The sequence below is a fragment of the Paenibacillus sp. Y280 genome (assembly GCF_056786335.1).
Genome location: NZ_JBXCIW010000011.1, coordinates 1 through 57,671, shown reverse-complemented (window position 1 = coordinate 57,671; position 57,671 = coordinate 1). Strand labels below are relative to the sequence as shown.

Sequence of the window (57,671 nt, the reverse complement as noted above, 5' to 3'; positions counted from 1 at the left end):
CGCAGTCCCCCGTGACAACCGCGAACCACTGACGCTGAGCAGCGTACTGGAGACGCCCTAACGTCTCATCCAGAATGACCGACTCGTACAGTTCGCTCGTCGGCACGTCTCGTGAGAATGGCGAGCGGGCTAGACCGTAAAAGGACTCAAACATGATTATCCTCCTTGCTGACGCGGCGGTAAGCCACGGCCGGCGCCTGCTGTACCCTGCGATCTCGGTTTTGTTCTTCTGCCGCTGCTAAGAGCCTTGATGCACCGGCCGGCAATGGACCTAGATGCTCGGGCAGTGGCGGCCGCTTACCGGCGCGTTCGCCGATGACGAGTTCTCGCACTCGCCACGGTACATGGCCCTCGTACTCGATGGACAATTCTGAGATGTCCGCCGGGTCAAACACCACATCGACCGTACAGCCAATGAACGGCAGCCCGACCTCATACTTGCGATCCATGAAGCTGATGCAACCGGATTTATCCACTTTACGCGTTTCGCAGTGCAGAAAGGCATTCGCAAGCTCGTCCGGGTCTACGAACCGCAGGGCCTTCTTGTCGCTGCGGTAGACCGTTTCCGGACTGCGCTTATTCTCGAGCGCAGAATGCGGCTTGTTCTGATAGCACTCCGACAGCCACACCCCAAACAGCTCATTGAGCCGCTCGAGCGTCTTGGGCTTCTCCAGCGCTGCCTCGCTCAGGAACGCGTCAACCACCCGGTTGAACCGTTCGACCTAGCCTCTGGCGAGTAAGGCTTCGCAAACAGCAGTCGAATACCTAGTTTCGAGCAAGCACGCGTCATCCATTTGGTTCGGTATTGCTTGCCATTGTCGAAGTAGACCGATTCGGGCACGCCGAACTTCTGAATGGCATGGCGGAAACAGTCCTCGACGATGGTCTTATCCATGACCGGATAGAATGCGCCGTGCAGCACAAACCGCGTCGCGTCGTCGATGAACGTCACCAGGAACACTTGCTTCATGGTGCCGCTCGGACCGAGGGGTAAGTAGGGACCGTACTTGAGATCTGAATGCCACAGACGATTACGATGTCGTTGCTGGAAGCGTCTTGCGGCAACACCCGATTCAGCGTACATGCGCATATGGCGCGTGCTGTAACCTCGCTGAGCCAGCCTCTCTTGCAGGGTGCTGCGCTTGATTTCTCCAGGCGGTATGCGACCTTCCCACTCGAGAATCTGAATGAGCTGCGCAACGCTCCGGCTAGGGACTTCGCGACGGAGCAAAATGGCCTGCTCCAGCACCTCCTGCGGAATGGTCGCCTCGGAAGGCTGGCGCCCTTTGCCTTTAGGCTTTAATCCGCCGAATCCCTCCTCGTGGTACTTCGCCAGATACCGACGCAGCGTTCGCTCGGATAGTCCGGTCTGCTCACAAATCCGCCGCTTGATCTCTCGGGCTTTGGCCGGGTCGAGCCCTTCTGCGAAGAGCGGCGACAACAGCTGCACACGCTCGGAGGCGATGGACTCGGCTTTCTTTTGATCTTTCATTTATTCTGCACCTCGCTTGGTAGACTTCGAGATGAGTCTACCGCAGCACCTAGCCGGACAAGAATGCAGAACGGGTATGTACCCACAAATTTGTGTTAACGACCGGACGGACAATTCGCGCCAGCCAGCCGGAAGCGTCCCCGACATAGTGTCCGAAATCTGGATGTGCAGACTGCGAAGGAACGGACGACTTCTCCACAGGGTCCTGATGAAAGCGAATGGCGATAGATCTTAAAGCGCCAAGCAAGTACGTGGACTGTTCTTGAAACCAATCCTTCCAACGACGCAGGGTCGCGTCGTCCGCAGCTACAGTGGATGCCGCCTCCGATTGAGAAACGACATGCTCTAGGCATTCTGACTCGTACCGCTTGAAGGGTACCACGCAATCTGGAAGCTCATGATGGATCTTGCGACACTTGCAGCAACGCATTCGGCGGATGACGAGCACGCGGGGGTCTCCGCCCCCGCTCACGATCTTCCGCTTACGGCTGCCGATGACATGAAGCTTTTCTCCACAGCAGGGAGAGGGAACCATTTCTGCACATCTAACTGAAAACACCGGGTGACTTCTCAACCAGCTCATATTTTGATACAATGATCATGTTGGTTTTTTGAGGGGTGCATCCCGTGAGCCTGTTCCAGCAGGCCCACACACATGGGAGGCATCCTTTTCCTTTTCTATGATATGGTCATTATATTCAGCAACTCCCGGACAGGCAATCCCGTCAGCTATTGGACGTTAACTTCTAGCGGCAACAGTATTACGTTGTCTTTCACCTTAGACAATGAAATTCGAACTCCATAATGTCAATATGCTTACAAGAAAGCACTCTCGGTTCAACTTCTCCTGGAAATGGATTCATAAAACGATAGTTGACTCCCTGTTGACTTCGACGCCCTTGAGCACAACGCAAACAAGTACATCGCCATATGAGCGATGTACTTCGAGTCACACACTGCTATGCCAATTACGCCTTCTCCTCTTCCCACGTAGCCACAGGATTCCCACTATCAGAACTCCAATCACTCCAGCTGTCATCTGTCATATGAAAATGGTTTCAAGCAAGTCACATTGAGTCGTGTACAGACACATGATCGAGAGTAAGGAGCTTGCTTTCAACATGTTTATTCATTATGCCGGCGCAGCTGAGAGTGAAACACCCCGGTTCAAGGTCGCCGTCGCCAAACCCAGGTTACCTTGCACTCTGGCGCCATTGGTTCAGAGAGCGAGAGATGTAGGCGGCGCAGGGAGTATAGCCCCAAGGTGAGCGAGTTGCGCGGAGCGCCGGAGTTGCTGACCTGCCAGAGACAGAGCCGACAAGCAAAGCCCGACCACAAACTGCATAAAAACAATAGAAAATACAGCCCCCAACCCAGCAAATCTACCGACAGCTAACGTAAGAAAAGCCTGACCTAAATCAAGCAGCCAACCACAATGACTTTAAATACAGCGCCCCAATATCATGTAGCCAAACGAACAACATGCAAGCTTGAAACTTGCAATACAACAGCATGTCCAAGATGTCCAAGTGTGTCCAACAAGTTTGGACACGCCTCACTCTCTCGCCGACGAGAAGCTAAATACATAATTGTCCAAATGTCCAAAAAAAATAATACTTTTAAAAGTAAAAGGTTCTCTCCTTCGTTTGTGCTCTCATTCTTACATGTTTTTAGATATCCCTTGTTTCCGAACACATGGACTGAGATGCCTTAACTCACTCGTGGGCAAAGATTTCGAGCATGTCCAAAACTCTTGGACACTTTGGACATAATATTTGCGAACCCATTTGCTGACAAACTGCCCTCGCAATAATGTATACTGGATAATTGTGACCAAGAACTGGACACAAATTATGAATCTGTAGAGTCTCACTTTTTATGAAGGACTAACCCACTCCATGTATCTCAAAGCCCTTCTTCTATCTCGAAACAGCTGACCCTGAAGGCATTAAATCAATGATTCTGCTTCTAGGGAGCAAAACTATAGTACATCCCTCTCACGTAACTCCGACGACCCACCACCAGCGGGTCCAAGCCAACAGAACTCAAGAACGCTTGCCAACAAGGCGGTTTAACGTCGTTTAACTGAGTTAAAATGGGTTTAACTCCTTTTTTGTGAAATTGTTTTCAGCACGCTACAGCTTCAAGAATGTACAGCTTTTGGTTCCACGGGGGTATTGACCTTGCCTTGAAATAGTAGACAGCAAGAATCCCTCAGTTACAACTGTTTGTCTAAACATCTATACCACCTTAGATTGCATGAATGGCGGGATATAACCGTTAGAGGAATGTGTCCTCCGACGGTTGTAGAAGAGCTCGATATACTCAAAAACGGCTTTCTTAGCCTCAGCTCTAGTCTTAAAATGACGTTCATTGAGCCATTCCATCTTGAGTTTACCCCAAAAGGATTCCATGGGCGCATTGTCATAACAATTACCCTTGCGACTCATACTGCAAATGAATCCATTCCTTTTCAAAAGTCGTTGGTATTTCTTGCTGGCGTATTGAACGCCACGATCTGAATGAACGATCAATCCTTTTGTGGCTCCTGTACGGCCAACAGCCTGTTTTAGAGCGGCTGATACGAGTTCCGTCTTCATACGACTGTCCATGGCCCATCCAACAAGGGCTCGGCCATGCAGTTCCAGCACACCTGCTAGATACAGCCAGCCTTCATCGGTAGGAATGTAGGTAATGTCTGAAAGCCACTTCTCGCAAGGTTTGCTGGTTTTGAAATTTTGATCCAACAAGTTATCTGCCACTGGCAGATTATGTTTGGAATTCGTTGTTGCTTTGTACTTCTTTACCACTTTAGAACGGATCCCGTTTGCTTGCATAAGTCGGGCTACACGACCTCGACTTGCTTTCTGGTCAGCCGGCAGATTCTTAGTGATTTGCAATGAGCCATATATCCTGTGGCTTTTTATGTGAATGTCTCGTATGGTATCGAGCAGCTTTCGGTTTTCGACACTTCGATTGCTCTCTGGACGTTTGATGTATGCATAGTAGCCGCTTCTAGAGACGTTGAGGGCCTGGCACATTTTTGCAATCCGAAATTCGAAGCGGTGTTCATAAATAAACTTGAACGTGTTTATTTCAGATTTTTCGCAAAGTAGGCTGCCGCCTTTTTTAGGATTTCATTTTCTTCCTTTAGATCAGCGAGTTGCTTGCGCAACTTACGCATTTCCTCATCCTCGGCTTTTAGATTGCCGCTGCCAGGAAATGAATGTTCACCGTCTTGTTTATAGACCTTAACCCAGTCTCTAACCGTTGTATAATGTACACCCAGATCCTTTGCAGCTTCTGAAACCGTTGATTCTTCAGCCAAAATACGCAGGACGACCTGCTCCTTAAATGCTTTGTCGTATTTTTTCCCTTGTCCCATTTGAACCCCTCCATGTTTTATTATAGAGGTTTTCTTCGTGTCCATCTATTCGGGGCAAGGTCAAGAGCGAGCTACCCTAAAAACTATACAAATGCCACTTCCAAATATAAAAATAAAACCAACAAAAACAACGAAGAGGCTGTCCCTTAGTCTCGAGGACTTACTGGACAACCCCTTAAATTTTCAACTACCTTTCCCTAGGCTCGACCATTTAACGCGAATATCTTCATAATTCGACTGCTTTCCAATGGTTCCAAGTGTGCTAGATCATTCCTGGCGTCATATACGAGACGGAATGTGCTCTCATCCCCTTCATGGCGGAACCCGCTCGATTTGAAATAGTAGTACCACATATGTCTAAACTCCATGTCGTACGGCGATTGCAACACCTTATCGAAATCATCTATTACGGGAAACATATCCTCTAAAGCAGTTCCATACCGCTCAATGAAGTCTCGACGTACCCTCTCAATGATCGGGAAGATCGTTTGGATCTGCGCTTCCCATACGATCTGTTCCAGAATCCCTCTCTCGCTCACTAGCCTTGCCGCCTCTTCATGGGCGGGCACCAGTCTCAATAATAATCCTCGCAAATCAAGCGCGGCTTCTTCTGTAGCCAGTGCACTGCATAGATCAGGATTAGTGCCCGCAATTCGGGAAGCGAGCAATGCAATATATTCTCGTACCACCGACGACAGATGCTGGCGCTGCGCTATGCAATACGATGCGAACAATTGCATATCATAGCTCGTGAAGTACTCCCCCCATCTTAGCATCGTTACACCTTTGCGCGATTGGGCAAGTGGAGCAACGCCACTGTACGTAAGGATAAACAAACCTTTGTGCATAGTACTAAATTTCGCGTATTCTATGGCGGTATCGATCCATTCCCTCCGCAGATTGGCATTCCTTACAATGAACGCGCGATCAGCGAGCAAGTGATGCTTCGCTATGTATTCGATACGACTGCCGTCCATCGGATGATAATCGCTCCGGGGAGCGTATCTGTTCATCAGCGTTTCGCCAATCGCAACATTATCGCCCCAATTCTTGGCATGGAGGTTCTCAATCTGAAGACTGCTATCCCACTGCCGTATTCTATCCTGCAATAGAAGGAAGAAGTGATCCATGTAGGGGGCTTCTTCGATTAGAAGGACCTTTCCGCTTTCTGCCGCCGCTACTGTATCATGAAAATAGCGAGTGGCGCCTGAGATGAAGTTCCACCAAATCAGCTGTTGATCCATCTGATTACTTTACCCCCAGCTCGTATAGTTGCTCGAAGAGTTCGAACTCACTGCTGCCCAGCATCTGAAGAAAGCTATGACGATTGAATACGTACTTGTCAGAGCCGCGTGTCTCCCGGCGGATAATATTTAGCTCATCCATCTCTTCGAGCAACGCTGCCACACTGCTTTTCTTCAAGTTTGTAATCTGGTCAATCCCAAACTCGTTGCAGATTAGGAGAATATCCTCAACCGAAGTGCCCGGACTGGTGTTTGAAGAGTAATAGCGATAAGCGGTCACTTTCGCCAACGTTTCGTACAGGTTATCAGAACCTAGCTTTAGCGTAATCCGGAATTTGTTCTCGATCTCGATTAGGAATTCCTTCTGACCAAGCAGTGTCTTGATATACTTCTCGTCAAGCAAATACGGAGGGTTCATGTTCTCGTTGTAATTGCCGTTTCGGTAGCTGTCGCTGATTGCCTCGATAAGCTTCTCGCAATAAAAGTGAATGAGCCCCGGATAATAGTTCGTCTTCGCCAGTATTAGATTGATGATGTCTTCGCCATTCTCCTCGATCCGAAAACCCAAGTAATGCAACGGCCGCAACAGCAGGTCGCGAGCATCCAAGTACTTAAGCGGCCGAATCGTAATATGTCCGAAATGAGCTAATACGCTGTTACCGCCCAGCCTTTGCTTGTCGAACCGGATGACGTCTCGAAGACCGGCCAGTACGAACTTAAACTGTCCATTGAAAGTATTCTTCAGCTCCCGCAAAATTTCCAACGGCACGTTGCCGCCTTCTTCGCAACTGGACAAAAAGGCATCTGCTTCGTCAAGCAACAGCATGAACTTATAGATGGGCGTGTCTGTCGAAGTAAGTCGTTTGCGCAGCGCCATCCGTAACTGTTCCCATGTGCCACAAGGCTCCGTCAAGACTTTTTCGTAAACCAACGCTTCGCTAATGCTCCTTAGCGAAGCGTTAGCATCCTTTTCCCTCAAGTCTACAAAGACCGCATAACGGCCTTTGTCCGGGTTGTGCTCTCGGTTTTTGGACTCTTGAAGCAATGCCGTCTTGCCAAGTTGTCGACCTCCGTAAACAAATATCGGCCCGTTTAAATCCCTGATCTTGTCCAACTCATCGGTTCTTCCAATGAACATCTCAGGAGAGATTCTGCCTACCGGTATATATGGCTGAATCTTACTCGATGGAAGGGTAACCATTAGAAACGCATTTCCCCGTTCGATCTGGCTGTATCCGGCAAGGAACAACGCCATAACCCGGTCGATGACGACGACAATTCCCGGGAATGACTTCAGCTTGATAGACTTGGCCAACAGCTTGCGATCGGCCAGCGACAGTGCATAATCCAGAATGACGATCGTCGCCGATCCGTTGCCTGCATCATGTCGCGCGACTTCGTCCAGTAAATTATCGGCAGTACGAACACCCGCCATCGTTAGGATCCGCAAGCCTTTTTGCACGGCGTCCGTCCCGAATTCCTTGAACGGGTGCGGATAATGGCTAAGCAACGCATCCTGCGCGGCCGGATACACCATGAATTCATTGTCGTCCAGCCGATCGACGTGCCTGATGCGATGGAACAGCAACTGCTCCATAAATTCTTTGATATGGTCTGGATGAAGCTTATACCACTGTCGAATGAATCGGTCCGCGCTGGCCACATTACGGTTATTCTGATTCGAGAACAGCATTTTTCGAACCGATTGGTCGTATGTCCGGTACAGATCCACATTTTTATGTGCGTTGCAGCTATTAAAGAGTGCTTGATAATTGTTGTGGAACTGTATAAGCAGATCGCTGTCGAACATCTGGATAGACGAAGTGTCCTTGTAACCGGACGCTGCAAGTTGAATATAGTCTTCGGCCACCGTCATGTTACGCTTTTCGAGAGCCATCTCGATCTTCTTAAGGATCGGCCACTGCCGCAACACCTCTTCGTCGCCGATCTGCTCTTCGCGCTCCTCTTCGCGAAGTATGTCGCTCTTCAGAGCGTTCAACCGGCTACGCATCGCTTCCACCCTGATATCCGCACGTTGGACTATGCTCATTCTGCATGTATCCAACAGCCTCTTAAAGAATCCTGCGTTATGCGTCTGCTCCGCGTGCTTCTTGGCAGCTTCTGCCAGTCGAATATACCCGTACATCTCGTCGTTGCTGGACATCTGTCCATAGTTTTGTGCGAGTTCTACTTCAGTTCTAAACTCTTCGTTATATCTGTCCAGTTGTTGCATGGCGCGTCGGCGGGTATCCTTCACCGTCGCCTCGTTCGCCCACTCTCCGGGCCTACGGGTAATGAGATCATAGGCCCCCATGTTGTATTCACGCAAAGCCTGGCTGGCTGTATCCTCCCAAGTTCGCTGCCCGGCATTAGAATGTTCCAGTAACCTCTCCCATAACCGGTATCCGGGAATCGGTCGCAAGTCCTGTAGCCATTCCCCATCTCTGAATGGCTTATAGTCTTCGCTAAGCTCTACGCTGACGGACAATAACAAAGGTTCATAGAACCGTCGATTCGTCTCACCCAAAGCGCCGTCCAGTACTTGCTGGAAATGCTCAATCGTTGAACGGAGCAAGGTATGTCCCGCTTCATGCCAATTATCGGTCGTGTCCTCAAGCTGAAGCAAAGCTTCTTGCATCAGCTTCTTGGAGCGATTGCGGGTCTTGCTCGCCAGCTCTGGGGAAATATCCGTAGTCCCTCTCTTTGCATTTAGCGCATTGCGACAAGCGTAGCAGCGCAAGAGCAGTTCCGTTGCATCACGAAGCCAGCTCCGCATCCGGCTGCGATATGCACCCTTCAACATGTCGCTCTTATCGTTTGACGCCTTCATGTTCATCCCTGCCCAATAACGATCGATATATTGCTCTAGCTTGGCCTCATTCGGGTTAAGCTCTAAGCCAATCCATTCTCCACTCAGCGAAATATCCGTGAACTGCTGGCATATGTCACGTAATTGTGATAGTGGAGTATTATGCGCTTGCTGGAGATAACTGGTCATAACCCCGCTGTTGCCGTAGAGATCAACCGCCATCTGTTTTACCTTACGATGGTTAATCTCCGTCGAGACATTGCGTGGGAACACGGTTTTCAACATTTCGCCGATCTGGTGACGGTTCTGATCTAGCGTATTGTTGATGCCGAGTTGGTTGCGCACGTCAGAAGAGGTACAATATTTGATTCCAATATTATAACGTTCGATGAATGCCCAGAAATAACTGATGAGTTGCTTGATACCCGAATAGCTTTCCATAACCTGGCTTGACAAATCGCTATTAATCTGCCGCCAGCGATTGTTCAATCGATAATCGTTTGGAGCGTCAGGATCGAAGAATAGTCTAAGCCACATTGCGGCCTGCAGGTAATCGTCCAACTGCTCATAGGATCCGAATGGCAGTTCGACGGGCAAATCGGCGAGCAGATGAACGTCCGTCTCACTCCACAATGGATCTCTCACAATATATGAGATTTTATTCCTTAGAACTGCGACTGTATCCGAATGCTCTGCCGCTTCGTGAAGCAGCAACATGCCTTCTGCACGGCGGCCAGAAATGAACATTCGCATGGCCGTGTCGACAATGAGTTGCAGTTCGTCCGTTCGAATTGCAGCAGATTGCTCGACAACTCCTTCTCCTTGTTCTTCTAACGGATGAGAATTGTCGCCCGCCAATATTGACTCCGAATTGAATTGCTCCTGCTGAGTGACAGCGGATATTTGCAACGTTTCTTCTCCTTTATTCTCTGACTCGAGATCCTGCAGCCCGAACAACGTGGCAAACTGATCTTCTCCCCGTCCATCTCCAATGAATAACTTATCGTTTTCGATAAGAAGGAAATACACCGACCGATCCGTGCGAGACAGAAGTTGAGCCCATAGTCCCCCTTCCTCTCGGGTTGAGACGATCATCATTGGACTGATTCCAGTGTGTTGCTTCAGTATCTCGATAACCTTATCGCAATCGCCCCTCATGTCAACTGCGTTCAATAAGCCGGGAATTAGCAAGAACCGTTTATCAGTCTGCTTATCAAAAAGCTCTCGGTGCGGAAACGGCATGATTCTTGGAGGATTGACGAATATCCGTTTCGGAAGACATGCAAAGAAGAGCTCCTGTACGCGATTGAACAGACGAAGCCTGAATGCAATCTCTTTTCTCTGATCCGCATATAATACTCTTGGCTCATCCTCCGGGCGGAAGTAAAGCTTGGTACCTACCCGCGTCTGTATGAATTTACGACTTGAATCCTTACGGAACGCTGCTGCTCCATAGGCGCTAAGCGTATAAAAGATATCGGAGTCGGAGCGAAGGGTAATCGTATGTATTGACACGTAACCCTTCTGATAGAGTTTATTCAAGTTATCTTTAACAGATTCAAGTATGTTTGGCTCGGAGTTGTCTCCGCGCAGTTGTCCTGCAAATATATCTAACTGACTTTGCGCCACGGCTCCATTATTATAAAGATAACTTAACAGGATTAATGCTAACCGCGGACGAACCGAGATTTGCTTCAAATCCCCTTCAAACCGATTCGCCGAGAAGTTGTCTGCCAGTTTCCTCTTTTCCATAATATCGTATTGGAGCACGGTGAAATCGATTGCCCCACCTGTATGACGCAAGCCCTCCAGGAAATCATTGGAATATTTCACGAGCGGTTCAGCTTTCATCCCGTCCATTATGGCTTCGTATGCAGCTGCACCTTCCGCTCCTGCGTCTGCTTCGATGGTCAAGATAGAATCATCGATTTCCGACAGGCCTTCAGTCAGCTTTGCGAAAGTACTATCCTCAGGCACAGCAAGCTCGACCACGGCAATTGAGGGCTCATCCAGCCGTAATGATAGCCAACCCTGCTCAAGCGCATATCGAGTTGCAAATCCAATGGATTTCGTAATCTGCTTGAATGTGTCTAAGTGAACAGTCTCTGCATCGGGATACTCAATGATTTGAATTACTGCTTGGTATACTTCCCACACTTCCAATAGCTGATCTTCGCTATCCGAGTCTAGCAACTTACTCGCGGTCGCTTGTTGGAGTGAGAATTCATCGAGTACCTCTTCATTAGAGCAATGCAAGCGAGTGAACAATCGAACTACACCCTTCGCTTGCTCGAGCTTTGACGACTGGTCTATATCCTGGATAAACCAATTCAACTCTGTCATGGTAGAAGGTTTCTGATTGGAAATTGGAAGTTTGCTCAAAAGTTCGTCTTGAATTCGAAATACTGTCGATAAGATCAATAATAGATCGTCCAGAGCATCTACGGGCCACAAATCATCTGAATCCGCGATTATTGAAAGCCTTCTCACATGTTCAATCACTTTTTGACGAGCCTGCTCCAATAGTTGCATTTCTTGACTTAAACTATTTGTCTGTGCGATATGATTCTGAATTCCCATCACCCCTCCACAATGTATAGTTCTATTATACTATACACCATATTCTTCCTCTAGCAGAAATTAGGATATGAAACAGAATACCTATAAATAAAGATTGGATTTCACCCGTCAAGATAAATATGTAAGAAGCTGACGACTGTCGCTTATATAGAGCTATTCCTTCACGCTTAACTTCAGGGCAGAGAAGACTTCGAAATATTGCTGACGATGTGCTCAGTCGGCATTTAAAAACGAACTAGAGCTCACATCGATTTCGGCAGTTGAGCTCAGTCGTAAGCACAACCAGGTAAATCTAGAACTCCTGATACGGGCTTTAAGAATATAGATGCAGCTTTTCTTTTTCGAGGATCATTGCGTTGACTCCCGAGCACCGAAGCCATAGCTTTGGCAGCCTTTTTGATTTCATTTTTTAGAAAAGCCATTCGTATGCGAACGGCAGCAGCAACACGCGAACGATTGACTTCTGTTGTGATTACCTTAAATAACCATTTTGTTGACTCCTTGTTGAATAAACACTTTTGATTTTCGAGTCGTTGACTTGGCTTTATCAATTCCATGTAGTAATCCGGCCCTCATTGTGTATATGGTGGGGAGCAGTGACATGTGAGGGTCTGTACAGCGCATTGGTAAACATACAAATAAGTACTTAGTACGAAATTTAATAAGAGTATTTTCACAAATCAAGCGTTGACTCCGTGTTGACTTCGAACATAAAAAATACATCGCCCAAGGCGCTTGGCCCACATGGCGATGTATTCGAGATTCGCATACTACTATGCGTCGTTTGGTTTTTCTTCGTCTCCAACAGCGATGGGATTGTCAGCCCAGCTAATCCAATCACTCCAACTCCCCGCATAAAGCTTCACATTGCGGAAGCCCGCTTCTTGCAAAGCAAAAACATTCGGCGTAGCCGTCACGCCAGAGCCGCAGTAGACGATGATTTCGTCGTCCTTGGACAATCCTGCGAAGCGCTCGGCTTGCTCCTTAGGCGACTTCCACGTGCCGTCGGCGCGTTTGCCTTCGTTCCAGAAGCGGTTGATCGCGCCTGGAATATGTCCCGCCGCCGGATCGAGCGGCTCCACCTCGCCACGATAGCGAGGCGCTTCCCTTGAATCGATCAGCACCGTGCCGGCTTTGCCGATTCGCGCCTTCACATCTTCCTGACTCACCAATAGCTCGTCCCGTACATCAGGCGTAAATGTCACTCCCGCAACTAACTCAGGAACTTCCGTGCTAACCGAATGACCTGCCGCTTGCCAGCCTGCGAATCCGCCCTCAAGCAGATAAACTTGCCCATCATGCCCTAGCCATTGCAGCAGCCAGCGCAGGCGTGAAGCCATCGCACCGCCTTGATCATCATAGGCGATTACCGTTGTATCATTGCCGATCCCAATCCGTCCAAGTACAGCAGCTAGCGCTTGCGGCTCCGGCAGCGGATGGCGGCCGCCCTCTCCATTCGGACGCTTCGGTCCGGATAGGTCATGACTTAAACTTACATAATAAGCACCTGGAATATGCGCCTCCGCATACGCCCTCGCACCCGCTTCTGTATCGTTTAACGCATACCTCGCATCCACGATAACCGTACCTTCCACGCCCAACTGTTCAAGCACCCAATCCGCTTTTTTGAAAAAAGTCACTCCGACCAGCTCCTCTACCCTTTATTTATCATCATTCATTTATCATCATTCATTTACCCGCATTTCATTATCACTCACTTATCTGCATTTCATTTCACATTCTCAATCACTTATCTGCTTTTCTTTTCACATTATCATCACTTACCAGCGCTTCATTCCCTACTATCTACCACTTACATGCATTTCCTATCCTTCACTTACCGCTCCCCGCTTCAACAACGGAGCAAAAAAAGCACCCGTCAGCGCTATCGCCCGCTCCAAATCATCGGTTGTCCCAGCAAAAGGATGCACCGCTCCGAATGTATGATTAGCATCCTCTAGCGCCGCGAAGCGATGGTGGGGAGCCGCATTTTGCAGCTTGCGATAACCCTCAAGAAGCCGCTCTGAATCCTGCTTGCCTTGAATGAATAGCACTGGCGTGCGAAGCGCTGCCGCTTTGGCCGTAATATCGAGCCGCTCCTTGTTGCGGTCTAGATCCTCAAAGAAAGCAGCGCCAATCGGCATCTGCTGCTTTGTTCTCGCATTTTCCACATAACCCACACCGTCCTGCAGCACCTGCTCGCGGAACGCGGCTCCGAACAGGTTGACATCAGCGATCCCGTTCCAGGTCACGACGCCGCGTATTTCGGGATGCTCTGCCGCGAACAGCACGCTGTTCCCGCCGCCTCGGCTATGGCCAACGACAAAAATCTGCTCGTTGTCCAGCCGCTCCGCCAGCGGAAGCCCGCCTTCCAGCACAGCCGACAGTACGGCTGACAGATCCTCTTGCTCCTGTGAGTAGGTGTTCTGCCCGAACTTATCCAGCTCGTCAAAATCATGCTCATTCACGCCGTTATGCGAGAAATTAAACGTAACGACCGCAAAATCCTGCCTCGCGAAGCGCTCGGAAGCATACGGGAAGAATGCCCAATCCTTGAAGCCCTTAAAACCGTGCGCAAATAGGAGGACAGGCCTCTGCCCTCCCTCCTCTTTCACTCTTATATCGCCTCGAACATACACGCCCGGGTTCAGCTCCAACGTAAACGTCTGATGCAAAATGCTCGCCTTGCTCATTAGCAGCACCTTCCCCATCACTATTTTTTGATAAAATGGCCATCTGGCTCTGACTGTATCGTTGCTGCAATCATCATATCATTAAAGCATAGTGTGGAGGTAGGATTAACATTCGACTTTCACAAGACTCGGCGAGTTCGAGCGCATCAGCGGCCACAAAATGTCCGACGATCGCATCGTTCTAGAATAACGTTTAGCGGACATAAAATAAAAACCGTCAAAGGGCAATGAACCCCTTGACGGCTTCTTCTTGTTATTCTGTAATTTGAAAGTCTGCAAACTGGATTTTTGCTTCCTGAATGCCGGTAAACAATTTGCGGTAAATGCCCCATTTAGGACGATTAATAGTGGCCCCGGATCTCCAGTTGTCCTTCGTTCCGCTGTATGACATCAAGGTCGTTCCGTCCAGCTTTTTGAGTGTCATATTGATCGAGCCGCTTTCGCTATGCTTCAAGGTAACTGTGGCTTCAACCCATTGACCGTCGATATTGGAGAACGCTGTTTGCGCCAACGTTTGTACCTGAGAAGCATCGGATCCGATCGGGCTATGCTTGAATTTCAAGTTGCCGCCATCGACCGAGAACGTCAGAATCGGATAACCATCGTCCCCATCTACCGCCTTTACTTGGAAAATATGATGGAAGTTTCCTGAAGGAGATTGCGGATAAGGGCTCATCGGACGGAACTTCCACTTATACGTAGTCGTTTGGTCCTTTGAAGCCGTTGCATTGCTAGGCGACCCTTTGTACGCTTTAACCTCGACACGCTGTCTGTCCGTATTCGATCCGTCGAGGGCAGCCGTGTCCGAAGCGTCTCCCACCCTGAATTGAAATACATTGTTACCCGCGATGTACGATGAGGTCGTTTCGCTGATATGGTAGGAATCCGTCGGACCGTCAACGGGATCGCTGCCCAAATATTGCTGAAAGATTTGCAGCGGCGTCAAGCCGGTGTTAGCGCCATCGGAATTGATGGTAACTGTCGCTGCGTACGCGGTGGTTGCTACTGCGACGATAGATGCGATTGTAATTCCTGCGATGAATGATTTCATCTTCCTGTTCATAAATATAACCTCCAATGTTTTAGTGTTCTTGATCATGCATGCTTAATGCTTTTACAAGATATGAAATTTAAAATTAAAGCGCTTTCACCTCCTTGTGCCTATCATATTGGAAAATAAATCTAGTTTGGATGTGATATTTTACGAATAACCTGTATTTTTTTAGCATTAGTAACGACCGCAAAATACTGCCTCGCGAATCGCTCGGAAGCATACGGGAAGAATGCCCAATCCATGAAGCCCTAAAAACCATGCACAAAAAGGAGGACAGGCCTCTGCCCTCCCTCCTCCTTCACTCTTATATCGACTTTCACAAGAAATCTACACCCAAGCGTCATTCGCGTAACCGCGAGCCTCCCAATACCCGACATGCTCGCCTTCTATCAATTCGATGCGATTTAGCCATTTCACCGATTTGTACGCGTACATTTTCGGAACGATAAGACGGACAGGTCCGCCCAGATCGCTCGGGATCGGCTTGCCGTCATGCATAACCGCAACCATCACATCATCCATGTCGGCTTGCTCGAGCGTTAAAGTATCGGTATACACGCCATCGCCTGAATACAGCTTTACCGTTTGCACGCTGGACTTCACACCCGCCATCTTCAGCAGCTCCTTGAGCGGAATGCCCTCCCACGTATTTTTGTACACGGACCAGCCGGTCACGCAGTGAAAATCGCTAACCTGTACCGTTCGCTTCAGCGCCACAAACTGATTCCAATCCCATTTGAACGATTTTTCGACCAGACCATCTATCGTGAACGACCAATCCGCATTCGTAAAAGAAGGGATCGGCGTCACCGTGTAAACGCGGAATTGTCCAATGGCTCCTCCGCCAAGCGGCGGCGCGGATGCTGGCAGCGGCTCTGGTGCCGGAAGCAGCATATTGGCATCCTTTTCGATCAGATTTTCGATCGTCTGGCTCCCGCGAATATCTAATAGCGAGGTACCCAGCCATTTTAGAAAAGAAGGTCCAACCGTAACAGCAAGGCCAACGCCAATGGCTCCGCGAATAAACGCCTTGCGCGTATAAACAGGCTGAGGCGAGCCGGCAGGTTGAATCCTATCCGCTTCCCGCTCATCTTTGATGGTGCGGCGATTCGGTTCCTTCAACCACTTAACCCGGGTGATGGAGTGATAAATGATATACGGAAGGCCGATCCATGTCAGCAAATCATGCACGACTAGCGCAACGTTTGATACACTCGGACCCACCGCTTTGAACTGCCATAACAGAACGCCAGACCCGAACCAGCCGAGCAATAAACCAAGCACCACAAGCACATTATATCGCTGCCACGGCTTTTGCTTTAGCTGCTTCCAATGCTTGCCCGCAAGCAGCAGGTAATAGATAACCGGCATAATCGATGCAATCCCGACGACAATATGCGCCCACTTGATCCATACCCGGACCTCTCCGAGAATGCCCCGCCAGAAGCCGCCTATCAATATAAGTCCGGTCAACGCTAAAATAACGACAATCCAGCCGTTCCAAGCATGAAGCGAAACGAGTTTTTTTCCATAGCCCTTGCGAAGCCGATCCAATTGTCCGCTCATTGCTATGCCTTCCCCCTCATCGGAAACAGTGAAGCTCCGCCATATATTTTCTTCCTCCATTATAACGCCGTTAGGACGCAGATACGACGCCATGAAAGCTTTCTATTTGTAAAAAAGTACAATAGCTTCATTCTTTCATCCACTATTATCACATCTACAACACTCTAGTAGGCTGAAAAGATCAAGAATAGACGTTTTCACCAAGACAAACATCGTGCCGTGACACACCTCCATCTACATACTATGTGGTTATTGTTATGCCAATATCATCATTGGAGAGGACGATTGCATTGCCCAGACGGACGCTAGCTAGTGTTGCGAATGATCTCCAAACCTTAAAGAATCAAATCAGAAGGCTTGAGCAGCCTATAAGATCCAGCAGGTTAGCAAGAAGCGCTGTTACAAGCAGCAAAATTGCTCCTCAAGCGGTAACTAGCTCCAGATTAGCAAGGCAATCGATAACATTAGATAAAATCGCGCCCACCGTCGTAAGAACGCTTACTTCAAGCGTTACGGAAGCCGTTAGCGAGGCTGCAACAGCAGTTGCAACAGCGGCCGCAACCGCCGCGATCACAAATCAAGCCGTTCGCAGTATAGACCTCCAAGGCGCAACAGGAAATCAAGGATCAACAGGATCACAAGGGCCAGCGGGACCACAAGGTTCGGCCAGACTGCAAGGCCCCCAAGGACTTCAAGGTCCGACAGGGCTCCAGGGACCTTCAGGAATAATCGATGTTAGATTTGCGGGGAGCAATGAATCAATTCCATTTTCAATTAATCAAGATACAACAGGATCTGTATTGATCGAGTTAACACTGCCTCCAATTACCATTGCGCCTAATCAGTCGGTAAAATTAGATGCCTTCGCCAATGTTAATTTTGCTAATGTTCAAAGCTATTCCGTTAATAGTTTTATTTCCAGAAATCCGAATGACATTATTGCCGTCAATAATGCCGCTATCTTTCAAAATCCGAATCAACCGGGTTTTGATCAAGCAACGGTAACCACTCCCCTAAACTGGGTAGATCATCCTGCACCAGGAACCTATAATTATTCGTTTACCATTGTCGGGTTCGCTTCTGCCGGATTTATAGAAGCTTCAGTAGATAGTCGAGGATTTACAGCAATGATCATTTCATTAAATGGGTAACAAAAAAAGCTAAAAAACCGCCGCTGAGCGGTTTTTTTAGCTTTTTTCCATCCTATATGGCAACGCTTATTTATGTGTACAAGTCCATTCTATATAGCCAGCCAGCAGTGAACGGCAATGTTCTGCATGTCTACAAATCAACCATTATAACTATCGGTGGGGTAATCGGACTGAAGCATGAGCTGATGGAAATGGTCGATACAGATGCTGCTGTGTTATTATGCTTCTTAGTCATCAGAATGATACCAATGAGCTGGAAGGATTCCATGCACAGCCCCTTTCCAACTACTATAAGCTGGTGAAGGATCCGTCACTACACCGTTAGGGGAATGGCTGCTTAATTGACGCTTCGCATAGTATGCGCTTAATATCAAAGGAATATTTAATACCAATAGAAAGGAGTAGATATTTTGAACAGAAAGCAAGTTTTTACAGGCTCGCCTTGGGAGCCTCTCGTTGGCTATTGCCGTGCCATCCGCATTGGCAATCGAATTGAAGTGGCAGGAACTACTGCTATGAAGGATGGTGAGGTTGTCGGGATCGGGAATCCCTACGAGCAGACGAAATACATTTTGCAAACGATTGAGAAAGCGCTGAATGAGCTGGAGGCTGAGATGTCCCATGTCGTACGGACAAGAATGTTCGTGACTGACATCTCCCAGTGGGAAGAAATCGGCAAGGCTCATGGTGAGTTTTTCAAACATATTCAGCCTGTTGCGACGATGGTGGAGGTAAAAGCGCTAATAGACCCTCTCATGCTTGTTGAAATAGAAGTTGAAGCCATCATTGATTAATAACGTTTGCCTCATTCATTAAAAAGGCCGTGCAGGTGCAGGCTCGATACCCTGCGCTCGCTCGGCTTTTTGAGCTTGCATCGCAAATTAACTTCTCCTCATCAATCCCAGCGGGTCAATACAATCGGGCCTTCCTTTGTAATCGCTACCGTATGTTCAAATTGTGCCGCCCACGCCCCGTCCCTCGTCCGGGCCGTCCAGCCGTCCTGCGTAATGTATACGTCCGCCCTGCCTGCAGTAACGATCGGCTCTATCGTAATAACCATGCCTTCCTCTAGCTCAATTCCTTGACCAGGTATGCCTTGATGCATGACCTCAGGATATTCATGCATGCTTCTGCCGATGCCATGGCCGACGAACGATGTGACGACCTCAAAGCCAGCCCTCTCCGCTCTTGTCTGCACCGCATAGCCTATATCGCCTAGCCGATTACCGAGCTTAGCCTGCTTAATGCCGTCAAGCAGCGCTTGCTCAGCTGCAAGAAGCAGCTTTTCAGTAGCTGTATTCGTCTTGCCTATCGCGTAAGTCCATGCGGAATCCGCTTTCCAGCCATTCAAGTCAGCCACCATATCAATGGTGACGATATCGCCTGTCTCAAGCGGCTCCGAATCGGGAAAGCCATGGCAGACAACCTCATTAACGGAAGCACACGTGGCAAACGGGTATCCCTTGTAGCCCTTCTGAGCTGGCGTTGCTCCGCGATCAAGCATGAACCGTTCAACAAAGCGATCAATTTCCTGCGTCGTGACTCCCGGCGCTATCCTCTTCGAGAGTGCCTTGTGACAGGCAGCAACAATACGCCCAGCCTTGCGAATGCCTCGAATATGTTCCTTCGTTTTCAAATCCACTGCCATGTGTGTACTAACCTCCTTAAGTTTTTGCGAAGCAAAAACACTTCGTAAGCATAGACCCGGTTTTACGAAGCAAAATCCACTTCGTTAGCGTATACCAAGGTTTTGCCGAGCAAAATCCACTTCACAGGTGCAACAGCAGTACGATATCAAGTAGATTTGTCTATGTATAACTTATTCGAGAAAAAGGATACACATGCCGATCATATGTGGCGAAATTATGTTTGAGGAGGTAGAAAGCGAATAAAAAGGAGGTAGCTGCACCGATAATTCCTAAAGTATGGTTTTTTGTAAAACGTTTACATATGTCAAATGACCAGCTATACCGCAACATTACATGATTTAACAACGTAAATGATGGTGATTAACATTTCCAAGCAGATCCGATTGATCGGATAATGAAGGGAGGAACGATAATGAAACGAAGGTTTGCTCTTGTGTTTTTACTAATTTCTTTAATAGCAGTAATCATCGCTTATAGCACAAAATCGGAAATGGGAGATTTTATCATTGAAAAAGGAATCAACGGCAATAACATTGCTACCGTAACGGTCGTCCATCACCTTTCTGAAGAAGAAGCTAAAACAAAATCCCTCTCCTATTTTCTGAATAATGAAGATAAAGATGACGTAATGGTTTATCACGTTAACGATATCAATCTGTATAATGACTTGAATGTCGGCGAAAGGGTAACGGTCACGACAATGGGATATATCATGCGATCCTATCCGCCGCAAGCTGTAGCCGATGAAATCATTAGACATGACCAAGAAGGTAACCAATAGCACTGCCGTAAGCAGCCCTGATAAACAAAAAAGGCTTTGCATGCTGCTGGAAGGCAGCTTACAAAGCCGTATTTTACATGATGAGTTAGCTGACCGAGGAGTTCATTCTGCCTAATTCATTTTCCACCAATGTCGTTAATTCATCCTCGTAGCCACCGGTAATCCGGTACTTGCGAATGTACTCCTTAACAAATTTACGCGGGTCCTTGGGTTGAAAAATTCTCGTGAGTTCCTTCAGGCTTTCCTTGACTTCATTCTGGCTATGCTTCGCCATGAAATCTCCTCCCCTTTACGTTGGATGGTCGTCCTAAACAGCATTATACGAGACCGCATGCGGTAAATACACCGCAAGAACCCCCCATTCGGTGCAGGTAACTCCATGGCCAATGAGTCACAATGTTCGCATTTTTCTTACTATTATAACATTTTGATTTCGAATATGAAAGTTAACAATTATTAATCTGGTCGCGAGGCATGTTCAGTTTTGGTATCCTTATTATTCCCGCTATCCATTAGTTTTACTGGATTGTTGCTGTTGGGAGGCGAGATATCGACGGACTCCTGGGACGTTGAAGAGAGCCTGTCTTTACGAAACATTCTTAAATATGCGATGACGCCAATAATGGCAACAATAATTCCGAAGGCAAGCACCAATGTTGTAACCCAGCCCTGTACCATATCCTCGCCTCCCTTCTAATTCCTTTATCGGTAAGAAAACGGTCAACTATTAATCATTTTTAAAGCCTTAATACTTTCCATATATTTGGTATTATAGCGAATCGGAAGCGGGCAAGCAAATTGCCCGCTTCCGCCACCTTAAATAATTCGATATGTTCCCATTCCAAGGCCAAGCAGCTTGCCTCCGTCGTCTTTAACCTGCGCTTGCAGCGTCAGCGTTCGTTTGGTACGATGCACCATCTCTGCCTCGCACACAACTACGCCGCCTTTGCTGCTTGCAAGAAACTGTGTGTTTAAATTCGCTGTAACCGTTCGCTCTTCCGGCACAGCCAGCATAACCACGAGCCCCATTGCATTATCCAGCAGCGACATTAGTACGCCGCCGTGAACGATGCCAAGCAAATTCAAATGCCGCTCCGAAGCATCCAAGCAGATGGTTGCCTTATTGCCATTTGCCTGCACAACCTCGCACCCGAGCACTCCCCAGAACGTCGCTTGCGCGCGCTCCGCAAGCCTTGTCAGGTGACCTGCTTGATCCGCTTGCTGAATAAACCAATCCTCATCCATGCCATTCACTCTCCCTTGTCCTCGGCAGACTGCTTCTCCGCTTCCTCCTCCTGCAGCTTCCGGCGAAGCACCTTTCCGATCATCGTTTTTGGAAGCGTTTCCCGAAAGGAATAGTGATGCGGCACTTTGTAAGACGCCAACCGCTCTCTGCACCAGCGATCCAGCTGATAGCTCGAAACCTGCCAGCCTTCCTTAAACACAATAAATGCTTTCACCGTCTCGCCCCGGTATTTATCCTTCACGCCGATAACCGCTGCTTCACGAACAGCCGGATGCTCGAACAGCACCTCCTCTACCTCGCGCGGATAAATGTTGAACCCGCCTGCAATGATCACATCCTTAATCCGATCCATTACGGTAAAGAAACCATCTTCATCCATCGTTCCGAGATCGCCTGTATGCAGCCAGCCATCCCGCAGCACCTGATCGGTTTCCACAGGTTTTCTCCAGTAGCCCTGCATAACCTGCGGGCCGCGTACAACAAGCTCGCCAAGCTCGCCTATCCCTAGTCTTTCACCGGTTTCCGGGTCGATAACTGCTGCATCGGTATCGGGGAGAGGTATGCCAATCGTGCCGATTTTGCGATGCCCCCATATCGGATTGGCATGCGTTACCGGAGAGGCCTCCGAGAGGCCGTAGCCTTCAATAAGCCTGCCGCCGGTCATCGCCTCGAACTGCTCCTGCACCTCAAGCGGCAAAGCCGCCGATCCGCTTATACATACATTAATAGAGGAAAGATCCGTTTTTGCAGCTGCCTTATGATTGATAAGCGCAACATACATAGTAGGCGCCCCCGGAAAAATCGTCGGCTTCTGCTGATTGATCGTTTGCAGCACCGTCTCTACTTCAAAACGAGGAAGCAGAATAAGCGTGCCTGCGCGCAGCACCGACATATTCATTAATACGGTTAATCCAAATACGTGAAACAAAGGCAGCGCCGCAAGAAAACGTTCCTTCCCATCCACCGCCTTATAGCACCAAGCCGAGATTTGCATCGTATTGGCAATGAGGTTGCCATGCGACAGCATCACGCCCTTTGGCGTGCCTGTTGTGCCGCCCGTATATTGCAGCACAGCTAGCTCGGCGCTCTTGGCAGGCGCTGGCAGCAGCGAAGACGGCTGCTTTGCGGACAGCAGCTTCTTATACGCGACTACGCCATAGCTGCCATATGGAATGTCCGCACGAAAGCCCTCTTTGCGCTGCTTCAGGGGATAGAGCAGATTTTTCGGAAACGGAAGTCCATCCTTGATTGACGTAATGATGGCATGCCTAAGCTTAGGCAGCGGACCCTCCTCAGGAAGCTTGCCGCGTACCCGCGACAAGCGTTGATAGAGCAGATCAACCGTAATGATGGCGACGGCTCCGCTATCAGCCAGCTGATGCTCCAGCTCGCGCTCAACGTAGAGCGGATTCGTCTGTACGACGATGCCGCCTGCGAGAAGCACGCCATAATAGGCTATAACGGCCTGCGGACAATTCGGAAGCATAATCGCAACGCGGTCTCCTTTGGCTATGCCAAACGAAAGGAGACCGTAGGCCAGGCTGACAGCATCATCATGCAGCTGCTTGTAGGTCACGGCTTTGCCGAGGAAATAAACCGCCGTATGGTTCGGATGGCTTTTGACCGCATTCAATAAAAATTGGACGATGCTCTGATCGGGATAGCTCTGCGAAGGAGAAACCTCCTTCGGGTAATGGTGCAGCCATGGACGCGCGTGCTTTTCAACTTCGGCAGGCGGTTGTTCGGGCAAAGACGGGTCTTCCGGTCTGAGCGAATCCATTCATGCTCTCCCCCTTCACACGACATAATGCTCACTGCGAATGACGCGAGCGGCAATCGATCGCTTCAAAGCTACCGTATCCGATAGCGGCGCGCGCATAAGCTTCTTCAGAATCGAAAGCTGCATTTGCAGCCCGTCTCCCTGCTCCAGAGCGGCAAGCGCAAGCTTCGCCAGCGACTCCACCTTCTCCATGGACTCCTGTACGAAGACTGTCGTCATCGCAATAACATTTTCCGTTTTCTCAGAAACGACGCCCCCGCTTTGCTTCCAAATCTTTTGGGAACGCAGCAGAGCGCTTTCCATAGCAAATATGTTGATCATTAAATCGGCAAGCGAGCAAAGCACCTCCTGCTCCTGCTCAAGCCGCAGGCCCAGCTTCTGAACAGCAAGCCCACCTATGGCGAGAAACGTCTTTTTCGCCTGCGCGACGCGGTACGCTTCCTTGCTAAGCGGCTTCTCAAACGACGGAAGCGGCATCGGCTGCACCAGCTCGGCTTGCTGTGCACGCGCCTTGCGCAGCAGCGGCAGCTCGCCCTTCAAAGCCTTCTTCATCAGCGTGCCGGGAATGAGCATCCGGTTAATTTCGTTCGTCCCTTCAAAAATCCGGTTGATCCGCGAATCCCGATAAATCCGCTCTACCTTATACTCGCGAATGTAGCCGTAGCCGCCGTGAATTTGCACCCCTTCATCCGCAACAAAATCGAGTGCTTCGGATGCAAACACTTTGACGATCGAGCATTCTATCGCATACTCCCCGATCGCCTTTGCAACCTTCATGCCATCGTCTGCCCCTTCGCTGCTGAGCTCCGTTGTCTTCAGCATCGCATCGATCCAGCCGGCAGTCCGGTAAACCATGCTCTCCATCACGTACGTGCGAATGTTCATGTCGGCCAGCTTGGCGCCAATGAGCGGATACGCGGAGATCGCCCTCCCGAATTGCTTGCGCGTATTGGCATAAGCCGATGCCAGCTCGATCGTCTCTTTGGATGAGCCAAGGCAGGCTGCCCCAAGCTTGAACCGTCCGATGTTCAAAATGTTAAAGGCGATATGATGCCCTTTGCCAATCTCCCCTAGCACGTTTTCTACGGGAACCGGCACGTCTTCAAAAAATAATGGACGTGTTGACGAGCCCTTGATGCCCATCTTATGCTCCTCTGGCCCGATACTGAACCCCTGCATTCCCTTCTCGACGATAAAAGCGGTAAAATGCTCCCCGTCTACCTTCGCATATACGATAAACAAATCGGCAAAGCCGGCGTTCGTTATATACAGCTTGGAGCCGTTCAGTACATAATGCTTGCCATCATGAGACAGCCTCGCAGTCGTCTTGGCCCCTAAAGCATCTGAGCCAGAAGCCGGCTCGGTTAAGCAATAAGCCGCAATGCGTTCTCCCGCTGCAAGCGCGGGAAGGTAAGCCTCCTTTTGCACCTTCGTGCCGAAAAACACGATAGGCAGCGTGCCGATGCCCGTGTGAGCACCTACCGAGAGCGCAAACGATGAAGCTCGCGCTAACGTTTCCGCCAGCAGCGTCGTGCTCACCTTATCTAGACCTAATCCGCCGTACGCCTCCGGCACATCGGCGCCAAGCAAACCCAGATCGCCGGCTTTGCGCATCAGCTCTACGGTCAAGTCGTAGTTCAGCGCCTCCAGATCCGCATCGCGCGGCGTAATTTCAGCCTCCAAAAACTGCTGCGCCGCTTCCCCCATCATCCGCTGCTCATCCGTAAAATCCTCGGGTGTCACAACCGATTCCGGCAAACTGTCCTCCACGACAAACCGACCGCCAAATCGTATCGTCTCCGTCATGCAGCAGGTCTCCCTTCAGTCATATCGTTTATTAAGATCGTAAATAATAATGGGCATTAATCATTAATAGAATGAGCTGTTCATCCGTTTTAGCTGCCGTATACTTCGATCACTCCGGCTGCTCCCATCCCGCCGCCAACGCACATCGTCACGACGCCGATCCCGCCGCCTCTGCGGCCAAGCTCATGTATGAGCGACACCGTCAGCTTTGTTCCCGTACAGCCAAGCGGATGCCCAAGTGCGATCGCCCCGCCGTTCACGTTTACGATCTCAGGATTGATGCCAAGCTCCCTTATGATCGGCACACACTGTGCGGCAAAAGCTTCGTTAAGCTCGAAAAGATCGACCTGATCAAGCGTAATGCCTGCTTTGCGGAGCGCTTTAGGAACCGCTTCGATTGGACCGATGCCCATCACCTCAGGCGCTACGCCAGCTACGCTGTAGCTGCGGAATACGGCGAGCGGGCGCAGGCCCAGCTCCTTCGCGCGAGCCCTGCTCATCACGATAACGGCTGCTGCTCCATCGCTCATTTGCGAGGTATTGCCTGCCGTAACCGTTCCCTCGCGGGCGAACGAAGGTTTAAGCGGCGCTAGCGACTGGACGGTCGTCTCCGGCCGCACTCCTTCATCGGTATCGAATTGAATAACCTTCGACCAAGGCCGTCCCGCGTCGTTTACGCCCGAGCGGCTTGTCGTTATCGGTACGATTTCCGCTTGGAAGCGTCCCGCTTCAATAGCTGCCGCTGCCTTGCGATGGCTCGAGGATGCGAAGGCATCCTGCGCCTCGCGCGTCACGCCATAGCGGCGGGCAACCTCTTCCGCTGTATGCCCCATGCCCATATACACTTCAGGTCTTGTATCCACGATGGCCGGATGGGGCGAGAGCTTAAACCCCGTCATCGGCACATGGCTCATGCTCTCGACGCCGCCAGCCGCGATGATATCGGCATCTCCAAGCCGTATGCGCTCCGCTGCATAAGCGATGGCCTGCAGCCCCGATGCGCAAAACCGGTTAATGGTGACGGCTGGCGTCGTAACCGGCAAGCCCGAATAGAGCGAGATAGTGCGAGCCATGTTCAGCCCCTGCTCGCCTTCGGGCATCGCGCAGCCGATAATCACATCCTCAATAAGCTCAGGCGATAAGCCGGGCAGCCTCTCAAGCGCGCCTTGCAGCACCGCTCGCCCTAGATCCTCCGCCCTCGTCTCCGCCAAGCTCCCCTTTGATGCTTTGCCGACCGCCGTCCTCACCGCAGCAACGATAACGGCATCGCGGTCGTGATCCTCAAACGGTGATGAAGCTGACATTTTCGCTCTCCTCCTTTGAAAGTTAGTTGCGCAGCGGTTTGCCCGTCGCCAGCATATGGCTCATGCGATCCTGCGTTTTGCGCTCGCCGCAAAGGCTGAGGAACGCTTCGCATTCCAAATCGAGCAAATACTGCTCGCTCACCTCAGCGCCCGGCTGAATGTCGCCGCCTGCGAGCACAGCGCCAAGCTTGCCGGCAATAAGCGCGTCATGCTCGCTAATGTAGCCGCTTAGCTGCATCGCCTGCACCGCTACCCTCAGCACCGCCTTGCCTTCACGCCCGGCAACGCGAATGCGCCCCTCGGCCGGCGGCGAGTAGCCCGCCCGGTCAAGCTCCAGCACCGCCCGCTTCGCTTCGGCGATGCGCGCCTCCTGCCGCATAATGACCGTATCCTGCGGCCGCATCAATCCAAGCCCTCTAACCTCATAGCCGCTAGAGGAGGTTTTGGCCATCGCAATCGTCTCGAACAGCGCATTCAAATGCGGCTGCAGGTCTCCGCCCGGCTTGCCGCCATTTGCAATAAGAGCCCGTTCAGCCGCCATCGCAGCCGCTTCCTTGCAGCCCCCGCCCGCAGGAATAAGGCCCACTCCCGTCTCCACGAGTCCAAAGTATGTCTCTGGCGAATACACAATGCGATCGGCAGGCAAGCAGGCTTCTACCCCGCCGCCTAGCGTCATCCGGTGCGGAGCGGCAACGACTGGACGGTCAAGCCGCTTCAGATCAAGCATGCTGCCCTGGAAGAAGCGAATAATATCCTCGACCTCATCCCATTCGCCGTTCTGCGCTTCCATCAACAGAAGCATCAGATTCGCGCCGACGCAAAAATTCCGTCCTTCGTTCGCAAGGACCAGCCCGCGCCAATTTTGCGATACCTCCTTCACGCTTTGCCGAATGGCGGATAAGATGTCTCCCCCAATCGCATTGTTCTGCGAATGAAATTCGAGCAGCACAACGTCATCCCCAATGTCGATCAGGCTTGCGCCGGACGTGGAGAGCACCGTTTTACCGGAAGCCTTTAACGCCGCTAAGGAAATCGAGTCCGCTTCCGCTTCTTCCTGCTTGTATGCGCCGCTCGCCGAATAGACCCGTTCGCTGCCCTCCGCCCTATAAAAGCTTTCATGGCCCGCTTCCAGCCAAGCGCTTACCCATGCCGGAACTTCCTCGCCCTCCTTCTCCATCAGCTTCACCGATTCCCGGAGCCCAATCGCATCCCACAGCTCGAACGGGCCCAGCTCCCAGTTGAAGCCCCAGCGCATCGCGCGGTCGATATCCGAGATGGAATCCGCAATAACACCAACTTGAGCGGCTGAATAGAGAAGCGTTTTTTTGATCGTCGACCATGCGAACTTCGCGTAGCGGTCACGAGGATCGGTGCGAAGCAGCGCTCTCACCTTTGCCGCCGCTCCCTTCGCCGCTTTGGAGGCATCAATGACGGGTGAGCTGACAGCGCGTTTCGGCCCGTACTCGAGCGTATCCAGCTTAAGCGATTCAATCTCGCTGCCGCCTTTGCCCTTCACCTTCTTATAAAAGCCGGCACCCGACTTCTCGCCAAGCCTGCCGGACGCTACAAGCTGCTCCAGCAGCGGCGGCCTTGCAAATACGGCCTGCTCCGCAGGGTCGCTGCTTCTCTCCCGCACATTGTCCACAACATGCAGCAGCGTATCGAGCCCAACCAGATCGAGCATGCGCAGCGTCGCCGTCTTCGGCCTGCCCATCGCAGGACCAGTCAGAGCGTCTGCCTCTTCTACCGTCAGTCCAAAGCGCAGCGTATCCTCAAGCGTGACGAGCATACCGTACGTCCCGATCCGGTTTGCAATGAAGTTAGGCGTATCCTTCGCAATGACGACGCCCTTGCCGAGCCGCTTCTCGCAAACCTCCTTCAGCAGCCCCACGACCTCGGGAGCCGTATCTGCGGTCGGAACAATCTCAACGAGCTTCATATACCGCGGCGGGTTAAAAAAATGCGTCACGCCAAAATGCTGGCGGAACTCCTCGCTTCGGCCCTCTACCATCGACGCTGCCGACAAGCCCGACGTGTTGGTCGAGACGATAGCTCCCGGCTTGCGAACCGCTTCAATCGCCGCCAATACCTCCCGCTTAATATCCAGCCGCTCGACAACCGCTTCAACGATCCAATCCGCCTCGCCAAGCGCTTCCAAATGATCGGTTAAATTTCCCGGCGTGATGCGTGAAGACCAAGACGAGTCATAGAGCTGCGCAGGCTGCGCCTTGCCCATTCTGGCAACGGCAGCGCTTGCCAGCCGATTGCGCACCTTGGCATCCGAGAGCGTCAGTCCCTTCCGCTCCTCCTCTTCCGCAAGCTTCTGCGGGACCACGTCCAGCAGCACAACATGCATGCCCGCATTCGCAAGATGCGCGGCGATGCCGGCACCCATTACGCCGGAGCCGATAACGGCGGCTCTGCGAATGGAGCCAGCGTTTTTTTGCGACGCTTGTAACGTCATAGGCAGCCTCCTTCTTTTTCAATCAAACCAAATGACAGCTCGCTTACTCGCCAAATACGCTTTCAGCCAGCAGCTCCGCCACATCGCGTGCGATCACTTTCTCATCCGCAGACAATGCCTTTAGCCCATCCTCCATCATCGTGAGGCAGTACGGACAGGCCGAGCTGATGACAGACGGCTTCACCTCAAGCGCTTGCGCCGTTCTTGCATGGTTGACCCGCGTGCCCGAATGCTCCTCCATCCACATCAATCCGCCGCCCGCGCCGCAGCACATCCCGTTTGAGCGTGAGCGCTCCATTTCCTCAATCGTCACTCCCGGAATGGCTCTAAGCAGACTGCGCGGCGCCTCGTAGGTGTCGTTGTAGCGACCGAGATAACAGGAATCATGTACCGTCACGCGCTCGTCAATCGTATGCACCGGCTGCAGCGAGCCCTCCGCAAGCAAACGCGCAAGCAGCTCGGTATGATGCTCCACGACGATGTCCGGGCAGAAGCCAAAATCGGGATATTCATTTTTGAACGTGTTGTAGGTATGCGGGCAAGCAGTCACGATTTGTTTGACTTCATACTTGCTGAGCGTCTCTATGTTCTCGCGGCACAGCTCTTGAAAAAGCAGCTCGTTGCCGATCCGCCTTGCCGTATCGCCCGAGCTTTTCTCCTCAAGGCCTAGCGTCGCGAAGCTGACTCCCGCTTGGTCAAGCAGCCGCACCACATCGTACAAAACGCGGCGGCTCCGCATATCATAAGCACCCATTGAGCCGGCCCAAAGCAGGATGTCGGCCTTTTTGCCTTGCTGCTTCAGCTCCTGCATCGTTGCGACCCGTATGCCGGTGCGGCTCTCGCAATCGGCAATCCAAGCTGCCCGCTCAGCGCGCGGCAAGCCCCAAGGATTGCTCTGGCGCTCGATGTTCTGAAGCGCTCTCTGCCCGTCGGATGGCAGCCTGCCTTCCATCAATACAAGATAACGGCGCATATCGATGATTTTGTCGACATGCTCATTGCCGACTGGACACTGCTCCTCGCAATTGCGGCAGGTCGTGCACGCCCAAAGCTCCTCCTCGGTCAGCACCTCGCCGATCAGCTCCACCTCCTCCGGCTTTGCGCCTTCTCTCACGCTCCATGCACCTGCCTGCGCCGCCATCGTCGGCTCGATATTGGTCCCCCCCTCGGATTCTGTCTCCCATGCAGGAAGCACCGCTCCCATGACATGGGCGTAAGGGACATTTGTCTTGGATTGCCATATGCTCGCAGGCAGCCATGGCGACTTCGACGTAATAGCGGCGCCTTTTTCGGTCAAATGATCCCTTAGCTTCACGATCAGATGCATCGGAGACAGCAGCTTCCCGGTACTCGCAGCCGGGCAAACATGGGTACAGCGTCCGCACTCTACGCACGCATACAAATCAAGCATCTGCTTTTGCGTAAAATGCTCCACCTTCCCCGCGCCGAAAGTTTCCGCCTCCTCGTCCTCCAAATTCAGCGGCGTAAGACGGCCAGGCGGCGTGCTGCGCCGGAACCACAGATTGACCGGAGCAGTCAGCAAATGAAAATGCTTCGACTGCGGCACATAAACGAGGAAGCCCAGCAGCACAAGCAGATGCAGCCACCAAAACAATTCAAATCCCGCATGGGCTGCCGCGCTTTGCGGCTGTACGCCCATGCTCTCGAGCAGCATAGCCAGCTGATTGCTTACCGGGGCATAGCTTGCTTCTACGATAGAGGCTCCATGCCCACTGGTCGCAGCCAGCCGCTCGAAGGCTAAAGACAAAAGAATAGTGAGCATTAAGGAGCCGATAAACCACATGACAAGCGACGGCTTCCAGCCTCTTTTTAACCGAGGAAGCCTTTCCCCATAACGACGAAATGCGCCATAAAGAACAGCAGCAAACACAAGCGTTACCGTCATTTCCTGCGTCAGCGAAAACCCGTTATAGTAGGGCAGCGGGAGCGGCACACCTTCGTTTAGCCCCTTCCAAATTAAGTCCACCGCGCCAAACTGAAGCACAATAAAGCCGTAAAAATAAACCAAATGCATGATTCCGCTGCGTACATCGTTCAGCAGCTTGCGATGGCCGAGCACTTGGCCGCTGAAGCTGGATTTGCTGTTTTTCGGCTCGCGTTGATACCGCTTAAACACCGTCGGAACCCCAAGCCGCATGTACAAGAGGCGCCTCTGCACAACAAGCACGAACATAGAAACAGCAATAAGCACAACCGCCGCAAACAATGTCCATCTTCCCCAGATCAGCCATTGATCGACCTGCTTTAACGCCAAATACGTTGGCATATGCCTCGCCCCCTCATATATGCCGGCTCATGGAACAAGCAGCTCTGCGCGAAGTAGTCGGACAAGCTTTAGAACGCTTTCAAAATAGCCGCGGTGCTCCATGTATATGAGCTTTTTGCGTTGAACATGCCGCTCGGAAGGCGATTGCGTACGGTCTATTCATTTGCCAATCGTCATATCGTAGCAATGATGGACGTGTTAACCAAATATCGAAATAAGTGAGGGAGCTTCTATGCTGAAAATAGTGGTGCTTCTCAAGCAAACGTTCGATACCGAGGAGAAAATCGTCGTAACGGAGACGGGTGTCGATGAATCAGAAGCCAAATTTGTCATTAATCCTTACGACGAGTATGCGCTGGAAGAGGCGCTTCGCCAGCGCGAGCAGCACGGCGGCGAGGTGATCGTCGTTACCTGCGGACCCGAGCGATCGCAAGAGGCGCTCCGCACTGCGCTGGCAATTGGAGCGGATGAAGCGATAAGGCTGGATAGCTCTGCCTTGTCAGATGACGGTACCTCCATCGCTGCCGCGCTGGCTGCCGTCATTGAGCCGCTCGCTCCCGATCTGCTGCTAGCAGGCTTATTCGCAGTCGATAGCGGCGCTGGAAGCGTGGCGCTTCAAGTGGCTGAGCGGCTTTCCTTGCCGCATGCCACCTCCGCTGTTAAGGTCACCATTGTTACTGCGGGCGAGCTAGGCGCACTGCCAGCGGAGGGAGTGCTTAGCGCTCCTGTAACGGTAACTGCTGAGCGCTATGCATTAGTCGAGCGCGATATCGAAGGCGATACGGAAACCGTATCGATCCCGCTGCCGGCGCTCATTACGGCGCAGCAAGGCTTAAACGAGCCGCGTTATCCGTCGCTGCCGGGCATTATGAAGGCAAAGCGCAAGCCGCTGCGCACCGTAAAGCTCGACGAGCTGACCGGCAGCGGCGGCGCGCTCACAGCTGAAAGCGTTGCACCGCGCACCACCCGCTCGAAGCTGCTCCCGCCACCGCCTCGGGCAGCGGGCAAACGCATCCCCGGTGCTCCGGCGGAGCAGGCGAGCGCGCTTGTGTCGCTTTTGCGGGAAGAAGCTAAGCTTCTTTGAGGGTGTTGGTTGGAGAAGCGCAGCTTCTTCGAGATTGTTGGTGGAGGAAGCGCAGCTTCTTTGAGGGTGTTGGTGGGAGAAGCGCAGCTTCTTTGAGATTGTTGGTGGGAGAAGCGCAGCTTCTTTGAGATTGTTAGTGGAAGAAGCGCAGCTTCTTTAAGGGTGTTGGTGGGAGAAGCGCAGCTTCTTAAACACTGGGCTCACCGCGTTGTATTTGCAGCGGGGATGGTGGGGGTTTGATGGTGTTGGTGGATGCCAGAAAAAGTGCTCGCAGCAGATTCCTATGAAATACAGTCACGCTGCTGAGTTAATTGGATGAAAGTGCGTAAGTTAGCAAAGCTACATTGCAGTTTGTGCAACAGAATCGCATGCGGAGCTGAGATTACTCATCTACACTGCTGTTTGAGCAGCAGAATCATCCATTTATGAGCTCTAGATGAGATCAGTGAACCATTCTATTGCAAAAGTGCAACGTAGCCCGTGAATGTGGCCCTGATGTGAGGTTTCTATTGTATTAACTGCAACGTAGTGCTGGTTCGGAGCACAAAGGCTGGGGAATGCGTTGCTGCGTAAGTCGCTATGCAGGAGTAATTGAAGGAACTAGTTAGTTAAGAAATGCATGGCTGCGGCTTGCTGTCGGTATCATGAATAGTTGAGTCTCTACCGTTTAGCATCAGTTCTCCCCCTTAGCTAGCTACTCGAAAATACTCATCCCATCCACTCCTTATGTCTCTACGCAGGACGCAGGAGTAATTGAAGGAACTAGTTAGTTCTAGAAACAATTGAGGTCATCCAATAGTTGGTAGCAGTATTTGAAGTAATCAGTTCGTTCGCTGTAGAACGAGGTAACCCCGTTCGCTCATAGCAGCATTTAAGTAACTAGTTAGTTTATAGCAGTCACATCACGTTCTCAGTAATAAAGTTATGGGAGAGGAGCAGCATCCTATGTCCAAAACGATTCTCGTATTTGCAGAAAGCCGGGACGGCGCACTCCGCCGCGTAGCGCTGGAGGCACTCGGCGCAGCAAGGCGGCTTGCAGGCAAGGACGGCGCTGTCCATGCCGTCCTTGCCTGCTCCGGCGGCGCGGCGGAAGAAGCCGCCGCGCTAACCGCGCGGGGGGCGGACGTCGTGCATATCGCCGACGATCCTTCCCTCCGCGCCTTCGCGCCCGAGGCGTACATCGCCGCCCTTGGCGCAGCCATGGCTGCGGTGCAGCCGGACGCGCTGTTGCTCGGCCACACCGCTATGGGGCGCGAGCTCGCGCCCCGCGTGGCCGCGGCCCATGGCGCCGGCCACATCGCTGACGTCATCGCCATCGAGACAACGGATGGCGATGACGCCTTATTCATTCGCCCGCTCTACGCCGGCAAGGCGTTCGAGCGGCGCAGCTTCTTGCCGGGCCATCCGTGGGTCATCACGGTGCGCCCGAATAATTTGCCGGCGGCGGAGCCCTTGGACGCCGCCGACATTACGGGCACCGTTCAGGCTCTGCCGTTCACGGTGCCGCCGCTTTACACCGCCGTGCGCAGCCTTGTGCGCCGCACCGGCGGCCAGCTTGATCTCGCCGAAGCCGACATCGTCGTATCCGGCGGTCGAGGCGTGCGCAGCGCAGCAGGCTTCGAGCCGCTGCAAGCGATGGCCGCCGCGCTCGGCGGCGCTGTGGGCGCCTCGCGCGGCGCTTGCGATGCCGGCTATTGCGATTATGCGCTGCAAATCGGGCAAACCGGCAAGGTCGTTACTCCGCAGCTTTATATCGCCTGCGGCATAAGCGGTGCCATTCAGCATCTTGCCGGCATGAGCCAATCGCGCGTCATAGTCGCAATCAACAAAGACCCCGACGCTCCGATCTTCGGCGTCGCGGATTACGCCATAGTAGGTGATTTATTCGAGGTCGTGCCTCTGCTCACGACAGAGCTCCAACGCGCCCGCGCCTAGCTTTATTTTCTTACAATCAGTCATCATCCGAACTATGCCGAACCTATTTCATGTACCGTACACGCCCCTGCTGCCGCTGCATCAACGCCCGGCAGGGGACTTAAAAGGCTAATACTAAAGGTACCTGTAAACTCACATTTACTCTTACAGCCAACAAATCGTGCGTTTGGTGAGCAGTAAGCACATACTTGCGCTTACTGCATCGATTAGCCGTACCAGAAATGTCTAAAGCTGCAATAAGCACGCATATGCTCTTATAGCCAACAAACCATGTATGTTTGTGAGCTGTAAGCGCACATATGCGCTCATTGCCTCAATTTATGCGTATCAGAAACGACTAAAGGCTGCTATAAGCACGCATATGCTCTTATAGCCAACAAATCATATGTCTTGGCGAGCTGTAAGCGCATATTTGCTCTAAAAGCTTGCAGCAATAGACCAAAAAAACAAAAATGGCTGTACAGGTGTTAAGCCTGTTCAGCCTTTTTTATTATTTTCGAGCTGCAACTGCAGAGGCAAAGTCATTAATTTGTTATTTCCTTACTCCTTTTGGGACAACCCCATTAGCTCTCTCGGCTTATCCCTTCTTGCCTATGCGAAATCCGGACGGATCTCGCGGATGCAATCCGGCGACTCGTACAAATCATCATGCACCGCATTGGTTACAGGGTAGGCCCGCATGAGGTAGGAATCCATCGCTTCCAAATGCTTGCGCAGGCCGCTGAATTCCGTAATGCGCGGATTGAGCCAGTCCTCGATACCCTCCTCGTCCAAAATAACCGGAACCCGGGGCTGCCACACGGACATCGCACCTGTTGAAGCGGCGGTAATCATCGTGAAGGCACGCACTTCCTTGCCGCTCACATTTTTCCAGCAGTCATAGATGCCTGCGATGCCAAACAGCTGCTGACTCGGAACGATGATATGCATCGCCCGCGGGTCGCGCTCATTCCCGAACTGCTTTTGCCCAAAAAAACCGCTGCAAGGCAGCACGCATCTTTGTCTCCGCAGCATGCGCTCCAGAAAGGGCTTCTCTGAAAGCGTAATATGATCCGCATTAATCGCATCCTTCGCCCAAAAAGGGAACAGCCCCCATCTCGACTCCTGCATCGTTCTTTGATCAAACCGATCATTCATGACGATCGACACCGTCTGAGTCGGCGCCACATTAAACCGGTTCGTATGCCCCCGAATCACCTTGCCCACCTGAAACATCTCCACCATATCGCCTAATTCTGCCGTTAACGAAAACCGTTCAATCATCGCGACCACCCTTTTCACGTTGTTGAATCCAGTTTTTGTTAATAGGGCGAAAATTATGCAACGCTTTTGGTCAAAATGATCGAGTCAACAACAGTACAGCTAAGTCTCGTTTTCTTTCCCCGAACCCACTGCCCGCGAGCATTCTCACCAGCAGTGATATCGCCTTCACCTTCAATTAAACGGACCTACATTGTAAAACGTTTTCGGAATTTTAGCGGCGGCATGCCTGTGTGCGATGCGAACAGCCTAGAGAAATGCGGCGTTTGCCGGAAGCCGGTTTCCTCTGCTACCCGCGCAATCGTCCAATCCGTCTTAATAAGCAGCAGTTTAGCCTGATCGAGTCTGTAATACAGCAAATATTGCTGCGGCGTGCAATCAAATACCTCAGTCATGCAGCGCGTAATATAGTTGGTATGCAGCTGCAGCACATCGCTAAGCATCGTGTTGCTGATTGGGCTGCGGTAATTCAGCTTCAAATAAGCAGCCGCCCGTTCCGCAACCGAGACCGCTGCCTTAGCCGCATCCGAGCGCCAGCCCTCATCCAGCATTTGCAGCAAATGCAAAAACCGCTGCTGACGATCCCAGAACGCGCCATGCGACGAGCTCTTTGCTGCTTCATGCAGCTGCGAGAAAATAATTCTCGCTTCATCTGGATAGGTAAGCTTCATTTTTTTCGGCAGCCGAATCGCGTATGTATAGTAGTCGCCTCTCAGCGAGCCGCTTTGGTTGCCTTCCGTTTCCTCCCAAGCGCCCACCGTCTGAAAATGAATCCAATCAAACACGGTTTCCTCATCGCACGGACGAGTGGAATAGTGCCAGCGGTCCGGCCTTAGAATGAGCACATCGCCAGGCTCAAGCGTCCAGCGGTGATTATCCTCTGCTACATGCAGCGCTCCCTCATTGACAAACAATAAATCAAACACGCCTAGATTAGTCCGATTAGGATGCTCCTCGCCAGCGCGATAGGTTATTCGGTTTGATTCTATGAAAAACGGCAAAGGCGGTGATCGAAATGTAAGCAATAACTCCTCTGACAACCTAATCTCTCTCCTTATAATGTTTTGCGCTGCAAAACAGCTCCCATGTGTAAATATGCAAAAATCGACTTCAGCCCATCTTACTTGAAAACCGTTTCATTTGTCTACAACAAAACAAAGCCCCCTCATTTTCGCACGGAAGCTTCTCAAAGGCGCTCATGCAAAATACCGACGTCATATGAAATAACAAATCGAGGGTATCCTGATCGGTATCAATGACAGGCTTCTGCACAATGTAATCGTCAGCGGCGCCTTCTTTGTCGACGGAAACCAAATGAAAAATTTGCGATAGCTCCATATCAAGCTCATCCACATAGGCTGTCAGTTGCTCATAAAATATATTCGGCATACTCGGACATGAGCCGCCCTTCTCGCTGAATTATCCGGCAACCGCTGCAAGGCCGGCTATTTGACGACCTAAGCTTCTGCCCTGTTCCTTCTCTTCTTCCGATGGATTGTATTCAAATTTAATGCACTCGCCGGCGATCTCCGCGCCAAGCTCCTTCAGCTTCGCTTCAATAATATCCACAGCAGCGCAATAGATGGGGTAAGATGTGTCGCCAGATCCAAATACAGCCGCTTTCTTGCCGCTTAAATCCAGGGAATCCATCGCCTCATAGAAATCAAGAAACTCGTCCGGCAGCTCGCCGTCACCCCATGTATACGCACCAATGATGATGCCGTCATAATCGCTAAGCTCCTCAGCGCTCGCATCGAATGCTTCCTTAGACACAACCTCCGCGCCCGCTTCCTTTGCTCCCTCTGCAATAGCCGCAGCCATTTCTTCCGTATTCCCTGTCATGCTCGCATATACGACAAGTACTTTTGGCATCTGCAATTCCTCCGCTTCCTTTTTCTTAGTCTTATACACTTACCGTCTGAATGCCTTGAAAAAGCGTAGCCATGTATAGATTGCCGCCCTGCATGTCGATATCGGTTACCGGGCAGCCCAGTTTAACGGACAGCAGCGTGACTTGATTGCATAGATAAGCAAGCTGGAATAGTCCGCGATCTGTGCATACATAGATGTCATTCCCCTTGGCCAGCACGGAAAAAATAAACGGCTTGCCGAAGCGCACCCGGTCAAACCTGCCTTTCTTGTCTCCGACAAGGAGCTCTCCTTGCTCGCTCGCACCGATCAAATGGCCTTTGAACACCGCTAAGCTCGTGACGCTTGTTTCCAGCTCAAAATGCGCCCAATCATCCATAAAGCGATCATAACGCGAGACTCCGCTATCATGCGCAATGATTAGATATTGAGGCAGATTAATAAAATCATACACTCGCTTGTCGTTGCAAGCAATTTGCTCCCATCTGGAGCTTGCCTTGGACCAGAGCCCGTATTCCGTGGCAGCGTAGCTGCTTCCGCCAATTTTGCGATATTGATAGCATGGAATCGTCAAGCCGTCATTCTCCCACGCATCTCCATTCCATTCATATAAGCCGCTGCTCGTGCAGGCGTGCAGCAGCTCATGCTGAAGCTGCAGCCGGTTTACGTTAGCTACCTCTTCCAGCCCATGATCGAGCTTCTTCCAGTTGCTCTGTGCATCGATTTGATATATTCCGTGGCCGACTGAAGCCGCGATCAAGCAGTCGGGTCCTGCCTTTACCGATGAGAAGGGAAAGAGCATCCAATTCCAAGGCTTGCTTGTTTCAGTCTGCATAACTCTTGCTCCCTCCGAAAAAATATCGCTTAATCGTATAGCGAAATGCAGCATTATTGTTTTATATTTTTGCTCCTGTGCTCCGGCAATTGAACCGTTTGGAACCGTTTTTGATGCGCAGATCCCTTGATCCGCTGCTTCCAATTGTTTTCCTTTTGCAGCAGGAACGCTGATTTGCGTTTTTTTAGAACCATCTCATAAAGCAAGCCCACATGCTCTGCCTCCCGCTATATGTGAATATGCATTCTTTTAAGTGATAATGATTATCACTTTCGTAATTATGATAACCATTCTCAACTTTGATGTCAAATCATTTATAACAGCCTCTCGTTATGTCATTCTCTGATTGGCGTGATCCTTATCCTAAAGACAAATAGCTTCCCTACAAACGTACATTTAAGCAAATATAGATGAAGGTCTATGACTATAACGGATACATACCCAATCAATAGATAGAGTACAAACGTAGAATAAGGCAAATACCAAGGAGGTGCTTTCGCTGAATTATTCAAACAATCACAAGAAACGTTGCGTCAAAAAACCTGTTTCATGCTGCAGTCCAAAAGGAAAGAAAGATGGGGATAAAGTTATCATCGTCAAAAAGGAGCTTATCGTAAAAGCTCCGAGAGGTGAAAATGGTCGTAGAGGAAGCTCAGGACGCAGAGGACCTCAAGGTCCGGTCGGCCCTGCGGGTCCATACACAGTAGGAGGAACTGGTCCTGCTGGTCCTGCTGGTCCGGTCGGCCCTGCTGGAGCTGCCGGAGCTGTTGGTGCCGCTGGTGCTGTTGGAGCAGTAGGCCCTGCCGGGGCTACTGGCGCAACTGGCGCAACTGGTCCTGCTTCCGGTGGAGCAATCATTCCTTTTGCATCAGGAGCACCTATTACCGCAACTACTCTAGTAGGCGGTTTAGTCGGTACAGTAAGTCTAGTCGGCTTCGGTTCCTCTCTTCCTGGCGTTGCACTGACAGGTACTTCCATCGACCTTTCAGGCACTGCGCTTGGACCGGTGCTTGACTTTGCCTTCTCCGTTCCTCGCGATGGACTGATAGATTCGCTTTCCGCCTTCTTCAGCAACACAGCAACGGTTAACTTGCTTACTTCAACGGTTACCCTTACGGCACAATTGTACAGCGCTCCATTGGGCAGCAATACCTTCAGCCCAGTAGCTGGCGCCGCTGTAACATTTGCACCGATTACAGGCCTCCTTGCTCTAGGTGAGACAAGAACCGGTACTACTCCTTTAGCTATCCCAGTAACCACGGGAACCCGTCTCCTCTTGGTATATTCCGCCGATACAGCCGATCTTGCCCTTGCTGCTGCCGTAGTAGGTTATGCTAGCGCAGGCTTATCTATCATCTAATAAACGAGTCATAGATAGTAAGATTTAATAACCAAAAAACCGTCCCTTCACAAGGACGGTTTTTTGGCTCTTTCAAATGATAAGTCTCTGTCATAACCGTAATTGCAAACTCACCTTGAACTGTATATTAATCCGATCGTTCTCAAACTGAACGTCTTTTACCGTTACGATGTCCTGAGCAGGCAAATCCAGCGGTATGATGATCGTCTCCAGCATAGAGATCGGCAAAGCCATTTCCTTTATAGATAGCGACTGAGGTCTAAGCGTAATGCTCGGCGACTGCCACTCTAGCGAATATACCGCATGAAGCTCAGCTGGAATACGGTCCTTATAGGTTACATTCATGCGAGCGATAAGCTTATCCTCCTCCAGCTCGAATACGGCGCCATCCAGACGAATATCCTTTGCAAGCTCCAAGTAAGACCCGCCTGCTCCCTCGGCCGCATACTTGCTTTTCATATTCATTTTTATCAAATGGTTGATATCCTCTTCCGTGAGGACGAGCTCCGGCTTTAATTTGCGGACCATAGCCAGCGCCTTCTCTTTCACATCGATAGGCGCGTAGCTCATGTCCAACTTCTCGTCCGGCGCTATATAGGAAAGCAGGCACCACAGCGCGCCGCCTAGCAGCAATATAATAATTATGATAGCCGTCACAAATCGTTTCAGCATTTTCCCCAATTCGGTCCCCTCCTCCATTTCGAAATAAACGATATTCCCATACGTCAACATGCATTGATAGTGCTATAATAGATCAAATAATCTATGCTGCTGCTTCCGAAAACTGAGAGGATGGTCACCTGTGAACACGAACAACGTTCCATTACACCGCATTGGGCTTGAAGAAATCGTTCAAGCGCAAATGCATTTAAAGGATGTCATTACGCGTACACCGCTCCAACATAACCGTGTGCTGTCCGAGCGATACGACTGCAATGTACTGCTGAAACGAGAGGATCTGCAAATCGTTCGCTCCTTCAAAATACGCGGCGCATTCCATCTCATGCGCTCTCTTTCGCCAGAGACTTTGTCGAGAGGCGTTGTCTGTGCGAGCGCCGGCAACCATGCGCAAGGGGTAGCCTACTCCTGCCAAACGCTCGGAATCCCAGGCAAAATATATATGCCAAGCACGACTCCACGTCAAAAGGTAACGCAGGTAAACTTCTTTGGCGGATCATACGTGGAGGTCATCCTGACAGGCGACACCTTCGATGATGCCTATGACGAGGCCGTTGCCGAGAGCAACCGCAGCGGAATGGCCTTCATTCACCCCTTCGACGATCCAAAAATCATCGCTGGAAATGGAACGGTCGGCCAAGAAGTAATGGAAGCGGCTGAATCCGTACCCGACTTCGTGTTCGTAACCGTCGGCGGCGGCGGACTTGCAGCCGGAGTCTCCTCCTATGTCAAAATCGTCTCTCCTGCAACCAAGGTCATCGGTGTTGAACCGGAAGGAGCACAATCATTACGAGCATCCCTTGATGCAGGCCAAGTCATGCCTCTTGATCAAATCGACAAGTTCGTGGACGGCGCAGCCGTCAAGCGTATCGGCGATATGACGTTTGAGCTTTGCAAAGACCTGCTGGACGATGTGGTCGCCGTACCTGAAGGAAAAGTATGTACAACTATGCTTGATTTGTACAACGAGAATGCGATTGTCGCCGAGCCGGCAGGCGCGCTGCCCATTGCGGCGCTTGAAGCCTACCGCGAGCAGATCCAAGGCAAGACGGTCGTCTGCATCGTGAGCGGCGGCAACAACGATGTTGACCGCATGCAGGAAATCAAGGAGCGGTCCCTCATTTACGAGGGCTATAAGCATTACTTTATGGTCAGCTTCCCTCAACGCGCCGGCGCGCTTCGGGAATTTCTCGACCAGGTGCTTGGGCCAAATGATGATATAACGCGCTTTGAATATACGAAAAAATCGAACAAGGATAATGGCCCCGCACTCGTCGGCATTGAGCTCACGCACCGGGAAGACTATGATCCGCTCGTCGAGCGCATGACGAAGAAGGGCTTTCAATTTCTAGAGCTTAACAAGGACCCTGTCTTATTCAACTTATTGATTTGATTATATCCAAAATAGCATTCGCCCCGTTTCCAGTTCAGGAAACGGGGCGATTTTTCTTTTACCAGGCGTATGCGCGAGGTGCATCCCCGCCAGGGCCAGGGAATATTTCATCGATGCGCTTCAGCGCCGATTCATCCAAGGAGATCTCGACTGCGCGAAGCGAGCGCTCGAACTGATCCAAGGTGCGGACTCCGATGATCGGAGCCGTAACGGCCGGATTTGCGAGCAGCCAAGCAAGCGATACAAGATCCTCCGGCTCGCCAACCTCGTCGCAGAACGCAGCATAAGCATCCAGCTGTTCACGGTGCTGCTCGAGCCGCTTGGCATCTCCGCTTCGGCGGCCTCCGTCCTTCCGGCGGTGGTTGCCCGCAAGCAATCCGCCATCAAGCGGACTCCACGGAATAACGCCGAGACCTAATTCCTTCGAGGCTGGCAGCACTTCAAGCTCCGGCAGACGGCATAGCAGATTGTATTTATGCTGCTCGGACACTAGCCCAATCGAGCCTCTTGCCTTCGCTTCGCCCTGCGCAACCGCGATATCCCAGCCCGCAAAGTTGCTTGAGCCTATGTAGCCGACTTTGCCTTGCGATACGGCTGTCTCGAATGCTCCCCACAGCTCGCTCCAGTTCACGCTTCGATCCACGTGATGCATTTGGTATAGCTCAATATGATCCGTTTGAAGCCGTTTGAGCGAGCCTTCCAAATGTCTGCGGATTTTATAGGCGGATAAGCCTGCCTCACGGTTAGGCCCGTCATGGGCATCATTCATGTCTCCATACACTTTAGTAGCTAGTACGGTACGCTCGCGGCGGCCGTCGCCTTGTTGAAACCATTTGCCGATGATTTCTTCGGTCCGGCCTGCATTTTCGCCCCAGCCGTAAATGTTCGCGGTATCTATAAAATTAATGCCTGCATCCAAAGCAGCATCTAAAATACGAAATGATTCCTTCCCATCGGTATCCACGCCAAAATTCATCGTACCCAGACATAATCGACTGACTCGAAGCCCAGATCTGCCTAGTTTTGTGTATTGCACGCTAATCATCGCTCCTTCAATTTTGAAATAGGATGGATTACGTATTCATTATACAAAAATAACACAAAGTAACCAAACTGCGTTCATATTCGCTTTACAATCGTCCGCTAAACTAACGGAAGGAGGTGTACACATGATAGTGTTCAATAATAATCCACAGCCAAAATTGCTAATTTTGTACGCATCTTATGGGGAAGGTCATTTGCAGGTTGCTCACGCGATTAAGAGCGCGCTTGAGGAACAAGGAAATTATCGTACCGTAATGGTTGATTTAATGGCAGAGTCGCATCCATGGCTGAACGAGGTAACACGTAAATTTTACCTAAAGAGCTATACGCATATGCCCTCACTCTACGGCTGGATGTATGACTTTACAAGACTGATGAAGCATGACTCGTTATTCGGCGGCTTGCTTCACTCCTTCGGAAGAGACAAGATCCGTCGCATCCTCAGGGTGGAGCAGCCGGATATCGTCATGCACACCTTTCCAAGCTTCGCCCTGCCGGAGATGAAGCGGCGCAAGGATTATCACCCGCCCTCCTATGCCGTTATCACCGACTTCGATCTGCATGGACGCTGGGTACATCCGAGCATTGAGCGCTACTACGTTGCAACGGAGGATTTGAAGCATGAGCTTACGCATCTCGGCATTCCAAGCAGCTCCATTCAAGTGAGCGGCATCCCCCTTAAGCGCGGCTTCCGCGCAACAACAGCATCGATCGAGCTCTACGAGCGCTATAATTTGAATCCCAATAAACCTGTCATTCTCATCATGGCTGGCGCGCAAGGCGTAATGCCTGACGTATCCCAAATTTGCAGCGGATTGCTGGAAGACGATCACGTGCAGGTCGCTCTTGTGTGCGGACGCAATCACCTCTTGAAAGAAACGATTGAAAAGCAATTCCAGGCTCATAGCGGATCCTCGCGCCTTCATGTTTACGGCTTCATTGATCCTATCCATGAGCTGATGGCACTTTCGGATTGCCTCATAACGAAGCCAGGCGGCGTTACGCTCTCAGAAGCTATCGCTGCAGGACTCCCGATTTTCATCTACCGACCAGTCCCGGGTCAAGAAAAACAAAACGCGCTGTATCTCAAATCCAAAGGCGCGGCTATTTTAGCGAGTGAAGCGAATGAGCTGACGGAACAAATTTTGAAACTTGTGCATGATCCGTTACGTCTTACAAATAGCAAGCTGTCCACCAAGCAGCTTCAAGCCTCGCAAGCCGCAGCCGACAGCATTGTTTTGGATATGCTATCCAATTTGCGTATAATGGAGAGAACAGCGACTTTATAAATGGATAAGGAGCTTGTCCTTGCGTACAAATCAGAAAAGTTGGTTTGGAGCGGAGATGCGACTCATCTCCGTTATTTTGTTCATTGTAGAGTTTGTAAGAGGCGCTGTGCTCGTTAGCTTATTGCCTATTTATGGCGCCAAAACATTAGGGCTTTCACCCGATATAATCGGAGCTGCCATATCTGCACACTATGTTACCGATACGCTGCTTAAGATGGCCATCGGCTATTTGCTCGATCGCTTCTCGATTCGCATCGTCGTGCAAGCGGGGCTCGTTATATCCCTTATCGGCGTTTATTTGCTCCAATTTGCTGAGATTCCATGGATGTTCATCGGAACAGCAGCCTTATATGGCATCGGCATGTCGCCGATTTGGATCGTTTGCCTAACGAAGGTAACCAAGCAGCAGCGCGCTACCCAAATGGGAGTCCTTTATACGATATGGATGATAGGACTTGGGAGCGGGCCGATTGTATGTAATATTCTGCTCGACTTCAGCGTATCGTTTACGTACAAGCTGCTTGTCAGCATGTCCGTCGCTGCATGCCTCCTAACGATCTTCATGAGCAAAGAGAGGGCTGATACGCCAATCCGAATGCCGCTCCGCAAGCAGCTCAACATTCTGAAAGGCAGGCTAAGCAAAATGAGGCTGCTGCTTCCAGGCATGATTTTGCAAACGACGGGTGCCAGCATGCTCGTTCCCATATTGCCGAGCTTTGCTGATCGGGAGCTTGGACTCACTGGAACGCAGTACTCGATACTCCTTACGGTAGGCGGGATTTGCGCTGCAGCCGGACTTATCCCAATGGGCAAGCTTTCCGATGTAATTGGCGGCAAAAAATGGTTTCTCGTTATCGGCTTCTGCATATTTGCTATCAGCCTATACATGCTGGCCTCCGGCTTGACGTTCTGGTATTGTTTACTTATAGCAATTGCTTTAGGTTTGTCTTATTCCGCTATTTTGCCCGCTTGGAATGCACTTCTGGCCACCTATGTTCCTCCTAAGCAGGAAGGGCTTGGCTGGGGCATTTTGTCTACCGTCGAGGGCGTCGGCGTCATGATTGGTCCAATTGTAGGCGGCATGATCGCCGCTTGGAACGGAGAGATTGCTGTCTTTTGGATAAGCGCTGTTCTTTTTGGTGCGATCGGATTATTTTATTTATGGTTCCCTTTTGAGTCGTTTGCTACAAATGAAAAAGCTACAAATAAGTAGATCGGGGTTAAATCTATGGATGATTGGCGCAATTGGCTGGAATACATAAAGCATTTGGATCTCGATTCTATTCAATGGACGCTGCAAAGCTATTCACAGTGGGGCCCTTTGCCCGGCATTTTGCTTCCCTTGATTGAATCATTCCTCCCTTTCCTTCCGTTAATTCTTATCATCGCTGCTAATGCCAACATATACGGCCTTGGCTTTGGGTTTCTATTCTCATGGATAGGCGTAACCGCTGGCGCTGTAACCGTATTTTGGATTAGCCGTACGCTTGGCCGCAACGTCAAGGGCAGGCTTGAGAAACGTTTTCCGAAGTCGGAACGTTTTTTCAATTGGGTCGAGCGCAGAGGCTTCACGCCGCTGTTTCTGCTCGCTTGCTTCCCATTCACCCCCTCCGTCGTCATTACAGTTGTCTCCGGCCTAAGCAAAGTTCCTTTTCACACCTTTCTGCTTGCCACTTTGCTTGGGAAGGCCGTTATGATATTTTGCATCTCGCTGATCAGCTTCGATATCGGCAATCTGGTCGATGAGCCTTGGCGTATTTTTGTCTCGATTACAGCCGTGCTGGTCATGTGGTTCGGAGGCAAGCGCCTCGAGTCGCGTTATCAGGTGAATGGGTGAGGTGATCGCTTGGAGCATATTGATCGGACGGGCGGCGCTTGCAGCGCCGCTCTTCTTTAATTGGTTTGACGCTTTGGCAACCGCTATTGTGCTTATTGTTGCTGGCGCACTGCTGGCCGGCATGTTCATGTTCATTAGAATCGCCTCTGACGATTCTGACCGGTACAAGGAGCTCAAGGAAATGGTCGAGACCATCTTCGGCACTCCTGCCCATCTGCGTCCACACCTAGACGACCATTCCGCCAAGGATAGCCCCACATCCGAAAGAAATGCAGCAGCAGCCGCTTTCTCCGAGCCTTGTCCAGCTTGCAGCGAAACAGTCACGGAGCGTGATTCCATTTGTCCCTCCTGCGGACTTCAACTATTATAGCCCTCCCTCATTTTCGTTAACTGGACTCATACTTTCCCTCCATTTGTGGCACACTGTTGAGGATCTTCTTGTGAAGACAACGATGATTCCTCAGGAGGGTAACCACATGTCAGGAGAACAGCCATCCGATCAGCAGAAAGCGGCAAGCAAAGCGCAATCAAAAGCCGACCGCAATCAAGCCAGCAAAGAATCAGCCAGCGAGCAGCAGTCAAATGCCGATCGCGCAGCGGTGCCGAAGCACGGATTATAAGCATAGGAAGGTTGGTTGACACCATATGAGCAATCCAGATAACCATCATGAGATGAATCCCATGTCAGGCGAACCGGTTGAAGTCAAGGGCACCTACCGAAACGAATGGGGCCGCGAGGAACAGCTCGAACGCGGGGACGTATTCCCGGCAGACCCTATGCTTGGAACGACAGAATGGCAGTTGGTCGAGCTCTTCTTCAATAACCATCATCAAGGGCACACCGACCCACGATTGGTGCCGCATGATGATGACGATAATCCAGAAGCGCATATGCAGCATCCTCGCCGTCACGAGGGCAGCAACAAAACGGACGACGATCAATAAATATTTTGCTTGATTCCTTAATAGCAAACAAAACAGCAGGCTGGAGCTCCCAATAGCGACGCTCCGGCCTGCTGTTATGTTATCGTTCTATAGCTGTGACGGTCATGCGAAGCCTCATTGCTTCTCAGCAGCCTCCGATTCATCAGCGCCGCGCTTCGGTTTCTCCTCGCGCTGCTGCACCTGATCGAGAAGCTTCTCTAATCGACGCAGATGGTACGCATATTCGAATAGCCCAGAAGCGACAAAGACGAGGCGCTTATGCTCATCCAGATCATCCATGATGTATGCCGTTAAATCATTTACGAACCGCGCTTCACGCTCTTCCTCCGGCTCGATTTGCGCATTCGGCTTCATTTTATCCTCTGCCTTGAGCAAAATTTGCTCGTGATACTTTGATAATTCCTCAATTTGCCGATCGAAGCGCAGCGCCCACTCTCCCGCGCTTGGCGAAGCAAAATAATGCTCCTCCACGACATCAAGAAGATCGGCCCCTTTTTGCAGCGTCTTGATCATTTGCTTGGACACAAGCAGCTGCCTGGCATGACTTGTCCTCGCCCTTGCAAGCACATTGCGCTCCTCTTCGAATACGGCATGGCGCTCCTCCAGCTTCCTCAGCGTCACGTGAAGCTTATCCTTCTCCTGACGGAATACCTGCTCCTTCATCTCATTGGAAATAGCCGTTCGCAGGAGCAAAGAGAGCTGTGAGTAGGCCTGGTGCACCTGCTCGGTGAACTGCTTCCTAGGGCGCGGCGGGAATACGAGCACGTTGACAAAGAATGACGCTCCGATACCGGTAAGAACCATCAATATCCGCCCAATCGCTACATCCCAGCCCTGTCCATTCGCTTCCATGATCGCGACGACCGTCACAAGCGTCAGGCTAATTGTGCTTTCCATCTTCAAGCGAATGCTGATCAGAATGACTAGAATACAGACAAGGCCCGCCGCAATTGGCGTATGTCCGAAAAACCGAACGGCTATGATAGCAATGAAGGCACCAAGGAGATTCGTTTGCACCTGATCCGCAACGCGCTGCCATGACCTATAAATCGATGGCTGAATCGTAAAAATAGCTGCAACGGCAGCAATGAGCGGGGATGCGAAGCCAAACAAGCTGCTTAAGTAGATCGCTAACGCGACAGCCATCCCCGTTTTCAATACTCTGGCACCAATCGTCATGTTGCTTCAGCCTCCATCACAAGCAGCTCGGAATCGGCCGCCTCTTTCCCATTTACCCATAACGTGAAGCGGTGAAGCCCGCTATAATGCTTGCGCGTCGATAGGTCCGCAAAGCGATGTACTCTTGTACCCGATGCGGAAGCGCCTCCAGCGTACTCGCGATCCGAGAGCAAAAACCGCTTCAACGAAGTTTTTCCGCCAGACTTCACGAAGTCAATGCCATATTCGATTCGAAGCTTTGCAGGCTCGCCTTCCCGCAGCTGCACACGATAACGTAAAGAAACCTCGCCTCCGATCGCAACCGAACCGGGTTCTACCTCTAATGCGGCTGCGGTTACGAGCGGGAGCGCATCTTCCTCCGTCTCATTTTTGGCATAACCGAACAAGGCCATAATCTGCGGATTGGATTGCTTAATGAGCGTGCGGCAGCCATGCCGGATAATCCAATCCGTCCTCACATCCTCGCCGCTCCAAGCTGCAGCAAGCTGGGTAACAAGCTCCGGATGATCCTTCGCGATATCATTCAAATTGTTCGCCACGCTCTTGCGTACGTAGAGAGAAGGATCGCGCTTTAGCTTGTCCAAAATAGGAATAATCGGCGATGGATCGCGCTTAAAGAGCGGCAGCGCCTGCGCCCATGGCAGTCGCGGTCTAATGCCTTCACTCGCAAGCCGTCTAACATGCTCATTCGGATGGTCTGCCCATTCGAGCATTTCCCGAGCCAAACGCTTTGGATCGCTCAGAATAAAAGCTCGTATGGCGAATTCTGAGGTTGAACGCGCTGTAAAACGTTTCAGCGCAGCTAGCGATAGCTCCCAGTGCTGCGGTTTCATTCCGAATACTTCCACGAAATCCGGAAAAAACAAATACGGCAGCCCCGTACATTTTTCATCTATTTGATATAAAACAGCGAGCGCCTCTTCATAGGATTGCGGCAATGAGGCACCCAGCGCTTCTGTTATTTTCCGCGATCGCGCCTTGAGCTCAAGCTGCTCCCAGTTGCCGTCCCTTACGCGCTCGACGAATAGAGCCTCGTCAAACGGACGCCATGCCGTTTTCACCAAGCTTGCAAATTGTTCTAGAAATAAGCCGTCATACATTGCTTTAAGCGGTTCTGCCAACGTAAATCCCTCCTTCAGCTATTATACCGAAAAAAACCATTTGTTCACTACCGCTTGCTTAACCTGCATGTACAAACAAAAACAGCCCAGAAATGCTCCTGCAGAGCACTCCCGAGCTGCCTTCTATTCGCTGGCCTTCTTAAGCATAACGCGAAATAATGTCGGACAGCTGATGGGCGATCGCATTGGATCCTGCTGCCAGCTGTTCATTCGTAAAGCGAGTGCGAACGAAAGACTCATCCATATCCATCGCCTCTGCAAAAAAGCTGGATAAGCCGCGCGCACGCCGATCGATCTGCAGCACCAGCTCCAGCTCGCGATCTGACGGATAGAACATAACCTCAAGCTCATCCAGCTGCCCGCGGAACTGCGTGGTCGGTACGAACTCAAGCTCTTGGACAAATGGCATTTTGCCGCCAAGACGCGAGGAATACTCGCATTCCGCCTTGCGCAATCGGAAGCCCAGCAGATTCAGCGCCTCCAGCACCGTATTCATTGGAGCGGAAGGAACGACCTCGATGCGGTCATTGTCGCCAGGATCAACACCGCCGCGAACGTCCAGCTCCGTCTTCACCCATACGGGTGCGCGTCCAATCGTAAGCGGGGTTTGATGCGGAAGCTGAAAGGAAAAAGGAACCTCGCGGCTTTCGCCTGTTTGCAGCGTGAAAGGCGCACTGACATGGTAGCGGCCTACCGAACCGTGCTGAGTTATTTTTGTATCATTGCTCTCGCGTATATATTCGGTCATGACAGACAATTGTATCGTTTCGATACGCTGCTCCACGTTGCCGCCTTGAATCTTCACAATGCCGCGAACCTCATCACCGGGTGCATAACGAGCCTTCTCTAATACTGTATCAATCTTCGCTGAGCCAATACCGATACTCGCCAAAAAACGATTAAACATCTAATCAACCCCCACTTAAAATATCGTCAATTCGTCACTGCTTAAGCATATTACGGCACCTTCAAAATTAGGTTTCAATTACCGGCGGTACCTTGTAAGGCAGCTGAATAATAAAGGTCGTCCCTACCCCAATCTCGGTCTCCGCCGTAATTTGGCCCTGATGGTTGTCTACGATTTTGTATGTAACCATTAAGCCGAGTCCCGTCCCTTTTTCCTTTGTCGTATAGAAGGGCTGTCCGATCTTGGACAGCTGCTCAGTCGGGATACCCGGTCCTTCATCCTTGATTCGTATCATTACCCCGCGAGCTTCATCAAGGGACATATTAATCGTAACTACGCCCCCGCCGGGCATAGCTTCTATTGCATTTTTGAGAACGTTAATTAACACTTGCTTCAATTGATTCTCGACGCCTAATACCCATAGCGGGCGATAATCAGTGTGGAATTCAATGGTGACGTTGTGCAAAATGGCCTGCGTTTCCAGCAGGTTTACTGTCTCCGACATAATTTGGCGCGAATCCTTATGCACAAAATCATAAATTTGCGGCTTGGAGAGCATAAGCAATTCACTCACGATGGATTCGATGCGTACAAGCTCAGATTTCATGATGTCGTAGAAGCTGCTGATATTGCCCCTGCCGGTTGAGATGAGCTGCAGAAAGCCCTTTAACGAGGTGAGCGGATTTCGAATCTCATGGGCAATGCCAGCAGCTAATTGACCTGCAACATTGAGCTTTTCCGAATTAATAAGCAATTCCTCGTTCTTCTTGCGCTCGGAAATATCGCGAATGATGACCTGCACAATCTCCTTTTCCGAAAAAGCGGAGCTTGCCCTGACCATTTCCGTGTGGAGAGGCTTGCCTTGTATCGACATCCATTGCAGCTCAATCGGCTTATAAGGCGATTCCTCGCCCTCTTGTCCCGCAGCTAGCCATGCTGCCATCTCACTATGATGCTTCTCATCAAGAAGCTGGTATAAACTAGACCCGATGATTTCCTTCTCCGACTGTATTTCAAACAAACGCAGGCCAGCACGGTTCATAAACTCCCATTTGCATTCACGAATTAAAGCGATCGTATCCATAGAGTTCTCGACTAGCATCTTATACCGTTCATCGATCTGGCTGTATTTGCTCGCATTCAGCCAAGTCGTCAGACTAAAGCTCAGAATAATTAAAGTGGACAGCCCGAGCAAGAAGGCAAGCAGTCGCAAATACTCGTTTAATAAATCCGTTGATAAAATATCATTATATTCGATTTGCAGCGCATACAGGCTAATCTGATGCATGACCATATTGGACAATCCAAGCGACAAGCTGCTTTTGAGCTTATACATTCTCTTCTTGGATTCCAGACTGCGAAAGGCTATATAAGCGCCTATAAAACTAACAATATAGGAAAGCAAATAGAGCAGCCAATTCATTTTTAAAATAATAACCGAATCAGACAGCATGGACATGTATTGGAGCTTCGTAGAACCAAGCGCCATTAATAGAGCACTAAAAAAATAACGTCCTCGCCTCAGCTCCTGCTTTCTAAACACTGACAGTGCAGCATAGACGATTATGGCGCATACGATTATGACAAGCAGCATGCTCCAATCCATAAGCAATCGATATTCTGAAGCAAGCAACGATACGACGTGCATCGTCCACAGACCTAATCCAAATACGAAGGCTCCGCCTATCATCCAATTGAATCCATTTGCCCGCTCGCGCGGCTGCGGCTGCTCAATCATATTGAGCATCGTATAGGCGGCAAAGCAAATAATGATGATAGACAAAACTAAATAGTAGGGATTTCCAATGATTATAGACTGGGTCATAGGACTCCTTGAATATCCATAAATTCACTTACTAGTAATGAAGTTCGACAATTTTCATTAAAACCCTCTCTTTTTATACAAAATATCGCAGGTTTCTGTCATAATTCCAGAGGGTGTTTCACATCTTCCCTACTTCGGCATTTATGTTAGAATGACAGTAGTAGAAACAGGGCAATACCAGATGAAAATAATAGTCTTCTGCTTGTGCAACTCGTTTTTGCTTCACAACATTTTTAGGAGGAAAAGTATGAAAATCGTCAAGGAATTTAAAGAATTTGCGATGAAAGGCAATGTTATCGACTTAGCTGTCGGCGTCATTATTGGAGGAGCGTTCGGCAAAATCGTCACTTCGCTCGTCAACGATATTATTATGCCGCCAATTGGCAGGATTTTGGGTGGAGTTGATTTTAAAGATTTAGCGATACCACTTTATTCTAAAACAGAAATAGATGCGCTAGAGAACCCGGCCACGGCTCCGTACATTAATTACGGTCAATTCATCAACGTCATGCTGGACTTTTTAATCGTTGCATTCTGTATCTTTCTGCTTGTCAAAGTCATTAATGTTTTGCGTCGCACCGAGAAAAAGGAAGAGGCTCCTGTAGCAGCAACCGAGAAGGAATGCCCGTACTGCTTGTCCAATGTGCCGATCAAGGCTACGCGCTGCAAGCACTGCACGTCCCAGCTGGGGGCTGCCGCGCATGGCTGAGGAACTGTTCGACATCTATGACGAACAGCTTCGGCCGCTTGGTACGGCGACGCGCGCAGAGACGCACGCGAAGGGCTACTGGCATCGGACCTTTCATTGCTGGCTGACACGGCGCGAGGGAAACCGCCGATTCGTGCGGTTCCAGCTGCGCCAGGCCAGCAAGGATACGAACCCGGGCTGCTACGACATTACGGCAGCCGGCCATTTGGCCGCGGGGGAGACCATCCGCGAAGCGATGCGCGAGCTGGAGGAAGAGCTTGGCGTAAGCGCCCCGTTCGAGGAGCTTATCCCGCTCGGACAAATACGCGAGGATGCCCACGGCGAAGTTAATGGCAAGCCCTTCATCGACCGCGAGGTCAGCGACGTTTTTGCCCTCGTTTGCGAAGTGCCTTTAACTGAGCTGCGGCTGCAGCCAGAAGAAGTGGCCGGCGTGTACGAGGCTGACCTTGATGAGCTAATTGCGATGTTTGAAGGCTCTTTATCCGAGGTGTCTGCGCTGGGCGTCGAGCTTGGCGAGCAGAGCGGGCAGTTAACGAGCGTTTCGCGCTTTGTTCAAGCGAATCAATTCGTGCCTCGCGAACATTCTTTTTATGCGAACGTACTTCGGGCGCTGCATGGCTGTACGTAATGCCTGCAGCGCTTTTGCTTGCTTGACCGCGTACTCCCGAAATTCGCTCCCAATTGGTATACCACTGATCAATCAATCCATGGATGTTATAAAACTCCGTATTGCGCGGCGCAAGATCAAAGTCATTCAGCTCCGGCTGATTGTACAGCCGCGCCGTCATTTCATGAAAACAGCCATGCAGATTGCTTTCTATAAAGCTGCCTAACTGATCGACTGACGCGAACGATTCCAGATTGTATTGCACTCTCTGCTCCGCTCTCGCATCAAAGCAGTTAGAACGCCGAATACCTTCCGGAATTTGGCTCCACCCCGCGATCCAGCTTCGGTCGTAGCCCATAGAGTCATGCCATCTGTAAACCCGATTAATGAAGTCACGATGAAATCGCAGGAAGCGCTCTCCATAGCCTGGCGGCGGCACTGTCCCTGGAACCAGATGATTCGTATGATGCCATACTTTGTGTTCATCAAGCAGCCCTTGCGGGAAATTAGGTATTTGCGGCATCCTTTTCCCCTCCATTCTTGTTCAGCTTTCTAAGCTCTCACTCCTATAGCGTATGCGGCTAACAGAGCCCCCGTGATTTCTACAAATCAACAAAAAGAACTGCCCACATGCTTGGGCAGCCCTTCTCATCAAACAAGATTACCAGAAATTGTTGCGACGGCACTCATCCTGCACTCTTCTAATGCAAATATCGAAAGTAACGGTTACATCATTGTATCTTCCGAATTGGCAGCAAATTCTCACGCAATCTTTATCGCGCGTACAGAAGAAATTAACAACACGACAATTGCAATCAAGCAATTTTTGAATAGCTTTTGCGTCGCGGCAGCGAATAGCTCTGACAAGCATTGCCGCAGTACGTTCGTCTTTCAATTGCTTGAAGATTTCGCTTAATTCTTTTCCTGCTTCCTGCACACCTTCGACTGCTGGGTCTTCTTTGCGGCCACAGCTTTTGTGATTGTCATTGCATTTGCAATTAGAGATACGAGCGCGGCTAGTTGTTTTGCGTGAAGTTTTCACATTGCGAACTTTCAGTTTCAAATTGGCGGACATTTCTATCCCCCCTCCCTCTCGAACTTACTCTATTCTATGCAAATTTAAGAGAGTGGTATGGACGAGTGGTACCCGTCAATCGTTGAAATCTGACTATTCATTATGTTGTATGACCCGACTCATTCCTGCATACCTATATGTCATACCATTCGAATGGAGGTCTTTGGCTTGGCAGAAAAAAAGATGAAAATGGGCAGTATCGGCAACATGGGCAATATGGGCAATATGCCGAACATGGGGCAGATGGGCGGTATGGCTGCCCCCGGCAGCATGGGCAATATGCCGAACATGGGGCAGATGGGCGGCATGGCAGCTCCCGGCAGCATGGGCAATATGCCGAACATGGGGCAAATGGGCGGCATGGCAGCTCCCGGCAGCATGGGCAATATGCCGAACATGGGGCTGATGGGCGGCATGGCAGCTCCCGGCAGCATGGGCAATATGCCGAACATGGGGCTGATGGGCGGCATGGCTGCTCCCGGCAGCATGGGCAATATGCCGAACATGGGGCAAATGGGCGGCATGGCAGCTCCCGGCAGCATGAGCAATATGCCGAACATGGGGCAAATGGGCGGCATGCCGAACGCCAGCAATATGCCGATGGGGCAAATGGCTATGGAGAATACTGCACCGGTACTCTATGAAGCTGATCCGAAACATACGGCCATGGTAATGGAGGTACGCGATCGCGTTATGGGCAAGTGCGGCGGCCACATGAACAAATACGTTTGTGTCCAAATGGTAGATGGCCATGTCTACGAAGGAACGATTATGCACATCGATCACTGTGTCTTGTATTTGCAATGTACGATGCGTGATTCACGCGCATTCATGAATCCCTATAGCGCCGTGCTGCCGCTCATTCTCTACGAGCTGCTCGTCATAACGCTGCTCTAGCCTAATCCATTAAGTCTGTCCATTCGACAATAGGCTGTCCCTTTTGACAACGACGGTCTATGGCCGCGAAAGCTGTCATAGATATGAATAACTGGAATTGTCGATGAAAAGAGGTGAGCATGCTCATGATTGAACGATTAAACAGGCTTCAGGTAGAGCTACCGCCTTCTCCTTATGCGGATGCGAATGCCGCAGCTGCAGTGCAGGAGCTGCTTGGCGGAAAGTTTGGCGAGATGTCAACCTTGAACAACTACATGTATCAATCCTTTAATTTTCGCGAGAAAAAGAAGCTCAAGCCCTTCTATGATCTTGTATCAAGCATAACGGCTGAGGAATTCGGCCATGTGGAGCTTGTTTCCACAGCAATTAACATGGTACTTACAGGGACCACAAGTACTGGCGATCCCAATTCGACTCCTCTGAGGGAGGGAGTCAACAAGCGCAACAGCTACTTCTTCATTCAAACCGCGCAAACCTCCTTGCCTGGCGATTCTATGGGCCGTGCTTGGACAGGTGATAATGTGTTCAGCAGCGGGAATCTCGTGCTTGACCTGCTTCATAATTTCTTCTTGGAGTGCGGGGCGCGAACGCATAAGATGCGCGTCTATGAGATGACCGACCATCCGACAGCACGTGCGATGATCGGATACTTGCTGGTTAGAGGCGGCGTACATGTGCTGGCTTACGCCAAAGCACTGGAAATCGCGACAGGCGTTGATGTGAAGAAGCTCATTCCTATACCGGATCTAAGCAACAATTGCTTTGAGACGGCGCGGAAATATGAAGCTATGGGGCTTGGCAATAAGCTGTATACCTTCAGTCCAAATGACTACAAGGATATCGTTCTTATTTGGAACGGCCAAAATCCGCTCACCGGCGCTCAGCTTGAGGTTATTCAAGGCGCTCCGCAAGGTGCCCCCATGCCCGATTTGAGCGAGGTGCCTGAGGAATTTGCGCCTGGCATCTCACAAGAGGATTTTATTGAAATTGCACGGCGGCTTCAGAAGAACGCAGGCCTTTAGTCAGCTCAATACGAACCAATGAAGACCTCCTTATTCGCGCAAAGCGGCTTGGAGGTCTTCCTTGTTCATATTCTCTCGCATTCTTTGTGCTATGGTTGTATTGTTTCACTTCTTGCTTAACGTGGTAAGCTTTCTGATAAAGGATTGGTTCATTCAAGCCTTCAGCATCTTTGCCACCGTTATGATCGTCTTCTTGCCCGATTTCATGCACAGCGCAGACAAAGTGAAAATACCTCGTTTGGTATGGCGAAGCTTCTATCCGGTTCGTTTGACCCTTATTGCGATCATCTACTATGTCGGAAGCAATCAGAGCTTTCAAGACATCATGCGCACGCTATCGCTCAGCTGATTATTCCGGCAGAGCAGCGATGAGCAGCTCCAGCTCTTGCTTGCAATGCTCGGCGGACTGCCAGCCTGGCTCGCTTTGCTCGAGCAGTCTGCGAACGAATTGCCTCACAATCGGCGGGAGCTCCAGCTCCTCTTCCCAGCTAAGCTCCGTCTGCCCTTCGTCGTATTCGTAGCCTGCATACATCATGAACAGGAACAAATGCCCTAATCCGTACAAGTCGCTCGCAGGTTCAGGCCGTCTCATTCGGCGCTTTGCCCCAGACCAGCTGCTGTCAGACCTATTATTCTTGAATCGCTCCGTCTCCTTCAGAGCTGTACGCAGATCTGCCGGCAGCTGCTCACCGATCCGGCAGGAGAGCCCATAATCAATTAAATACAAACGACCGCCTTTGTCCAGCACATTCGGTATGCGTACGTCACGATGCACGTATCCAGCTAAGTGCAAATAACCAAGCGGCAGCAATAGCTCCTTCATAACGGCTAACGACTGCTTCAGTGAATAGATTTGGCCCTGCTCCATCAGCTTATGCTCCAAATTATCGCCATCTACAAACTCCATGACAAGCGCTTCATGACGGCCTTGCTTCTCGTAAGAGAACCACTTTGGAATTTGAGGATGATCTAGTTGCTGCAAAATCATACTTTCCCGCTCCAGCAGCAATCTGCCTATTTCCTTCTTGCTGGGCATGCTTAGCTTGAGTAAGACCTGATGTCCCATGACCATGTCGGTGCATGCATAAGCTTGACCATAGCTGCCCCTGCCGATAAAATGCTCTATGCGGTACCGTCCCATCCAAATCTTCCCTCTTGGAAGCGGATAGTCCCGCCAATGGTTGATCATAGCCTTGCATTTGCTTGCTATCCAAGTCCACATCTCAAATTTACCCCCAGCAGCACTTGCTGTTGCCCATTTATCGGCCTTGCAGAAACTTTAACTATAAATATTCGTACTATTGCCATAAGACAGCGTACGCTTTTGATGCTGGAAATGTTTCACGAATCGTGAGCATTTGCTTTCGAAGCATTTTTATTACACTAAGTTTAAGGAGCCATTCCTGTAATGAAGTAATTTGAGCTTTGAATGAAAAATGCGCCTCTAGTATACTGTGAATTGTTCCGGGAAGGACAAACCCACATACGAAAAGAGGCGCACAAATGAAG

Annotated in this window: 53 protein-coding genes and 1 pseudogene (1 of these 54 running past the window's edge); 18 read left to right on the top strand and 36 right to left on the bottom strand. The window is 50.7% G+C overall.

Going from position 1 to position 57,671, the window contains the following annotated elements; genetic code table 11:
• The 11 genes and pseudogenes from AC1TPC_RS15680 to AC1TPC_RS15630 all read right to left on the bottom strand — a co-directional run.
• Window positions 1-154 carry the 5' end (the start) of an ExeA family protein gene (locus AC1TPC_RS15680; protein ID WP_482067760.1) on the bottom strand. The gene continues 647 nt to the left of window position 1, outside the view, so the window shows 154 of its 801 coding nt (coding positions 1-154); it begins with the start codon at window positions 152-154; its stop codon lies beyond the left edge, outside the window.
• A pseudogene (locus AC1TPC_RS15675) lies at window positions 147-1,492 on the bottom strand (DDE-type integrase/transposase/recombinase). The gene AC1TPC_RS15680 and the pseudogene AC1TPC_RS15675 overlap by 8 nt, the downstream one beginning before the upstream one ends.
• 49 nt (window positions 1,493-1,541) lie before the next feature.
• A complete protein-coding gene (locus AC1TPC_RS15670) occupies window positions 1,542-2,051 on the bottom strand; it encodes a DUF6431 domain-containing protein (RefSeq protein WP_482067759.1) in 510 nt (169 codons plus the stop codon).
• A gap of 1,681 nt (window positions 2,052-3,732) precedes the next feature.
• Window positions 3,733-4,877, bottom strand: a protein-coding gene (locus AC1TPC_RS15665) for an IS3 family transposase (protein WP_482067758.1) whose coding sequence is annotated in 2 segments (ribosomal slippage) — window positions 3,733-4,613 and window positions 4,613-4,877 — 1,146 coding nt in all. Because the reading frame shifts where the segments join, the coding sequence is not laid out codon by codon here.
• A 197-nt stretch (window positions 4,878-5,074) separates the two neighbouring features.
• Window positions 5,075-6,121 (bottom strand): hypothetical protein, encoded by a 1,047-nt coding sequence (locus tag AC1TPC_RS15660; protein ID WP_482067757.1) that lies wholly within the window; start codon window positions 6,119-6,121, stop codon window positions 5,075-5,077.
• Window positions 6,122-6,125: 4 nt separating this feature from the next.
• Window positions 6,126-11,510, bottom strand: a complete 5,385-nt coding sequence (locus AC1TPC_RS15655; RefSeq protein ID WP_482067756.1) for an AAA family ATPase — start codon at window positions 11,508-11,510, stop codon at window positions 6,126-6,128.
• 266 nt (window positions 11,511-11,776) lie between these two features.
• Window positions 11,777-12,067 (bottom strand): hypothetical protein, encoded by a 291-nt coding sequence (locus AC1TPC_RS15650; RefSeq protein ID WP_482067755.1) that lies wholly within the window; start codon window positions 12,065-12,067, stop codon window positions 11,777-11,779.
• 216 nt (window positions 12,068-12,283) lie between these two features.
• The gene (locus AC1TPC_RS15645; RefSeq protein WP_482067754.1) at window positions 12,284-13,150 is read right to left on the bottom strand and encodes a sulfurtransferase; all 867 of its coding nucleotides are present in this window, start codon (window positions 13,148-13,150) and stop codon (window positions 12,284-12,286) included.
• 186 nt (window positions 13,151-13,336) lie between these two features.
• Window positions 13,337-14,203, bottom strand: a complete 867-nt coding sequence (locus tag AC1TPC_RS15640; protein ID WP_482067753.1) for an alpha/beta hydrolase family protein — start codon at window positions 14,201-14,203, stop codon at window positions 13,337-13,339.
• Between the two features lie 253 nt (window positions 14,204-14,456).
• Window positions 14,457-15,266, bottom strand: coding sequence for a polysaccharide lyase family protein (locus tag AC1TPC_RS15635; RefSeq protein WP_482067752.1), 810 nt, complete (start codon window positions 15,264-15,266; stop codon window positions 14,457-14,459).
• Window positions 15,267-15,584: 318 nt separating this feature from the next.
• Window positions 15,585-16,823 carry a molybdopterin-dependent oxidoreductase gene (locus AC1TPC_RS15630; protein WP_482067751.1) on the bottom strand — a complete coding sequence of 413 codons (1,239 nt, stop codon included), beginning with the start codon at window positions 16,821-16,823 and terminating at the stop codon, window positions 15,585-15,587.
• Between the two features lie 257 nt (window positions 16,824-17,080).
• Here AC1TPC_RS15630 and AC1TPC_RS15625 point away from each other — a divergent pair, with 257 nt between their 5' ends.
• Both AC1TPC_RS15625 and AC1TPC_RS15620 read left to right on the top strand, forming a co-directional pair.
• On the top strand, window positions 17,081-17,974 hold the full coding sequence (locus AC1TPC_RS15625; RefSeq protein ID WP_482067750.1) for a collagen-like triple helix repeat-containing protein: 894 nt from the start codon (window positions 17,081-17,083) through the stop codon (window positions 17,972-17,974).
• A 410-nt stretch (window positions 17,975-18,384) separates the two neighbouring features.
• On the top strand, window positions 18,385-18,768 hold the full coding sequence (locus AC1TPC_RS15620; protein ID WP_482067749.1) for a RidA family protein: 384 nt from the start codon (window positions 18,385-18,387) through the stop codon (window positions 18,766-18,768).
• Between the two features lie 101 nt (window positions 18,769-18,869).
• On the opposite strand, the gene map is transcribed toward AC1TPC_RS15620, so the two are convergent.
• Window positions 18,870-19,622, bottom strand: coding sequence for a type I methionyl aminopeptidase (map, locus tag AC1TPC_RS15615; RefSeq protein WP_482067748.1), 753 nt, complete (start codon window positions 19,620-19,622; stop codon window positions 18,870-18,872).
• Window positions 19,623-20,035: 413 nt separating this feature from the next.
• On the opposite strand from map, the gene AC1TPC_RS15610 reads away from it, so the two are divergent.
• Window positions 20,036-20,404 carry a DUF3221 domain-containing protein gene (locus tag AC1TPC_RS15610; RefSeq protein WP_482067747.1) on the top strand — a complete coding sequence of 123 codons (369 nt, stop codon included), beginning with the start codon at window positions 20,036-20,038 and terminating at the stop codon, window positions 20,402-20,404.
• An 85-nt stretch (window positions 20,405-20,489) separates the two neighbouring features.
• Here AC1TPC_RS15610 and AC1TPC_RS15605 read toward each other — a convergent pair whose 3' ends face one another.
• The 8 genes from AC1TPC_RS15605 to AC1TPC_RS15570 all read right to left on the bottom strand — a co-directional run bounded on the left by AC1TPC_RS15605 (window position 20,490) and on the right by AC1TPC_RS15570 (window position 31,291).
• Window positions 20,490-20,678 carry a hypothetical protein gene (locus tag AC1TPC_RS15605; protein WP_053372930.1) on the bottom strand — a complete coding sequence of 63 codons (189 nt, stop codon included), beginning with the start codon at window positions 20,676-20,678 and terminating at the stop codon, window positions 20,490-20,492.
• A 182-nt stretch (window positions 20,679-20,860) separates the two neighbouring features.
• Complete coding sequence (locus AC1TPC_RS15600) at window positions 20,861-21,082, bottom strand: hypothetical protein (RefSeq protein WP_482067746.1); 222 nt, start codon at window positions 21,080-21,082, stop codon at window positions 20,861-20,863.
• 138 nt (window positions 21,083-21,220) lie between these two features.
• The gene (locus AC1TPC_RS15595; RefSeq protein WP_482067745.1) at window positions 21,221-21,649 is read right to left on the bottom strand and encodes a PaaI family thioesterase; all 429 of its coding nucleotides are present in this window, start codon (window positions 21,647-21,649) and stop codon (window positions 21,221-21,223) included.
• 5 nt (window positions 21,650-21,654) lie between these two features.
• Window positions 21,655-23,430, bottom strand: a complete 1,776-nt coding sequence (locus AC1TPC_RS15590; protein ID WP_482067744.1) for a long-chain-fatty-acid--CoA ligase — start codon at window positions 23,428-23,430, stop codon at window positions 21,655-21,657.
• Between the two features lie 15 nt (window positions 23,431-23,445).
• On the bottom strand, window positions 23,446-25,236 hold the full coding sequence (locus AC1TPC_RS15585; RefSeq protein WP_482067743.1) for an acyl-CoA dehydrogenase family protein: 1,791 nt from the start codon (window positions 25,234-25,236) through the stop codon (window positions 23,446-23,448).
• A gap of 89 nt (window positions 25,237-25,325) precedes the next feature.
• On the bottom strand, window positions 25,326-26,540 hold the full coding sequence (locus tag AC1TPC_RS15580) for an acetyl-CoA C-acyltransferase (protein ID WP_482067742.1): 1,215 nt from the start codon (window positions 26,538-26,540) through the stop codon (window positions 25,326-25,328).
• Window positions 26,541-26,562: 22 nt separating this feature from the next.
• Window positions 26,563-29,004, bottom strand: coding sequence for a 3-hydroxyacyl-CoA dehydrogenase/enoyl-CoA hydratase family protein (locus AC1TPC_RS15575; RefSeq protein ID WP_482067741.1), 2,442 nt, complete (start codon window positions 29,002-29,004; stop codon window positions 26,563-26,565).
• Between the two features lie 43 nt (window positions 29,005-29,047).
• Window positions 29,048-31,291 carry a heterodisulfide reductase-related iron-sulfur binding cluster gene (locus AC1TPC_RS15570; protein WP_482067740.1) on the bottom strand — a complete coding sequence of 748 codons (2,244 nt, stop codon included), beginning with the start codon at window positions 31,289-31,291 and terminating at the stop codon, window positions 29,048-29,050.
• Window positions 31,292-31,526: 235 nt separating this feature from the next.
• Between AC1TPC_RS15570 and AC1TPC_RS15565 the strand changes: the two genes are divergently transcribed.
• On the top strand, window positions 31,527-32,375 hold the full coding sequence (locus tag AC1TPC_RS15565; RefSeq protein ID WP_482067869.1) for an electron transfer flavoprotein subunit beta/FixA family protein: 849 nt from the start codon (window positions 31,527-31,529) through the stop codon (window positions 32,373-32,375).
• Window positions 32,376-33,320: 945 nt separating this feature from the next.
• Window positions 33,321-34,310, top strand: coding sequence for an electron transfer flavoprotein subunit alpha/FixB family protein (locus AC1TPC_RS15560; protein ID WP_482067739.1), 990 nt, complete (start codon window positions 33,321-33,323; stop codon window positions 34,308-34,310).
• Window positions 34,311-34,901: 591 nt separating this feature from the next.
• Here the strand turns inward: AC1TPC_RS15560 and AC1TPC_RS15555 are convergent.
• From AC1TPC_RS15555 to AC1TPC_RS15530, 6 genes are all read right to left on the bottom strand, one after another.
• Entirely contained in the window at window positions 34,902-35,573 is a 672-nt protein-coding gene (locus AC1TPC_RS15555) for an SOS response-associated peptidase (RefSeq protein WP_482067738.1), read from the bottom strand.
• 185 nt (window positions 35,574-35,758) lie between these two features.
• Window positions 35,759-36,610: an AraC family transcriptional regulator gene (locus AC1TPC_RS15550; RefSeq protein WP_482067737.1), complete on the bottom strand. Its 852-nt coding sequence runs from the start codon at window positions 36,608-36,610 to the stop codon at window positions 35,759-35,761.
• Between the two features lie 70 nt (window positions 36,611-36,680).
• Entirely contained in the window at window positions 36,681-36,959 is a 279-nt protein-coding gene (locus AC1TPC_RS15545) for a hypothetical protein (RefSeq protein ID WP_482067736.1), read from the bottom strand.
• 30 nt (window positions 36,960-36,989) lie between these two features.
• Complete coding sequence (locus tag AC1TPC_RS15540) at window positions 36,990-37,442, bottom strand: flavodoxin (RefSeq protein ID WP_482067735.1); 453 nt, start codon at window positions 37,440-37,442, stop codon at window positions 36,990-36,992.
• 31 nt (window positions 37,443-37,473) lie between these two features.
• On the bottom strand, window positions 37,474-38,274 hold the full coding sequence (locus AC1TPC_RS15535; protein WP_482067734.1) for a hypothetical protein: 801 nt from the start codon (window positions 38,272-38,274) through the stop codon (window positions 37,474-37,476).
• Window positions 38,275-38,327: 53 nt separating this feature from the next.
• Window positions 38,328-38,486 (bottom strand): hypothetical protein, encoded by a 159-nt coding sequence (locus AC1TPC_RS15530; RefSeq protein WP_482067733.1) that lies wholly within the window; start codon window positions 38,484-38,486, stop codon window positions 38,328-38,330.
• 278 nt (window positions 38,487-38,764) lie between these two features.
• Between AC1TPC_RS15530 and AC1TPC_RS15525 the strand changes: the two genes are divergently transcribed.
• Window positions 38,765-39,634, top strand: coding sequence for an exosporium glycoprotein BclB-related protein (locus AC1TPC_RS15525; protein WP_482067732.1), 870 nt, complete (start codon window positions 38,765-38,767; stop codon window positions 39,632-39,634).
• Window positions 39,635-39,724: 90 nt separating this feature from the next.
• Here the strand turns inward: AC1TPC_RS15525 and AC1TPC_RS15520 are convergent, their stop codons facing one another.
• Window positions 39,725-40,315 carry a hypothetical protein gene (locus tag AC1TPC_RS15520; RefSeq protein WP_482067731.1) on the bottom strand — a complete coding sequence of 197 codons (591 nt, stop codon included), beginning with the start codon at window positions 40,313-40,315 and terminating at the stop codon, window positions 39,725-39,727.
• A 121-nt stretch (window positions 40,316-40,436) separates the two neighbouring features.
• Here AC1TPC_RS15520 and ilvA point away from each other — a divergent pair, with 121 nt between their 5' ends.
• Entirely contained in the window at window positions 40,437-41,705 is a 1,269-nt protein-coding gene (gene ilvA / locus AC1TPC_RS15515) for a threonine ammonia-lyase IlvA (RefSeq protein ID WP_482067730.1), read from the top strand.
• Between the two features lie 58 nt (window positions 41,706-41,763).
• Here ilvA and AC1TPC_RS15510 read toward each other — a convergent pair whose 3' ends face one another.
• Window positions 41,764-42,741, bottom strand: coding sequence for an aldo/keto reductase (locus AC1TPC_RS15510; RefSeq protein WP_482067729.1), 978 nt, complete (start codon window positions 42,739-42,741; stop codon window positions 41,764-41,766).
• Between the two features lie 133 nt (window positions 42,742-42,874).
• Between AC1TPC_RS15510 and AC1TPC_RS15505 the strand changes: the two genes are divergently transcribed.
• The 6 genes from AC1TPC_RS15505 to AC1TPC_RS15480 all read left to right on the top strand — a co-directional run bounded on the left by AC1TPC_RS15505 (window position 42,875) and on the right by AC1TPC_RS15480 (window position 46,820).
• Window positions 42,875-44,038, top strand: coding sequence for an MGDG synthase family glycosyltransferase (locus AC1TPC_RS15505; RefSeq protein ID WP_482067728.1), 1,164 nt, complete (start codon window positions 42,875-42,877; stop codon window positions 44,036-44,038).
• A 19-nt stretch (window positions 44,039-44,057) separates the two neighbouring features.
• A complete protein-coding gene (locus AC1TPC_RS15500) occupies window positions 44,058-45,251 on the top strand; it encodes an MFS transporter (RefSeq protein WP_482067727.1) in 1,194 nt (397 codons plus the stop codon).
• Window positions 45,252-45,266: 15 nt separating this feature from the next.
• Window positions 45,267-45,875: a TVP38/TMEM64 family protein gene (locus tag AC1TPC_RS15495; RefSeq protein ID WP_482067726.1), complete on the top strand. Its 609-nt coding sequence runs from the start codon at window positions 45,267-45,269 to the stop codon at window positions 45,873-45,875.
• 1 nt (window position 45,876) lies between these two features.
• A complete protein-coding gene (locus AC1TPC_RS15490; protein WP_482067725.1) occupies window positions 45,877-46,245 on the top strand; it encodes a zinc ribbon domain-containing protein in 369 nt (122 codons plus the stop codon).
• Between the two features lie 106 nt (window positions 46,246-46,351).
• Window positions 46,352-46,495, top strand: coding sequence for a hypothetical protein (locus AC1TPC_RS15485; RefSeq protein ID WP_482067724.1), 144 nt, complete (start codon window positions 46,352-46,354; stop codon window positions 46,493-46,495).
• A 25-nt stretch (window positions 46,496-46,520) separates the two neighbouring features.
• Window positions 46,521-46,820, top strand: a complete 300-nt coding sequence (locus tag AC1TPC_RS15480; RefSeq protein WP_482067723.1) for a transposase — start codon at window positions 46,521-46,523, stop codon at window positions 46,818-46,820.
• 114 nt (window positions 46,821-46,934) lie between these two features.
• Here the strand turns inward: AC1TPC_RS15480 and AC1TPC_RS15475 are convergent, their stop codons facing one another.
• The 4 genes from AC1TPC_RS15475 to AC1TPC_RS15460 all read right to left on the bottom strand — a co-directional run bounded on the left by AC1TPC_RS15475 (window position 46,935) and on the right by AC1TPC_RS15460 (window position 51,852).
• Window positions 46,935-47,999, bottom strand: coding sequence for an FUSC family protein (locus AC1TPC_RS15475; RefSeq protein WP_482067722.1), 1,065 nt, complete (start codon window positions 47,997-47,999; stop codon window positions 46,935-46,937).
• On the bottom strand, window positions 47,996-49,120 hold the full coding sequence (locus AC1TPC_RS15470) for a DNA alkylation repair protein (RefSeq protein WP_482067721.1): 1,125 nt from the start codon (window positions 49,118-49,120) through the stop codon (window positions 47,996-47,998). The genes AC1TPC_RS15475 and AC1TPC_RS15470 overlap by 4 nt, the downstream gene beginning before the upstream one ends.
• A gap of 139 nt (window positions 49,121-49,259) precedes the next feature.
• The gene (locus tag AC1TPC_RS15465) at window positions 49,260-50,027 is read right to left on the bottom strand and encodes a sporulation protein (RefSeq protein WP_482067720.1); all 768 of its coding nucleotides are present in this window, start codon (window positions 50,025-50,027) and stop codon (window positions 49,260-49,262) included.
• 67 nt (window positions 50,028-50,094) lie between these two features.
• The gene (locus tag AC1TPC_RS15460; RefSeq protein WP_482067719.1) at window positions 50,095-51,852 is read right to left on the bottom strand and encodes an ATP-binding protein; all 1,758 of its coding nucleotides are present in this window, start codon (window positions 51,850-51,852) and stop codon (window positions 50,095-50,097) included.
• Between the two features lie 247 nt (window positions 51,853-52,099).
• Here AC1TPC_RS15460 and mscL point away from each other — a divergent pair, with 247 nt between their 5' ends.
• On the top strand, window positions 52,100-52,561 hold the full coding sequence (mscL, locus tag AC1TPC_RS15455) for a large-conductance mechanosensitive channel protein MscL (protein WP_482067718.1): 462 nt from the start codon (window positions 52,100-52,102) through the stop codon (window positions 52,559-52,561).
• Window positions 52,554-53,189 carry an NUDIX hydrolase gene (locus tag AC1TPC_RS15450; protein ID WP_482067717.1) on the top strand — a complete coding sequence of 212 codons (636 nt, stop codon included), beginning with the start codon at window positions 52,554-52,556 and terminating at the stop codon, window positions 53,187-53,189. The genes mscL and AC1TPC_RS15450 overlap by 8 nt, the downstream gene beginning before the upstream one ends.
• A 201-nt stretch (window positions 53,190-53,390) precedes the next feature.
• Here the strand turns inward: AC1TPC_RS15450 and AC1TPC_RS15445 are convergent, their stop codons facing one another.
• Both AC1TPC_RS15445 and AC1TPC_RS15440 read right to left on the bottom strand, forming a co-directional pair.
• Complete coding sequence (locus tag AC1TPC_RS15445; protein ID WP_482067716.1) at window positions 53,391-53,654, bottom strand: hypothetical protein; 264 nt, start codon at window positions 53,652-53,654, stop codon at window positions 53,391-53,393.
• A 175-nt stretch (window positions 53,655-53,829) separates the two neighbouring features.
• Window positions 53,830-54,243 carry a hypothetical protein gene (locus AC1TPC_RS15440; RefSeq protein ID WP_482067715.1) on the bottom strand — a complete coding sequence of 138 codons (414 nt, stop codon included), beginning with the start codon at window positions 54,241-54,243 and terminating at the stop codon, window positions 53,830-53,832.
• A gap of 168 nt (window positions 54,244-54,411) precedes the next feature.
• Between AC1TPC_RS15440 and AC1TPC_RS15435 the strand changes: the two genes are divergently transcribed.
• From AC1TPC_RS15435 to AC1TPC_RS15425, 3 genes are all read left to right on the top strand, one after another.
• Entirely contained in the window at window positions 54,412-55,140 is a 729-nt protein-coding gene (locus AC1TPC_RS15435; RefSeq protein ID WP_482067714.1) for a hypothetical protein, read from the top strand.
• A 125-nt stretch (window positions 55,141-55,265) separates the two neighbouring features.
• A complete protein-coding gene (locus AC1TPC_RS15430; RefSeq protein WP_482067713.1) occupies window positions 55,266-56,162 on the top strand; it encodes a manganese catalase family protein in 897 nt (298 codons plus the stop codon).
• 61 nt (window positions 56,163-56,223) lie between these two features.
• A complete protein-coding gene (locus AC1TPC_RS15425; protein WP_482067712.1) occupies window positions 56,224-56,511 on the top strand; it encodes a hypothetical protein in 288 nt (95 codons plus the stop codon).
• On the opposite strand, the gene AC1TPC_RS15420 is transcribed toward AC1TPC_RS15425, so the two are convergent.
• Window positions 56,512-57,384, bottom strand: coding sequence for a serine/threonine protein kinase (locus AC1TPC_RS15420; RefSeq protein ID WP_482067711.1), 873 nt, complete (start codon window positions 57,382-57,384; stop codon window positions 56,512-56,514).
• 76 nt (window positions 57,385-57,460) lie between these two features.
• Window positions 57,461-57,671, bottom strand: a 211-nt coding sequence (locus tag AC1TPC_RS15415) for a hypothetical protein (protein WP_482067710.1), incomplete at its 5' end; no start/stop codon positions are given.

Bases quoted from the DNA above. Each gene is read 5' to 3' on its own strand.
- AC1TPC_RS15660 (WP_482067757.1), bottom strand. From the start codon at position 6,121: ATGGATCAACAGCTGATTTGGTGGAACTTCATCTCAGGCGCCACTCGC.
- AC1TPC_RS15655 (WP_482067756.1), bottom strand. From the start codon at position 11,510: ATGGGAATTCAGAATCATATCGCACAGACAAATAGTTTAAGTCAAGAA.
- AC1TPC_RS15650 (WP_482067755.1), bottom strand. From the start codon at position 12,067: ATGGAATTGATAAAGCCAAGTCAACGACTCGAAAATCAAAAGTGTTTA.
- AC1TPC_RS15640 (WP_482067753.1), bottom strand. From the start codon at position 14,203: ATGAGCAAGGCGAGCATTTTGCATCAGACGTTTACGTTGGAGCTGAAC.
- AC1TPC_RS15635 (WP_482067752.1), bottom strand. From the start codon at position 15,266: ATGAACAGGAAGATGAAATCATTCATCGCAGGAATTACAATCGCATCT.
- AC1TPC_RS15630 (WP_482067751.1), bottom strand. From the start codon at position 16,823: ATGAGCGGACAATTGGATCGGCTTCGCAAGGGCTATGGAAAAAAACTC.
- AC1TPC_RS15625 (WP_482067750.1), top strand. From the start codon at position 17,081: ATGCCAATATCATCATTGGAGAGGACGATTGCATTGCCCAGACGGACG.
- map (WP_482067748.1), bottom strand. From the start codon at position 19,622: ATGGCAGTGGATTTGAAAACGAAGGAACATATTCGAGGCATTCGCAAG.
- AC1TPC_RS15610 (WP_482067747.1), top strand. From the start codon at position 20,036: ATGAAACGAAGGTTTGCTCTTGTGTTTTTACTAATTTCTTTAATAGCA.
- AC1TPC_RS15605 (WP_053372930.1), bottom strand. From the start codon at position 20,678: ATGGCGAAGCATAGCCAGAATGAAGTCAAGGAAAGCCTGAAGGAACTC.
- AC1TPC_RS15600 (WP_482067746.1), bottom strand. From the start codon at position 21,082: ATGGTACAGGGCTGGGTTACAACATTGGTGCTTGCCTTCGGAATTATT.
- AC1TPC_RS15595 (WP_482067745.1), bottom strand. From the start codon at position 21,649: ATGGATGAGGATTGGTTTATTCAGCAAGCGGATCAAGCAGGTCACCTG.
- AC1TPC_RS15590 (WP_482067744.1), bottom strand. From the start codon at position 23,430: ATGGATTCGCTCAGACCGGAAGACCCGTCTTTGCCCGAACAACCGCCT.
- AC1TPC_RS15585 (WP_482067743.1), bottom strand. From the start codon at position 25,236: ATGACGGAGACGATACGATTTGGCGGTCGGTTTGTCGTGGAGGACAGT.
- AC1TPC_RS15580 (WP_482067742.1), bottom strand. From the start codon at position 26,540: ATGTCAGCTTCATCACCGTTTGAGGATCACGACCGCGATGCCGTTATC.
- AC1TPC_RS15575 (WP_482067741.1), bottom strand. From the start codon at position 29,004: ATGACGTTACAAGCGTCGCAAAAAAACGCTGGCTCCATTCGCAGAGCC.
- AC1TPC_RS15570 (WP_482067740.1), bottom strand. From the start codon at position 31,291: ATGCCAACGTATTTGGCGTTAAAGCAGGTCGATCAATGGCTGATCTGG.
- AC1TPC_RS15560 (WP_482067739.1), top strand. From the start codon at position 33,321: ATGTCCAAAACGATTCTCGTATTTGCAGAAAGCCGGGACGGCGCACTC.
- AC1TPC_RS15555 (WP_482067738.1), bottom strand. From the start codon at position 35,573: ATGATTGAACGGTTTTCGTTAACGGCAGAATTAGGCGATATGGTGGAG.
- AC1TPC_RS15545 (WP_482067736.1), bottom strand. From the start codon at position 36,959: ATGCCGAATATATTTTATGAGCAACTGACAGCCTATGTGGATGAGCTT.
- AC1TPC_RS15540 (WP_482067735.1), bottom strand. From the start codon at position 37,442: ATGCCAAAAGTACTTGTCGTATATGCGAGCATGACAGGGAATACGGAA.
- AC1TPC_RS15535 (WP_482067734.1), bottom strand. From the start codon at position 38,274: ATGCAGACTGAAACAAGCAAGCCTTGGAATTGGATGCTCTTTCCCTTC.
- AC1TPC_RS15505 (WP_482067728.1), top strand. From the start codon at position 42,875: ATGATAGTGTTCAATAATAATCCACAGCCAAAATTGCTAATTTTGTAC.
- AC1TPC_RS15495 (WP_482067726.1), top strand. From the start codon at position 45,267: ATGGATGATTGGCGCAATTGGCTGGAATACATAAAGCATTTGGATCTC.
- AC1TPC_RS15485 (WP_482067724.1), top strand. From the start codon at position 46,352: ATGTCAGGAGAACAGCCATCCGATCAGCAGAAAGCGGCAAGCAAAGCG.
- AC1TPC_RS15480 (WP_482067723.1), top strand. From the start codon at position 46,521: ATGAGCAATCCAGATAACCATCATGAGATGAATCCCATGTCAGGCGAA.
- AC1TPC_RS15475 (WP_482067722.1), bottom strand. From the start codon at position 47,999: ATGACGATTGGTGCCAGAGTATTGAAAACGGGGATGGCTGTCGCGTTA.
- AC1TPC_RS15465 (WP_482067720.1), bottom strand. From the start codon at position 50,027: ATGTTTAATCGTTTTTTGGCGAGTATCGGTATTGGCTCAGCGAAGATT.
- AC1TPC_RS15460 (WP_482067719.1), bottom strand. From the start codon at position 51,852: ATGACCCAGTCTATAATCATTGGAAATCCCTACTATTTAGTTTTGTCT.
- mscL (WP_482067718.1), top strand. From the start codon at position 52,100: ATGAAAATCGTCAAGGAATTTAAAGAATTTGCGATGAAAGGCAATGTT.
- AC1TPC_RS15450 (WP_482067717.1), top strand. From the start codon at position 52,554: ATGGCTGAGGAACTGTTCGACATCTATGACGAACAGCTTCGGCCGCTT.
- AC1TPC_RS15445 (WP_482067716.1), bottom strand. From the start codon at position 53,654: ATGAACACAAAGTATGGCATCATACGAATCATCTGGTTCCAGGGACAG.
- AC1TPC_RS15440 (WP_482067715.1), bottom strand. From the start codon at position 54,243: ATGTCCGCCAATTTGAAACTGAAAGTTCGCAATGTGAAAACTTCACGC.
- AC1TPC_RS15430 (WP_482067713.1), top strand. From the start codon at position 55,266: ATGATTGAACGATTAAACAGGCTTCAGGTAGAGCTACCGCCTTCTCCT.
- AC1TPC_RS15420 (WP_482067711.1), bottom strand. From the start codon at position 57,384: ATGTGGACTTGGATAGCAAGCAAATGCAAGGCTATGATCAACCATTGG.